Origin of the sequence: Paenibacillus gansuensis (genome assembly GCF_042684925.1) — a bacterium.
Taxonomy (GTDB): Bacteria; Bacillota; Bacilli; order Paenibacillales; family DY6; genus Paenibacillus_N; species Paenibacillus_N gansuensis.
In genome coordinates, this window is sequence record NZ_JBHUME010000005.1 from 576,716 (window position 1) to 634,386 (window position 57,671).

Annotated in this window: 53 protein-coding genes (1 of these 53 cut by a window edge); 51 read left to right on the forward strand and 2 right to left on the reverse strand. The window is 50.4% G+C overall.

The window, feature by feature from the left end; genetic code table 11:
- From ACFSUF_RS06770 to glnA, 12 genes are all read left to right on the forward strand, one after another.
- Positions 1-1,008, forward strand: partial view of a PBP1A family penicillin-binding protein gene (locus tag ACFSUF_RS06770; protein ID WP_377601386.1) — the final stretch only. The gene continues 1,635 nt to the left of window position 1, outside the view; the window shows 1,008 of its 2,643 coding nt (coding positions 1,636-2,643); its start codon lies beyond the left edge, outside the window; it ends in the stop codon at positions 1,006-1,008.
- 147 nt (positions 1,009-1,155) lie between these two features.
- A complete protein-coding gene (locus tag ACFSUF_RS06775; protein WP_377601388.1) occupies positions 1,156-1,791 on the forward strand; it encodes a peptidylprolyl isomerase in 636 nt (211 codons plus the stop codon).
- Between the two features lie 99 nt (positions 1,792-1,890).
- Positions 1,891-2,445, forward strand: a complete 555-nt coding sequence (locus tag ACFSUF_RS06780; protein WP_377601390.1) for a DUF402 domain-containing protein — start codon at positions 1,891-1,893, stop codon at positions 2,443-2,445.
- A gap of 5 nt (positions 2,446-2,450) precedes the next feature.
- A complete protein-coding gene (locus ACFSUF_RS06785; protein ID WP_377601392.1) occupies positions 2,451-3,143 on the forward strand; it encodes an alpha/beta hydrolase in 693 nt (230 codons plus the stop codon).
- Positions 3,136-3,753 carry a YdcF family protein gene (locus ACFSUF_RS06790; protein WP_377601394.1) on the forward strand — a complete coding sequence of 206 codons (618 nt, stop codon included), beginning with the start codon at positions 3,136-3,138 and terminating at the stop codon, positions 3,751-3,753. Before ACFSUF_RS06785 ends, ACFSUF_RS06790 begins: the two co-directional genes overlap by 8 nt.
- Before the next feature lie 184 nt (positions 3,754-3,937).
- Positions 3,938-4,798 carry a non-homologous end joining protein Ku gene (gene ku / locus ACFSUF_RS06795; RefSeq protein ID WP_377601395.1) on the forward strand — a complete coding sequence of 287 codons (861 nt, stop codon included), beginning with the start codon at positions 3,938-3,940 and terminating at the stop codon, positions 4,796-4,798.
- Between the two features lie 106 nt (positions 4,799-4,904).
- Positions 4,905-7,190, forward strand: a complete 2,286-nt coding sequence (locus tag ACFSUF_RS06800) for a PAS domain S-box protein (RefSeq protein WP_377601396.1) — start codon at positions 4,905-4,907, stop codon at positions 7,188-7,190.
- A 114-nt stretch (positions 7,191-7,304) separates the two neighbouring features.
- Complete coding sequence (spoVK, locus tag ACFSUF_RS06805; RefSeq protein WP_377601397.1) at positions 7,305-8,282, forward strand: stage V sporulation protein K; 978 nt, start codon at positions 7,305-7,307, stop codon at positions 8,280-8,282.
- Between the two features lie 86 nt (positions 8,283-8,368).
- Complete coding sequence (gene hflX, locus ACFSUF_RS06810; RefSeq protein ID WP_377601398.1) at positions 8,369-9,682, forward strand: GTPase HflX; 1,314 nt, start codon at positions 8,369-8,371, stop codon at positions 9,680-9,682.
- Between the two features lie 5 nt (positions 9,683-9,687).
- A complete protein-coding gene (locus tag ACFSUF_RS06815) occupies positions 9,688-10,938 on the forward strand; it encodes a methionine gamma-lyase family protein (RefSeq protein ID WP_377601399.1) in 1,251 nt (416 codons plus the stop codon).
- A 156-nt stretch (positions 10,939-11,094) separates the two neighbouring features.
- Positions 11,095-11,505 (forward strand): MerR family transcriptional regulator, encoded by a 411-nt coding sequence (locus ACFSUF_RS06820; RefSeq protein ID WP_377601400.1) that lies wholly within the window; start codon positions 11,095-11,097, stop codon positions 11,503-11,505.
- Between the two features lie 30 nt (positions 11,506-11,535).
- On the forward strand, positions 11,536-12,864 hold the full coding sequence (gene glnA, locus ACFSUF_RS06825; RefSeq protein ID WP_377601402.1) for a type I glutamate--ammonia ligase: 1,329 nt from the start codon (positions 11,536-11,538) through the stop codon (positions 12,862-12,864).
- 73 nt (positions 12,865-12,937) lie between these two features.
- On the opposite strand, the gene lexA is transcribed toward glnA, so the two are convergent.
- A complete protein-coding gene (gene lexA / locus ACFSUF_RS06830; protein WP_377601404.1) occupies positions 12,938-13,564 on the reverse strand; it encodes a transcriptional repressor LexA in 627 nt (208 codons plus the stop codon).
- A gap of 187 nt (positions 13,565-13,751) precedes the next feature.
- Here lexA and ACFSUF_RS06835 point away from each other — a divergent pair, with 187 nt between their 5' ends.
- From ACFSUF_RS06835 to ACFSUF_RS06850, 4 genes are all read left to right on the forward strand, one after another.
- On the forward strand, positions 13,752-14,159 hold the full coding sequence (locus tag ACFSUF_RS06835; protein ID WP_377601406.1) for a LysM peptidoglycan-binding domain-containing protein: 408 nt from the start codon (positions 13,752-13,754) through the stop codon (positions 14,157-14,159).
- A gap of 145 nt (positions 14,160-14,304) precedes the next feature.
- A complete protein-coding gene (locus ACFSUF_RS06840) occupies positions 14,305-14,493 on the forward strand; it encodes a DUF896 domain-containing protein (RefSeq protein WP_377601407.1) in 189 nt (62 codons plus the stop codon).
- A 19-nt stretch (positions 14,494-14,512) separates the two neighbouring features.
- A complete protein-coding gene (locus tag ACFSUF_RS06845) occupies positions 14,513-15,025 on the forward strand; it encodes a hypothetical protein (RefSeq protein ID WP_377601409.1) in 513 nt (170 codons plus the stop codon).
- Positions 15,026-15,045: 20 nt separating this feature from the next.
- Positions 15,046-15,840: an HAD family hydrolase gene (locus tag ACFSUF_RS06850; RefSeq protein WP_377601411.1), complete on the forward strand. Its 795-nt coding sequence runs from the start codon at positions 15,046-15,048 to the stop codon at positions 15,838-15,840.
- A 57-nt stretch (positions 15,841-15,897) separates the two neighbouring features.
- Here the strand turns inward: ACFSUF_RS06850 and ACFSUF_RS06855 are convergent, their stop codons facing one another.
- Positions 15,898-16,440, reverse strand: coding sequence for a 1,2-dihydroxy-3-keto-5-methylthiopentene dioxygenase (locus ACFSUF_RS06855; protein ID WP_377601412.1), 543 nt, complete (start codon positions 16,438-16,440; stop codon positions 15,898-15,900).
- Between the two features lie 173 nt (positions 16,441-16,613).
- Between ACFSUF_RS06855 and metH the strand changes: the two genes are divergently transcribed.
- From metH to ACFSUF_RS07030, 35 genes are all read left to right on the forward strand, one after another.
- Positions 16,614-20,051, forward strand: a complete 3,438-nt coding sequence (metH, locus tag ACFSUF_RS06860; RefSeq protein ID WP_377601413.1) for a methionine synthase — start codon at positions 16,614-16,616, stop codon at positions 20,049-20,051.
- A 92-nt stretch (positions 20,052-20,143) separates the two neighbouring features.
- Positions 20,144-21,082 (forward strand): ribonuclease Z, encoded by a 939-nt coding sequence (rnz, locus tag ACFSUF_RS06865; RefSeq protein WP_377601415.1) that lies wholly within the window; start codon positions 20,144-20,146, stop codon positions 21,080-21,082.
- A gap of 6 nt (positions 21,083-21,088) precedes the next feature.
- Positions 21,089-22,018 (forward strand): DNA-3-methyladenine glycosylase family protein, encoded by a 930-nt coding sequence (locus ACFSUF_RS06870; protein ID WP_377601417.1) that lies wholly within the window; start codon positions 21,089-21,091, stop codon positions 22,016-22,018.
- Positions 22,019-22,170: 152 nt separating this feature from the next.
- A complete protein-coding gene (locus tag ACFSUF_RS06875; RefSeq protein WP_377601418.1) occupies positions 22,171-22,380 on the forward strand; it encodes a hypothetical protein in 210 nt (69 codons plus the stop codon).
- 177 nt (positions 22,381-22,557) lie between these two features.
- A complete protein-coding gene (locus ACFSUF_RS06880; RefSeq protein ID WP_377601420.1) occupies positions 22,558-23,991 on the forward strand; it encodes a hypothetical protein in 1,434 nt (477 codons plus the stop codon).
- A 223-nt stretch (positions 23,992-24,214) separates the two neighbouring features.
- Entirely contained in the window at positions 24,215-26,503 is a 2,289-nt protein-coding gene (locus ACFSUF_RS06885; protein WP_377601422.1) for a DEAD/DEAH box helicase, read from the forward strand.
- On the forward strand, positions 26,500-27,843 hold the full coding sequence (locus tag ACFSUF_RS06890) for a ribonuclease H-like domain-containing protein (RefSeq protein WP_377601423.1): 1,344 nt from the start codon (positions 26,500-26,502) through the stop codon (positions 27,841-27,843). Before ACFSUF_RS06885 ends, ACFSUF_RS06890 begins: the two co-directional genes overlap by 4 nt.
- 76 nt (positions 27,844-27,919) lie before the next feature.
- Positions 27,920-29,014, forward strand: a complete 1,095-nt coding sequence (locus ACFSUF_RS06895; protein ID WP_377601425.1) for a Gfo/Idh/MocA family protein — start codon at positions 27,920-27,922, stop codon at positions 29,012-29,014.
- An 80-nt stretch (positions 29,015-29,094) separates the two neighbouring features.
- The gene (locus tag ACFSUF_RS06900) at positions 29,095-29,910 is read left to right on the forward strand and encodes a TIGR01457 family HAD-type hydrolase (RefSeq protein WP_377601771.1); all 816 of its coding nucleotides are present in this window, start codon (positions 29,095-29,097) and stop codon (positions 29,908-29,910) included.
- A 52-nt stretch (positions 29,911-29,962) separates the two neighbouring features.
- Positions 29,963-30,772 (forward strand): Fpg/Nei family DNA glycosylase, encoded by an 810-nt coding sequence (locus ACFSUF_RS06905; protein ID WP_377601427.1) that lies wholly within the window; start codon positions 29,963-29,965, stop codon positions 30,770-30,772.
- Between the two features lie 14 nt (positions 30,773-30,786).
- Positions 30,787-31,650 carry a deoxyribonuclease IV gene (locus ACFSUF_RS06910; RefSeq protein ID WP_377601429.1) on the forward strand — a complete coding sequence of 288 codons (864 nt, stop codon included), beginning with the start codon at positions 30,787-30,789 and terminating at the stop codon, positions 31,648-31,650.
- A 13-nt stretch (positions 31,651-31,663) separates the two neighbouring features.
- Positions 31,664-32,011 carry a cyclic-phosphate processing receiver domain-containing protein gene (locus ACFSUF_RS06915; RefSeq protein WP_377601431.1) on the forward strand — a complete coding sequence of 116 codons (348 nt, stop codon included), beginning with the start codon at positions 31,664-31,666 and terminating at the stop codon, positions 32,009-32,011.
- Complete coding sequence (locus ACFSUF_RS06920) at positions 32,008-32,322, forward strand: thioredoxin family protein (protein ID WP_377601433.1); 315 nt, start codon at positions 32,008-32,010, stop codon at positions 32,320-32,322. The genes ACFSUF_RS06915 and ACFSUF_RS06920 overlap by 4 nt, the downstream gene beginning before the upstream one ends.
- A gap of 15 nt (positions 32,323-32,337) precedes the next feature.
- The gene (locus tag ACFSUF_RS06925; protein WP_377601435.1) at positions 32,338-33,105 is read left to right on the forward strand and encodes an ABC transporter ATP-binding protein; all 768 of its coding nucleotides are present in this window, start codon (positions 32,338-32,340) and stop codon (positions 33,103-33,105) included.
- Between the two features lie 34 nt (positions 33,106-33,139).
- Positions 33,140-34,210 carry an SAM-dependent methyltransferase gene (locus ACFSUF_RS06930; RefSeq protein WP_377601437.1) on the forward strand — a complete coding sequence of 357 codons (1,071 nt, stop codon included), beginning with the start codon at positions 33,140-33,142 and terminating at the stop codon, positions 34,208-34,210.
- A gap of 174 nt (positions 34,211-34,384) precedes the next feature.
- A complete protein-coding gene (locus ACFSUF_RS06935) occupies positions 34,385-35,851 on the forward strand; it encodes a serine/threonine protein kinase (RefSeq protein ID WP_377601439.1) in 1,467 nt (488 codons plus the stop codon).
- 139 nt (positions 35,852-35,990) lie between these two features.
- Positions 35,991-36,119: a hypothetical protein gene (locus tag ACFSUF_RS06940; RefSeq protein ID WP_377601441.1), complete on the forward strand. Its 129-nt coding sequence runs from the start codon at positions 35,991-35,993 to the stop codon at positions 36,117-36,119.
- Positions 36,113-37,201 carry an AAA family ATPase gene (locus tag ACFSUF_RS06945; RefSeq protein WP_377601443.1) on the forward strand — a complete coding sequence of 363 codons (1,089 nt, stop codon included), beginning with the start codon at positions 36,113-36,115 and terminating at the stop codon, positions 37,199-37,201. The genes ACFSUF_RS06940 and ACFSUF_RS06945 overlap by 7 nt, the downstream gene beginning before the upstream one ends.
- Positions 37,198-38,445 (forward strand): CpaF family protein, encoded by a 1,248-nt coding sequence (locus ACFSUF_RS06950; protein ID WP_377601444.1) that lies wholly within the window; start codon positions 37,198-37,200, stop codon positions 38,443-38,445. Before ACFSUF_RS06945 ends, ACFSUF_RS06950 begins: the two co-directional genes overlap by 4 nt.
- Positions 38,442-39,338, forward strand: a complete 897-nt coding sequence (locus tag ACFSUF_RS06955) for a type II secretion system F family protein (protein WP_377601446.1) — start codon at positions 38,442-38,444, stop codon at positions 39,336-39,338. Before ACFSUF_RS06950 ends, ACFSUF_RS06955 begins: the two co-directional genes overlap by 4 nt.
- Complete coding sequence (locus ACFSUF_RS06960; RefSeq protein ID WP_377601447.1) at positions 39,335-40,183, forward strand: type II secretion system F family protein; 849 nt, start codon at positions 39,335-39,337, stop codon at positions 40,181-40,183. Before ACFSUF_RS06955 ends, ACFSUF_RS06960 begins: the two co-directional genes overlap by 4 nt.
- A 27-nt stretch (positions 40,184-40,210) precedes the next feature.
- Complete coding sequence (locus ACFSUF_RS06965) at positions 40,211-40,426, forward strand: Flp1 family type IVb pilin (RefSeq protein WP_377601449.1); 216 nt, start codon at positions 40,211-40,213, stop codon at positions 40,424-40,426.
- A gap of 2 nt (positions 40,427-40,428) precedes the next feature.
- Positions 40,429-41,439, forward strand: a complete 1,011-nt coding sequence (locus tag ACFSUF_RS06970; RefSeq protein ID WP_377601450.1) for a TadE/TadG family type IV pilus assembly protein — start codon at positions 40,429-40,431, stop codon at positions 41,437-41,439.
- 61 nt (positions 41,440-41,500) lie between these two features.
- Positions 41,501-43,537, forward strand: coding sequence for a hypothetical protein (locus ACFSUF_RS06975; RefSeq protein WP_377601452.1), 2,037 nt, complete (start codon positions 41,501-41,503; stop codon positions 43,535-43,537).
- Positions 43,507-44,184: a hypothetical protein gene (locus tag ACFSUF_RS06980; protein WP_377601454.1), complete on the forward strand. Its 678-nt coding sequence runs from the start codon at positions 43,507-43,509 to the stop codon at positions 44,182-44,184. The genes ACFSUF_RS06975 and ACFSUF_RS06980 overlap by 31 nt, the downstream gene beginning before the upstream one ends.
- A gap of 14 nt (positions 44,185-44,198) precedes the next feature.
- On the forward strand, positions 44,199-44,717 hold the full coding sequence (locus tag ACFSUF_RS06985; RefSeq protein WP_377601456.1) for an A24 family peptidase: 519 nt from the start codon (positions 44,199-44,201) through the stop codon (positions 44,715-44,717).
- A 13-nt stretch (positions 44,718-44,730) separates the two neighbouring features.
- Positions 44,731-46,077, forward strand: a complete 1,347-nt coding sequence (locus ACFSUF_RS06990) for a DUF6382 domain-containing protein (protein ID WP_377601458.1) — start codon at positions 44,731-44,733, stop codon at positions 46,075-46,077.
- Positions 46,078-46,186: 109 nt separating this feature from the next.
- Complete coding sequence (locus ACFSUF_RS06995; protein WP_377601460.1) at positions 46,187-49,306, forward strand: DEAD/DEAH box helicase; 3,120 nt, start codon at positions 46,187-46,189, stop codon at positions 49,304-49,306.
- Positions 49,303-50,049, forward strand: coding sequence for an SWIM zinc finger family protein (locus ACFSUF_RS07000; RefSeq protein ID WP_377601462.1), 747 nt, complete (start codon positions 49,303-49,305; stop codon positions 50,047-50,049). Before ACFSUF_RS06995 ends, ACFSUF_RS07000 begins: the two co-directional genes overlap by 4 nt.
- 2 nt (positions 50,050-50,051) lie before the next feature.
- Positions 50,052-51,962 carry a hypothetical protein gene (locus ACFSUF_RS07005; RefSeq protein WP_377601463.1) on the forward strand — a complete coding sequence of 637 codons (1,911 nt, stop codon included), beginning with the start codon at positions 50,052-50,054 and terminating at the stop codon, positions 51,960-51,962.
- A gap of 17 nt (positions 51,963-51,979) precedes the next feature.
- Positions 51,980-52,453 carry a hypothetical protein gene (locus ACFSUF_RS07010; RefSeq protein WP_377601465.1) on the forward strand — a complete coding sequence of 158 codons (474 nt, stop codon included), beginning with the start codon at positions 51,980-51,982 and terminating at the stop codon, positions 52,451-52,453.
- A gap of 35 nt (positions 52,454-52,488) precedes the next feature.
- Positions 52,489-54,087 carry an Hsp70 family protein gene (locus ACFSUF_RS07015; protein WP_377601467.1) on the forward strand — a complete coding sequence of 533 codons (1,599 nt, stop codon included), beginning with the start codon at positions 52,489-52,491 and terminating at the stop codon, positions 54,085-54,087.
- A 64-nt stretch (positions 54,088-54,151) separates the two neighbouring features.
- Positions 54,152-55,732 (forward strand): ABC-F family ATP-binding cassette domain-containing protein, encoded by a 1,581-nt coding sequence (locus tag ACFSUF_RS07020; protein ID WP_377601469.1) that lies wholly within the window; start codon positions 54,152-54,154, stop codon positions 55,730-55,732.
- 138 nt (positions 55,733-55,870) lie between these two features.
- Entirely contained in the window at positions 55,871-57,100 is a 1,230-nt protein-coding gene (chrA, locus tag ACFSUF_RS07025; protein WP_377601471.1) for a chromate efflux transporter, read from the forward strand.
- Between the two features lie 143 nt (positions 57,101-57,243).
- Complete coding sequence (locus tag ACFSUF_RS07030; RefSeq protein ID WP_377601473.1) at positions 57,244-57,657, forward strand: WGxxGxxG family protein; 414 nt, start codon at positions 57,244-57,246, stop codon at positions 57,655-57,657.
- Positions 57,658-57,671 lie beyond the last annotated feature (14 nt).

The window sequence follows — 57,671 nt, forward strand, 5'->3', positions numbered from 1 at the left end:
TCCATTACGCAGCTGCTTGAAAATGTCGTTCAAAACGGTTCCGGAAAAAAAGCCCGAATCGACCGCCCGGTTGCGGGTAAAACGGGCACAGCGGGCTATAAAGGAACATCCAGCGGCAACCAGGATATCTGGTTCGCCGGTTACACTAATGAATATACAGCAGCTGTCTATATGGGTTTTGATCGAACCAGCAAGAAAAATTATCTGCGTGTAAGCAGCAGCACGACTGCACGCATGTTCGGAAAAGTGATGGAAAAAGCTCTATCCGGGCGTCCGGTGAAAGATTTTGTAAGACCGGAAGGCGTGGTGGACTATACTCAGCCATCCAGTTCCGTGAAAGATCTTGCAGCAGCCTATACACCGGAAGATAACAGCGTAACATTGACATGGTCCCCTAAAGAAGGGAATAACGAATATCAGGTGTTCCGCAAGGAATCTGCAGAAGCGGAGTTCACTCAAATTGCTACCGTACAGGATGCGGGAATGGTGGACCGGTCCATAGCGCAAGGAGGAAGCTACGAGTACTTTGTCATTGTGTACAATCCTCAAAATAACACATCAAGCAAACAATCAAATCATGTAACTATTGTGGCTGCAGGTGTCGTGGAACAGCCCGTAGAACCCCCTGTGGTAGATCCGGGTGAAGGTCCTGACATTCCTATCGAAGGCGGAAACGGCGGGGCAGGCAACGGAAATGACAATACGGGCACCGGCAATAATGGAGGTGACGGGGGAACTGATGATGGAACGGTACCTCCCGATGGCGGCAACGGCCAGGTTCCGGATAACGGCACCGGAGGCAATTCCGGGAACGGTACCGGGTCACCGGATAACGGCACGGGCGGTACACCGGGGAATACAGGCGGGACGCCTGATCAGACTAACGTAGATCCGGGCACTCCCGTGAACGGAACGAAAACTCCAGGAGCTGACGGTAATGCCGGCGGAAACGGAAAAGGAAAAGGGAAGGACACTGCAGTGGTAGTCACTCCTCCTGTCACCAACTAAAAGTTTCATTGTACCCATAACACTAAAAAAGCGTACCCATGCAATCCGGGTACGCTTTTTCCTGCATTCATAAGGGAAAATTTTGTATACGGCAACCGGGTATGCTATAATCTTGTAAATTACCGACTTGTAACGGGAGTGTAACCTATGAACCAAATTATGAAATCAGCATCCGCCTTGCTTTTAGCAGCAGCGTTGATTACCGGATGCGGAGCTGACAAAACGGCCAAACCTGCTGACCCCGGTTCCAAACAATGGAATGAACCGCCTGCTATGGCCATTTCAACGGACAAGCAGTATAAAGCGGAATTCCATACCTCTAAAGGGATTTTCACGATTGAACTATTTGCCAAGGATGCGCCGGGCACGGTGAATAATTTTGTTTTTCTGGCCAAGCAGAAGTATTATGACGGCATTACTTTTCATCGAATCATTCAAACTTATATGATCCAGACAGGGGATCCCACCGGTACGGGAAGAGGCGGACCCGGTTATACCATTAAAGATGAACTGAACAACGGCCACACGTACGAACCTGGCATTGTTGCCATGGCGAAGACGGCGGCCCCGGATTCGGGCGGCAGCCAGTTTTTTATCTGCACAGGCGAACAAAGCCTTCAGTTGAATTCGATGCCGGACTATACGATTTTCGGTAAAGTCGTCAGCGGCATGGACATTGTCCAGGCTATTGCAGCCACCCCTGTTGAAATTGGCGAGGAGTCTACGCCTAGCAAGCCTACAGAAAAAGTGACGATTGATTCTATAACGATAACTGAACAATAAAATTTGAGTATAGGGTATGTTACAGCTAAGGCCTGCGCTTTCTGCCGGAAACTATCTATGCAGGATGCCGCGGGATTTTAAGCGGAAAGGAAATTTTTCATGAAGAGAAAATTTTCTGATCGAGCCAACTGGCGGAGAATTGTCAACAAAACCTATGCTTCTGTCCGATTGAACGAGGACCGCTTCAAAGGGTATGTGACCTTTTACCAAATCCATCAGCTACGGGAACCCCTTTGGAAAGAGTATATGCAGTCCCGGCTTTGTCTTGCAGATGAAGGGTTCGTATGGCTGCAGCACTTTCCGGAGAATGAGAAATATGTAGTGACCACCATGTTCAATGCACAGCTGCAGGTTGTGCAGTGGTACATCGATATTTGCAAAGAGCAGGGATTGACGGATCAAGGCGTTCCCTGGTTCGATGATTTGTTTCTAGACGTGATTATCCTGCCTGGCGGCGAAGTTCTGCTGGTAGATGAGGATGAGTTGGAAGAAGCATACGATCACGGGGAAATTACAAAACAGGACTTTGATACGGCTAAAGAAGAAGCGCAGCGGCTTTTGGAATCCATACACACCGGCAAATTTATCTATAAAGAGCTGGCTGTAGAACATTTGCAGCGCCTGTTCTCAGGCTCCATCCGCAGGAGGTCCTAACACCGATGGCTAAAGCTTGTTTACTCATTCATGGATTTACGGGCGGTCCTTTCGAGGTCCGCCCGCTTGCGCTTCATCTGGAGCAGCTGGGGTATGAATGCTATCTGACTCTGCTTCCCGGACATGGCGGAAGCGGTGAGGCGCTTCGCGGAGTTGCATGGCAGGAATGGCTTCGCCATGTGGAGAAGGAAGCGGATAAATTGACGAGCCTCCATGGTTCTTTTGATTTGGTAGGATTTTCGATGGGCGGTCTTCTTGCAGCTTATCTGGCCCGCAGATATCCCGTTCGGAGGCTCGTCCTACTCAGCGCGGCGGTCATTTATTTAAGCCCGGGGAGATTTATTCAATCGATAGCGGATCTCATACGATCAGGTCAAGCAAGGGAGCTGCGTCACGTGAAACGAACGCCATTAGAGGCGGTGTGGCAGTTCACTAGGTTAGTCAAAGAACTTAAACCGGAGCTCAGGCATATCCGCATACCGACTCTGGTGCTCCAGGGAGACCGGGATGAGATTGTTCACCCTGCAAGTGCTAGATACATCTCCTCGAAGCTTCGTGGATATTGTGAATCCTACCATTTTCCAAGGTCGAAACATTTGATTTGCCTGGACTCGGAAAAAGAGCAGGTATTCGAGCGTGTAGCGGATTTCCTAGAGAAGCCCTTGCCCGATACACAAGGGAGGAATCCGGATGAGTAGCAGGATCAACATAAGAAAGACTTTGCTTTACCTCCTCCTGATATGCCTTGGACTGGCTGTTTTATGGACCTGTTGGATTCAATGGCGGATCCATTCCGCCTCTAATCAGACACTGCCTGTTAAAGTGGACGTCGGAATCGTTTTGGGTGCTTCATTGTGGGGAGATGTACCGAGTCCGGCCCTTCGCGAGCGGCTGGATCACAGCATTGCTCTTTACCGCCAAGGGTTGTTTAACCGTATTATTGTGAGCGGGGGTCTCGATACCCCCGAATCGAAGTTTACCGAAGCCCAAGGGATGAAGGACTATCTGGTGAAACAAGGTATCCCAGCCAACGTGGTTGTAGAAGAGAATGAAGCAAGAAGCACTTATCAAAATTTATTATTCAGCAAGAAGTTGATGCAAGATCACGGCTGGCATAGTTCCATTATCATCACGCACGCTTACCATGGAGCGAGATCTGAGGATATCGCCCATTATTTGAACTATGAAAAAGCCTGGATTTCAACGACCGGATCTAAAGTTCTGTTTATGCCATGGCATAAAGGCAGAGAAACGCTTGCTCTCACGAAATGGATCGCACAGAAATGGTCACTGCTGCCGCTTGCCTGACAATAAGCCCCTATTTGTAAGAGGGGTTTTTTGTTCAACTCCCGGAATGAAACGAACCGTCCCTACTAAAGGCGATAGCTGCCGGTTCACCTTGACAAACACAGGGAGCCACAGGAAAACCGGTTAGCCCTGCCTCCTTTTCGTTTATATACAGATAGAATGTAGACAAAGGGAGGAGATTTGCATGCATACGGTCTGGAAAGGCGCTATTAATTTCGGTCTGGTCAATGTACCTGTCAAAATGTTTACCTCCACGCACAATAATGACGTTCCCATGAAACTTTTGCATAAAAAACTGTCCGTGCCGATTAACTATGTCCGCACCTGCCCAAAATGCGAGAAGGAAGTGGAATGGAAAGATATTGTGCGCGGTTATGAATATGAGCCTGGACATTATGTAACATTCGAGAAAGAAGAATTGGAGCATATCGCATCCGAAGACACGAAAGAGATTCGAATTGTAAGCTTCGTGAAGCTGGAGGAGATTGACCCGATTTATTTTCAAAAGACGTATTACTTGGCACCTGCCGAATCCGGTGCTCATGCGTACACGTTATTGGCGAAGGCCTTGGAAGAAACGAATAAAATCGGCATTGCGAATGTAACGATCCGTTCCAAAAGCAGTTTGGCTGCGATCCGGGTGATCGACGGTGCTTTGGCTATGGCCACAATGTTTTATGCGGAAGAAATCCGTCCCCTGAGCGAGGTTCCTAACTTACCCAAGAAGACAGATGCGGATGAAAGGGAGCTGGACATGGCCAAAATGCTCATTGAACAGCTCACCGGCAAATTCCGTCCCGAACAGTACGAAGATGAATATAAAGAGCGGCTGATGGATGCGATCGAGGACAAAATCGAAGGAAGGGAAGTCAAGCAGGCGCCGGAAGAAAAACAAAGAAATGTGATTGATCTGATGGATGCCCTGAAAGCAAGCCTCGCCCAGGTTAAGCCTGAGGCAGAGAAGCCGGCCCAATCTGCAGGCCCAAAACCGAAATCCGGCCGGTCCCATACATCGAAGAAGCGCTCTAAACAGACGGGTGCCTGATCGAAAGTCCAGGCAGCCCGAGAAGAGCATAGGATTTTGCCGGGGCTTGTACTATACTTGTAAGGATGGAAAGCAGGCAGTCAGACATTTCCCGGGAGGTTACTATGTGAGCTACAAGTCAACCGAATTTGTGAAATTTTTTGACGAAATGTACAACTATGCTCCGATCGGGATTGCACTTCTGGATTTAGACGGAAAACTGATGCATGGCAATCCGGCTTTATTTAAGATGCTTGGTTACAGCAAGGAGGAGCTGTTCGGGCTTGATTTTATAAGTGTTACCTCCCCGGATGACAGGGAAGAACGCTTACGCTCGGTCAGCCTGCTTGGGGAAGGGCAAATGTCAGCATATGCAACTGAACAAAGATATGTAACGAAGGACCGCCGTATCGTTTGGGCTTCACTTCATGATTATGTTGCCAGAGACGAACAAGGCAAGCCCTTATATTATATTTCGCATCTCGTTGATATCACGGACCGAAAGCGGAATGAGCGGGAACAGGGCCAAATTCAGCTGCTGCATAAGCTGATTACCGATCATGTGCAGGATGTTGTTTCCTATTTGACTCCTGACGGGGTATGCAGATATGTTTCGCCATCCGTGAAATCGATGCTCGGTTATGAACCCGAAGAGTTTATTGGCAAAAATAATAAAGATCTCCAACATCCTGAGGACTTACGGCAGCTTCAAGGGCGGAATAACGAAGATGCGGATGTCGTTACGTTCCGCCTGAAGCACAAAGACGGCCATTATATCTGGGTCGAGGTAAACTATACGGTCGTGCGCAACGGGTTGGGGGAAATGGAATATATTATTGGCGTAACTCGGAACGTGGACCAGGCAGTAAGGCAGCATCAGCTGTTGAAGCAGGCACAGCAGGTCGCATCTTTAGGCAGCTGGAAGTGGGATATCGTCAATGATAAGGTGGAGTGGTCCGACCAGATGTACCGGCTGCTGGAGGTCGACCCCGCGTCCTTCGAAGGGAGTTTCATCCCGACCTTTCAGCTCTATTATGAGGAGGATCATGGCCTTCTCCAGGAAGCTGTGGAACGTGCCCTATCCGGTCACGAACTGCAGGTTCAAGTCCGCAGGAAAAGAGAAGACGGTTCTTTCAAGTATTTACATATTCTCGGCACATTGGAAAGGGATGCTCACGGGGTTCCGCTGCAGTTATTCGGTACCCTTCAAGATGTTACGGAACGAAACAAATTAATAGTAGCCAAAGAAGCCGCAGAGTCCGCTGCTAAAGCCCGAAATGAATTTCTGACGATGATCAGTCATGAAGTTCGCACGCCGCTTAACGGGATTCTCGGACATGCCGATCTTCTGTCAGAAACTCCTTTGACCCAATCTCAACGCGATTCCGTACTTACGATCCGCCAGAGCGGTAATGTCCTTTTGTCTATGATGAACGGGATTTTGGACTTTTCTGCAATGGATTCTGGCGTTTTCCCGCTGGCCAAAGAACCGTATTCACTGGAAGACGCGGTCCGTGCTTCCATAGAGCTGTTCCGAAAAGAAGCGGATGGGAAAATGATTGAGTTAAGCTGGTCCTATGACAGCCGGCTGCCCCGGGTTGTTTTGGGTGATGAAACCAGAATCCGTCAAATCTTTATTAACCTTCTCGGCAATGCCTTGAAATTTACGGAAAAGGGCAATGTGACGATAGCGGTTTCACGTAACGATTCTCCTGAAGTTCCGGAAGGTCTGCTCGTTACCATTGAAGATACCGGAATCGGCATAGAACCTGACCATTTAGATGGAATCTTCAAGCCGTTCACTCAACTTGATGCATCTATGAGCCGTAAATACGGCGGAACCGGACTGGGCTTGGCCATTACCGCGCGTTTGGTGGAACTGATGGGTGGAACCGTCAGAGTCAGCTCCATAAAAGGAAGCGGCACTACGTTTCGTGTCAAACTACCCTTGATGTTACCTGATGAGCCTGCCGCTCCAAAGGTTGATCATATATGGAGCCTGCCCGGGCAGGAAGGTGTCGTAAAGGGGTTGCGGATTTTGATCGCCGAAGATCATGAAATGAACCGGAAAGTGCTATATATGATGCTCAAAAAATACGGTCATCACATCGACATGGCGGAGAACGGACAAGAGGCAGTGGATGCGGTAACGAGTAAGGTATACGATCTTGTGCTCATGGATATCCAAATGCCGATTATGGACGGGATCGAAGCGGCAAGGCATATTCGGGAACGCATACCGCATGGCCGGGTTCCTGTAATGATCGCTGTTACGGCCAATGCTCTGCTTGGCGACAAGGAAAAATACCTGGAATGCGGAATGGACGATTACATCAGCAAACCGTTGAAACTTGAATGGCTTGATCAGGTGATCCAGCGCCATTTTTCAGGATCGTCCGGCAGGTTTTTTTGACTATAGCTGTTTTGTCTATTAGCCAAGCCTGCACAAAACTGCTAATATGAGCCCCAGAGGATGAATACATATGGTATGAAACGCACACCGATGAAAAAGAGGTGACATACACATATGAACGGGCGAGTCATCAGCACCGATACGAAACCGTCCTCCAGGCCTTCGCGCCAAATTAACGTAGTGCTGCGCACTCCGGATTCTGCCGGTTCAGGAGCTGCAGCGCTGCCGGCGGAATCCGACAGCCTGACCCAGCCGAAGGCGGCTCCTTATGATACTCAGTTTACGCCCATTCAAAAGCAGCTGGATCAGATGGTGGGGATGGAGAACGTAAAGGATCTGGTATATGAGATTTATGCGCTTCTTCAGGTGTCCCACATGCGCGTGGAAGCAGGACTTCAGAGCGGATCGCAAGTATATCATATGATCTTCCGGGGCAATCCAGGGACCGGAAAAACAACGGTTGCACGCATGGTCGCCAAGCTGTTTCAAAATATGGGCGTTCTGACCAAAGGGCATTTAATTGAGGTCGAACGGGCTGATCTGGTAGGCGAATATATAGGTCATACCGCGCAGCGGACGAGAGATCTGGTCAAAAGGGCTCTGGGCGGCATTCTGTTTATCGATGAGGCTTACAGTCTGGCCCGGGGCGGGGAAAAGGACTTTGGCAAAGAAGCAATTGACACGCTGGTAAAAGCGATGGAGGACCATAAAAACCAGTTCATCCTTATTCTGGCTGGTTATTCGGAAGAGATGAATCAGTTCCTTCAGCTGAACCCGGGCCTCCCTTCCCGGTTTCCTATACAGATTGACTTTCCGGATTACTCTGTTGACCAGCTGCTTCAAATTTGTGAGCTTATGCTTAAAGAGAGGGATTATCAAATCGCGCCGCCGGCAGTGTTTAAGCTTCGTCAGCATTTGATGCAGGAGAAGCAGTCCTATCTGCACTCCTTCAGCAATGCACGTTATGTGCGTAATGTGATTGAGAAAGCGATCCGTTATCAGGCTGTACGCTTGTTGGGGACGGGTATGCCGCCGACCAAGCATGAATTAATGCAATTGAAGCCGGAAGATTTGCGTTTTGACAAATTATAGTCTGATTTGGGAAATACTGAAAATCGAATAGAAGCGGGTACGCGGCTACATTTGCGCCAGCAGATGCATCTAAGGAGGAATATAGATTGAAACAACAAACTTACACCACGAATGCGAAGGAACAGGACCGGGCGGTCCTTGTCAGTTTATATACGAATGAGCACAAAAAAGAGGAAGTGAACATGGAGTATTCCCTGGCTGAATTGGTGGGCCTTGCCGAGACGGCCGGCGCGGAAGTGCTGGATACGATAACACAAAACAAAGAATCCAAAGATCCTAAGTGGTTTATCGGCAAAGGAAAAGTGGAGGAACTGAAGATCAGGATCGATGAATTGGGGGGGAACACGGCGATCTTCGATCAGGAGCTGTCGGGTGCCCAAGTAAGGAATCTCGAAGCCGCTTTGGATGTCAAGATTATTGACAGAACACAGCTTATTTTAGATATTTTTGCCCAGCGTGCGAAGACCAGAGAAGGGATTATCCAGGTAGAGCTTGCCCAGCTAAGCTATTTATTGCCCCGGCTGTCGGGACAAGGCAAAAACTTGTCCCGGCTTGGTGCCGGTATAGGAACCCGCGGACCCGGCGAAACGAAGCTGGAAACGGACCGCCGGCACATCCGGGAGCGGATCAGCGACCTTAAAGCCCAGTTAGAGGAAGTGGTGCGGCATCGTACGCTTCATCGGGAACGTCGTAAAAAATCTGGTATTTTTCAAGTAGCTCTGGTCGGTTATACGAACGCGGGTAAATCTACTTTGTTAAAGCAGCTTACCCAGGCGGATGTCTTGGTAGAAGACCAGCTGTTTGCAACACTGGATCCGACTAGCCGGACGCTTGTGCTTCCTGCCGGAAAGGAAATTGTCATAACCGATACGGTAGGATTTATCCAAAACCTCCCTCATGATCTGGTTGCTGCGTTTAGGGCCACGCTGGAGGAGGCTAATGAGGCCGATTTGATCTTGCATGTTGTTGACAGTTCCAGCGATAATAGAACCGATCAAATGAGAGTCGTCCAAAAAGTTCTCGGCGATCTAGGCGCGGCAGGCAAAGAACAGCTAACTTTGTTTAACAAAATTGATTTGTGTACGCCTGAAGAACGTGAAATGCTTACATCCGAAGGCGATTATCTGAAGATCAGCGCCTATACGCCTGAAGACTTGGATAAGCTCAAAGATGCGATCCAGGAGAAAATGACAGGCGATACCCGAACGTTCCGGATTCCGGCTGACCGCGGCGATTTGGCGGCGCATGTTTACCGGATCGGCGAGGTGCTGGAGCAGACGTTTGACGAGGAGGATATGCTGTTTGAAGTTCGTGTCAATAAAATAGATTACGAGAAATCCGGGTATATTCTTGAGCCTTTTTTGGAAACTAACACTTTTGCAAACACAGCGGGGGAATAAAGCAAATGAGTTTTTCGCAGGAACTGCACGATAAGATAAGTCAGACGGAAGAGCGGATCGGCTTCCGGCTTACGGAAGTCGACCGTATTGTAGATGAGAATCAATGGAAGGTCATTCAAGCTTTTCAGAAGCATAAAGTCAGCGACTATCATTTTGCCGGATCAACCGGATATGGATACAATGACCGCGGACGGGAAGTGCTGGATCTCGTATACGCTGAAGTGTTCGGTGCGGAAGCGGGGCTGGTCCGTCCTCATTTTGTTTCGGGAACACACACGATCAGTACGGCATTGTTCGGTGTGCTTCGTCCGGGGGACGAGCTGCTTTATATCACGGGAAAGCCTTATGATACGCTGCATAAAGTAATCGGCAAACCTGGAGACGGCAAAGGATCGCTTCAGGATTTCGGCATAAAGTACAAAGAAGTGCCTTTGCTGGAAGAAGGCGGTATTGATTGGGCGTCTGTGGAGAAAGCGATTACTGTACAGACCAAAGTTATTGGAATCCAGCGCTCGCGCGGCTATGACTGGCGGGCGTCTTTCACCGTAGCTGAAATCCGGGAAATGGCGGATAAGGTGAAGATGTTAAAGAATGACCTGATTGTTTTTGTAGATAACTGTTATGGTGAGTTTACAGAAACATGGGAACCTACGGAAGCTGGCGTGGATTTGATGGCGGGTTCCCTGATTAAAAACCCCGGGGGCGGAATCGCTCCTTCCGGGGGCTATATTGTCGGGAAGCAAAAATACGTTGAGCAGGCATCCTACCGCCTTACTGCTCCAGGAATCGGCGGTGAAGTTGGTGCCATGCTGGGAACTACCAGGGCGATCTATCAAGGTTTATTCCTGGCCCCGTTATTAGTCGGACAAGCTGTGAAGGGGAGTATCCTTGCAGCTGCCGTATTTGAGGAATTGGGCTTTGAAACGAAACCCGGGTGGACCGAACCAAGAACGGATCTCATCCAAGCGATCCGTTTCTCATCTGATGAACACTTGATTGCCTTTGTGCAAGGGATTCAAATGTCTTCGGCTGTAGATTCCCATGTCGTGCCAGAACCTTGGGATATGCCGGGTTATGAGCATCCGGTTATTATGGCTGCAGGCACATTCATACAAGGCGGAAGCCTGGAGTTATCGGCCGATGCGCCGATCAGGGAACCCTTCATTGCCTATATGCAGGGCGGGCTTACCTACTCCCATGTTAAGCTGGGGATTTTGACTGCGCTCAGAAATATGAAGGACAGAGGGTTGCTGTAAGGTTTTCTACATGGTTTATGGACGTTTAAGGATTGCTGATGAAGCATGTTAAGGCAATGTATAGGTATTATTACATTAAACCTTACACGACTTGACACCTTCTTGTGATGGCGGTTACAATGGAAGTATCTTATTCCATTGGAAGGTTGATGATTTATGACTGACGATATTCGTAGGAATATGGCCTTGTTCCCAATCGGGATCGTCATGAAGCTCACGGATTTGACCGCAAGGCAGATCCGCTACTACGAGCAGCATGAACTGATTGTGCCAGCACGTACTGCCGGGAATCAGCGTCTTTTCTCGTTCAATGACGTGGAACGGCTCTTGGAGATTAAAGCCCTGATTGAGAAGGGCGTCAACATCGCTGGCATTAAACAGGTAATGCTGCCGGTTTCCAGGGAATCGGAAGATGCTACAGTGTTGAACGAACAGACCGAAGTGAAGCGTAAAGAGCTTTCAGAATCGCAGCTTCACCGTATGTTGAAACAAGACTTGCTGCAAGGCAACCGAAGAGGCAAAGTTTCTCTCATCCAAGGCGAACTATCCAGATTTTTTCAGCGTTAATCCATACTATTGTAGAGGAGAGATTTTCGAATGGGTTTCACTAAAGAGGATATTCTTCGCATTGCTAAGGAACAGAACGTGCGTTTCATCCGTCTCCAATTTACGGACTTGCTGGGTACGATCAAGAACGTAGAGATTCCTGTAAGCCAACTGGAGAAAGCGCTTGATAATAAGATGATGTTTGACGGTTCTTCTATTGAAGGTTATGTGCGTATCGAGGAATCGGATATGTATCTTTACCCTGATCTGGATACATGGGTAATTTTCCCATGGGTAACCCAGAATCGTGTAGCCCGTCTGATTTGTGATATTTATATGCCTGACGGCACACCTTTTGCCGGGGATCCGCGCGGTATTTTGAAGCGCTCCTTGAAAGAAGCTGAAGAAATGGGATATACCGCTATGAACGTAGGTCCTGAACCGGAGTTCTTCCTGTTCAAGACGGACGAGAAGGGGAATCCGACGATGGAATTGAACGACCAAGGCGGTTATTTTGACTTAGCCCCTACGGATCTTGGCGAGAACTGCCGCCGTGAGATCGTTCTTGTTCTTGAGGAGATGGGCTTCGAGATCGAAGCATCCCATCATGAAGTAGCTCCCGGACAACATGAAATCGACTTTAAATATGCGGATGCGATACGCGCAGCCGACCAGATCCAAACTTTTAAACTGGTTGTAAAGACGATTGCCAGACAGCATGGGCTTCACGCCACCTTTATGCCGAAGCCGTTATTCGGTATGAACGGTTCCGGAATGCACTGTCACCAGTCCCTATTCCGCGGCAAGGAGAACGCTTTCTATGACGAGAGCGATAAACTTGGCCTAAGCGTGGAAGCACGCCAGTATATGGCTGGGGTATTGAAGCATGCACGTGCTTTTGCAGCGATCACCAACCCGACTGTTAACTCTTACAAGCGTCTCGTGCCAGGTTACGAGGCACCATGTTACGTAGCTTGGTCTGCGTCCAACCGCAGCCCGATGATCCGGATTCCGGCATCCCGGGGCTTAAGCACGAGGATTGAAGTCCGCAATCCTGACCCTACTGCCAATCCTTACCTTGCTCTTGCCGTAATGTTGAAATCAGGCCTGGACGGCATCAAAAATAAGCTTGCTCTGCCTGCCCCTACGGACCGTAACATTTATGTTATGACGGAAGAAGAGCGTATTGAAGACGGTATTCCGACACTGCCTTATTCCCTTAAGGAAGCTTTGGGCGAGCTGCTTCGGGACGATGTCATTTGCGATGCGCTTGGGGAACATGCTCTAGCACACTTTTATGAACTGAAAGAAATCGAATGGGATATGTACCGTACGCAAATCCACCAGTGGGAACGCGATCAATATATTACATTGTTCTAATTCATACAGTAATGAAAGAAGCTCCCGGATCATTGGATCCGGGAGCTTCTTAAATTTTCAATTAAAAGTAACTTTAGTGGATATCTCTGAATAGGCCAATGACTCTGCCAAGGATCGTGACGTGATTGAGAAGGATAGGGGATAAGGCCGAATTCTCAGGCTGTAAGCGAATATGATCCCGTTCCTTATAAAAGCGTTTCACAGTAGCCTCGTCATCTTCGGTCATCGCTACGACGATGTCTCCGTTGTTCGCAGTCTGCTGCTGGCGTACGATGACATAGTCTCCGTCGTGAATGCCTGCTTCAATCATACTGTCTCCGATGACATTCAGCATAAATACGGTCTGATCGCCTACGAAATGGCTTGGCAGCGGAAAATAGTCTTCAATATTCTCTGTGGCCGTAATAGGAACTCCGGCGGTTACCTTACCTACCAAAGGAACTCTGGCCACGGAAAGAGGGAACACGTTCGAAGATTCGTCGCCGGTGCCGCCGAGGATTTCAATGGCTCTCGGTTTCGTCGGGTCGCGGCGGATCATGCCTTTCTTCTCGAGCCTGTCCAGATGGCCATGGACCGTAGAACTCGAAGCCAGTCCAACCGCTTCGCCGATCTCTCTAACGGAAGGAGGGTATCCCTTGTCCCTCACTTCATTCTTTATGAAATCTAAGATCGCCATCTGGCGATTCGAAATCTTCGACACATCGATCACTCCAATTCGGAAATTCGGTTAGGGAAATTATAGCACAGAACCGGAGTTCGTACAAACATAAGTTCGAGTTTCCTGAAATAATATGGGAACAAATGTTTTCTTTAGGCCTTGACTCAAACATGTGTTCGTGTTATCTTGAATATAACAAGTGCGAACAAATGTTTGGAGGAGATCCATTATGCAAGCCTACTATACATACACAAACACAACTTCTGCCTCATCCGCGAACGCCCGCAAGTCGTTATCAACCCACGGTATCCGTCCCAAGGAAGCTGCATTCCGTATTAACGGGAAGAGATTTATGGTGTTTCTGTTACTGTTCGTATTCTGTTCGTCTTTCGGCATAATTCTTCAGGCGAACGGAGAACGTGAAGATATCAGCCCGCAGCAAGTTTCCGTCGTGAATCCGGCTCCGGCAATCATTTATGTCGATACAGGCGAGTCTTTATGGTCCATTGCACAAGATCACGCTTCCGATGGGCAGAGTGTGCGTTCGTATATTGCTTCGATCAAGAAGCTGAATGGGCTGCACAGCAGTCTGCTGCAGGAAGGCCAGGCATTGAAGCTGCCGGCAGCTTCAAAATAAAAATACATGTCATGTACTCCGGTATGCCTTTCTACGGCTGCCGGTTTTTTCTATTTCCGAAAATTCCGGTAACAATGAAGGCTGCTTCTTGACTTTACATATGCTCCATGTCAAAGTAAATATGATATGGACAGGAGGATATGACATGGATGAAATTGTATTGAGAATTAATGAACTTTCCCGAAAACAAAAAAGCGTGGGGCTTACACCTGAAGAGGCTGCAGAGCAGAAAGAGCTTCGCGCTAAATATATTAATGCTTTCAAGCAGTCGCTGCGAAACCAGCTGGATAATATTACGCTGGTAGACGGTGACGACGAGCAAATTAAACACTAAGTGATGGGTGGGTTCAGGCATGTCCCGTAAGTGGGAACGTATGGTTCAGAAGAACACGAAAGTAACGAACAAAGTAAGAGCGAAACAGGGAAAGCTATCGATTTCGAATTCACCTGGATCCGCGTCTGAAGTAAAGAGACACACCGGCCGCAGTTTTCTTCTTCCGATCGGGTGTGCGGTTATCGCGATATTTTTTGCGATCGCATTTGCAGTCCAGCAAGGGGCGATGTACTGGTTCACAGTAATCAGTTACCTGCTTCTGGCAGTCGTTTTCTATTTCCGCAAACCGTATCTTGCCATCGGCAAAGACTATATCTCGACGCGCAAGTTCGGCGGGGACCGGAAAATGTATGCAGCTGGTTTGGAGAAAATCGTGGCACAGCCGGGCTATGTTGTTGTTCATCTGAAACATAGTAAGAGCAACTGGGTGTTTTCCAGAGTGTTTAACCGTTATGATACGGACAAGATGGCGGCGGACTTGCAGACATTTGCGAAACAGCATGCCGTTCCTTTTGAAGAGAAGGCTAACTAATCGGGGAGAGATGAGAAAGCATGGCGATTAAAGCAGTTCTGTTTGATCTGGATGATACATTGCTTTGGGACGACCGCAGTGTGAAGGAAGCCTTCGAGACGGTATGTAAAGAGGCGGAACGCAAGTTTGGCGTTCATGCCGGGGCATTGGAGGAAGCGGTCCGCAAGGAAGCGAGGGAACTTTACGAATCCTACGAGACATTTCCATTCACCAAAATGATCGGAATTAATCCGTTTGAAGCGCTGTGGGGTAATTTTGCGGAAGGGGAACAAGAAGAGTTCCGAAAGCTGAATGTACTTGCTCCAACGTACCGCAGAGAAGCATGGATCCGCGGTTTGAAGCAGCTTGGTGTGGAAGATGCAGAGTCAGGCTCCGAATTAGCCGAGCTGTTCCATCAGACCCGCCGAAAGCTTCCGTATGTATACGAAGAAACTTACCGCGTGTTGGATAACCTGAAAAGAAAGTACAAGCTGCTCCTGCTTACTAACGGTTCGCCGGATCTCCAGAAGGAGAAGCTGGCTATGGTACCGCTGATGGCGCCGTATTTTGATCATATCATGATCTCCGGGGAATTTGGTGAGGGCAAGCCTGCAGAGTCCATTTTCCGGCATGCGGTCAAATTGCTCGGCATCGAACCGGATGAGGGGCTTATGGTAGGGGACAAGCTCACTACGGATATTCTAGGCTCCAACCGGATCGGGATGAAGAATGCTTGGATTAACCGTCATGGAATGAAGCGTACAGATGATATCGTTCCTGCATACGAAATATCTCATCTGGAAGAACTGTATGCAATTATCGACTCTCTTTCTTAAATCAAAGAACCCCTGGGCCGTCAGCCCAAGGGTTCTTTTTCTGATTCAAGATACAAATTACGCCTTCGTAAATTCAGGATCCGCAAAGGAATGCGCAATCCAGCCTTCCGTCTCGATAAACAGGCGTACCGCAACGATCTGGCGGTTCTCCATTAGCGTAAAGAAGTGTGGTTTATGCTCCGGTACGGAAATCACATCACCTGCAGTGAGCTCAACATCAAAGTACCCGACTTCAGGAGTTCCTTTAATGATGAAAATGCCCTTGCCGGCAACGATAGCGCGGACTTCATCCTCAGTATGCGTGTGAACGTCTTCGAATTTCTTAAGCAGTTCGTCCAAATTCGGGGTCGCATCGGACAGTGCAACAATGTCCCAAGTCTTATAACCGCGTCGTTCGGCCAAATCTGTAATTTCAGGTTGGTAGACCGAAAGGATCTCTTGTTTCTCTTCATCGGAAAGAACAAATTTCTCTTGAAGCGAAGCAGGCATCTTGCCAGCGTTCCAATGTTCATATAACACTTCCTGGGACTCCAGGAAGGAACGGACGTTCTCTTCTCCGGTGATGCGCTCATTTGTATTGCGAATGCGAATTTCTGCCATGTGATCTTCCTCCTAATTCCTAGCACTATAGTATGATTTACGAAGATTATAATACAGTTTTCTCATATTGTCGATGTGCAAGCCTAAATCGAGGTTCCAGTTTATTCTTTTCTAATGGTCTCCAATCTGATAGACTATACTTTAACGATTTTTCGGTAGAGGAGAGAACGGCCATGCAGAAACCAGCCCTGAAGGAACAGTTACAGAGAAAAATTATGATCCTCGACGGTGCGATGGGCACTATGATTCAGCAAGCGGATTTAAATGCGGACGACTTCGGCGGTGAAGACCTGGAGGGCTGTAATGAAATGCTGGTGCTGACGAGGCCCGATGTCATTTCCTCCATTCATGAGGCTTATCTTGAAGCCGGTGCGGATATCCTTGAAACGAATACGTTCGGATCCACAAGTGTTGTCCTTGCAGAATATGAGCTTCAGGACCGCGCAGTCGAGCTCAACCTGGAGGCCGCTCGTCTGGCTGTGGACGCGGCAAGGAAATTCTCCACCCCGGAATGGCCCCGATACGTGGCGGGTGCTATGGGACCAACGACAAAGACGCTATCTGTTACCGGGGGCGTGACGTTCGACGAACTCGTAGAAAGCTATTATGAGCAGGCGAAGGCACTTATTGAAGGCGGTGTAGATGCGCTGCTGCTCGAGACTTCCCAGGATACGCTGAACGTGAAAGCAGGAACAATCGGGATCCGTAAAGCTTTTGAAGCTACCGGGATCGAGCTGCCGCTGATGATATCAGGTACGATCGAACCGATGGGCACAACGCTTGCAGGCCAGAATATCGAATCATTCTATATTTCGCTGGAGCATTTGAAGCCGGTATCGGTTGGCTTGAACTGTGCGACAGGCCCTGAATTTATGCGGGATCATATCCGGACCTTGTCAGACATTGCGTCGAGTGCGGTAAGCTGTTATCCGAATGCCGGGCTTCCTGACGAGAACGGGCAGTACCATGAGTCCCCGGAATCACTTGCCAAAAAAATGGCGGGTTTTGCGGAACAGGGCTGGTTGAATATTGCAGGCGGATGCTGCGGTACTACGCCGGATCATATCCGGGCTATGGCTGTGACGTTGAGCCGGTTTGAGCCTAGGTCCCAAAGCGGGGCTCATCCTCCTGCTGTATCCGGAATCGAGACGGTGTACATTGAATCGGAAAACCGTCCATATATGGTGGGAGAGCGAACGAACGTCCTGGGATCCCGGAAGTTTAAGCGTTTGATTGCCGAAGGTAAGTACGAGGAGGCGTCCGAGATCGCAAGAGCGCAAGTAAAGAGCGGCGCTCATGTCATCGACGTTTGCCTTCAGGATCCGGACCGCGACGAAGCGGCCGATATGCAGAATTTTCTTGAACTTGTCGTGAAAAAGGTGAAAGTTCCCCTTGTCATTGATACAACCGATTCGAATGTAATGGAGCTGGCATTGAAGTATTCCCAAGGGAAGGCGATTATTAACTCCATTAATCTTGAGGACGGCGAGGAGAAATTTGAACATGTGGTCCCGTTGATTCACCGATACGGGGCGGCTGCCGTTGTCGGTACGATTGACGAACGGGGGCAGGCAATTACCCGCGAAGACAAGCTGGAAGTAGCCAAGCGCTCGCATGATCTGCTAGTCCATAAATACGGTATGAATCCGTCCGATCTTATTTTTGACGCGCTGGTGTTTCCTGTAGGAACAGGAGATGAGCAGTACATCGGATCCGCTAAGGAAACGATTGAAGGGATCCGCTTAATCAAGGAAGCTTTACCTGAATGCCAAACCATACTCGGCGTAAGCAATGTATCCTTCGGACTTCCGGAGGCCGGGCGCGAGGTGTTAAATTCCGTCTTTTTGTATCACTGCACCAAAGCCGGCTTGGATTACGCGATCGTAAATACGGAAAAGCTGGAAAGGTATGCGTCTATTCCCGAAGAAGAACGTATTCTTGCCGAGAAGCTGATTTTCGAAACGAACGATGATACGCTTGCCGCGTTTGTTGCAGCGTTCCGGAACAAGAAAGTCGAGAAGAAGGAGAAAATCTCGAATTTGTCCTTGGAGGAACGGCTGGCTTCGTACGTTGTTGAAGGAACAAAAGAAGGTCTGGTTCCGGATCTGGACGAAGCGTTAAAGAAATATACCGCCCTTGATGTGATCAACGGTCCGCTGATGAAAGGCATGAGTGAGGTCGGGCGTTTATTCAATAACAATGAGTTGATCGTTGCCGAAGTGCTGCAAAGCGCGGAAGTGATGAAAGCCTCGGTATCTCATCTGGAACAGTTTATGGAAAAGAACGAGACTTCCGTGAAAGGCAAAATTCTTCTCGCTACGGTGAAAGGCGACGTCCATGACATTGGAAAGAACCTGGTCGAAATTATTTTGTCGAACAATGGTTACCAGATCGTGAATTTGGGTATTAAAGTACCGCCGGAACAGTTGATTGAAGCTTACCGCAGAGAAAAACCGGATGCGATCGGTTTATCAGGGCTGTTGGTGAAGTCGGCGCAGCAGATGGTCATAACCGCCCAGGACTTGAAGACGGCAGGTATTGATGTCCCGATTCTCGTAGGCGGAGCTGCGTTAACAAGGAAATTTACGAAAACAAGAATCTCGCCGGAATACGAGGGTTTAGTGCTTTATGCAAAAGATGCAATGGACGGACTGGACATTGCAAATAAGTTGAGCGACCCGGAACAGCGGGCTGTCTTGGTGGCGGAACTGAGAGAGAGCAAAGAGTCCGATGTGATGGAATCGGGCAAGAAAGAACTGCCCCAGCTCACGAGAGCGGTGCGCTCGAATATCGACCCGGATGCGCCGGTCTTTACACCGCCTGATTTGCAGCGCCATGTACTCAGGGATTACCCGATCAGCCACATTATTCCCTACGTGAATATGCAGATGCTGCTGGGTCATCATTTAGGACTGAAAGGCTCGGTGGAGCAGCTTCTGGCCGAGAAGGATCCGAAAGCGATGCAGTTGAAGGATGTCGTGGACGGACTGCTGCACGAAGCGATTGAACGCGGCATTATCAAGACGCAAGGCATGTACCGGTTCTTCCCGGCCCAATCATCCGGAAACGATGTAATTATTTATGATCCGGAGGACCACAGCAAGGTGCTGAAGACGTTCACGTTCCCACGGCAGCAGGTAGAGCCTTATCTGTGCTTGGCGGATTTCTTGAAATCCGTTGACAGCGGTGTAATGGACTATGTCGGTTTCCTTGTTGTAACAGCAGGGGCTGGCGTACGCGACTTAGCTGAAGAGATGAAACAGCAGGGAGACTACTTGCGCATGCATGCTCTGCAAGCGGTAGCTCTGGAGCTGGCGGAAGGGTTTGCGGAGCGGATCCACCAGATTATGCGGGATGTGTCCGGTTATCCGGATCCCGTCGAGATGACGATGAAACAGCGTCTCGGAGCCCGTTATCAGGGGATCCGGGTATCATTTGGTTACCCGGCCTGCCCGAACCTGGAAGATCAACAGCCGCTGTTCGAACTGATGCATCCGGAGGATATCGGTGTCGAGCTCACGGACGGGTTCATGATGGAGCCCGAATCTTCGGTGTCCGCTATGGTATTCGCACATCCGCAAGCACAGTATTTTAATGTGGACAAAGCCTAACTAATTAATTAGTTAATGGCATAAAGTAATAGAAGGAGCAAGCCTTCATCCCGGGGATGAAGGCTTTGTTCGCAGACATGGAGGTATGCGATATGGAGTTGTTGTTTCTCGGAACAGGGGCCGGCATGCCGACCAAAGAGCGGAATGTGACTTCCATAGCTCTAACAATGTATGAGGAACGCGGATCATTCTGGATGTTCGACTGCGGGGAAGGGACGCAGCATCAAGTGCTGAAATCTCCGCTAAGGCTCAGCAAGCTGGAGAAGCTCTTTGTTACTCATTTGCACGGCGACCATATTTTCGGGCTGCCGGGTCTTCTGTCCAGCAGATCGAATCAGGGGGGAACCGCTTCCCTGACGTTGTACGGACCTCCCGGCATAAAAGAATATATAAGGACTTCCATGCAATTAAGCCAATCAAGAATGAACTATGAACTGAATATTATTGAAATACAGGAAGGTATCGTGTTTGAGGACGAACAAGTCTCAGTGAGCGCACGGATGCTGGATCACAGAATCGACAGCTACGGGTACCGGATAGAAGAAAAACCGAAACTTGGGACGCTGCTCACCGAGAAGCTGAACGGTTTAGGTATCAGGCCAGGTCCCCTGTTCGGGATGCTGAAGCGGGGGATGGATGTGACGCTGGAGGACGGTACGAGAATTATTGCGGCTGATGTGGTTGGACCGCCTGTGCCCGGCAGAACGATCGTTATTTTGGGGGATACCCGGCCGAGCGAAGGTTCCGCGGCCTTAGCCAAACGTGCGGATGTTCTGGTACATGAAGCCACATTTGCACAGGAGCTCTCTGATCTTGCCAAGGAATACTATCACTCCACGACAAAAGAAGCGGCGCAAACGGCCGTTGAAGCGGAAGTGAAGGCATTGATCCTGACACATATTAGCGGGCGGTACGCTCAAGATGGGGCCCAGCTCCTTGAAGAGGAAGCCCGTTCTTTATTTCCGAACGCTTATGTCGCCCATGATTTCTGGTCGTACGAAATTCCGGTAAAAAGCAGAGAGGAGATTTGACGCACGATGCAGCAATTTACGATACGCCCTAAAGCTCCCTTTGATTTTGAACGGATGACGAGAAGGCTCCAGGGCGTTTCTCATGAGATGTTCCGATATGAAGCTGATGCTCTTGTAAGGACTCTGCGTGTCGGCGGAAAAGTGTACCTCATTGCTATCCGGTCAACCGGCAGCGTAGAAGAGCCTGAAGTCCAGGTAACAGTCCGAAATGAGGCAAGCCGGGAAGAAGCCGGACTGATCGAAAGCAGGGTTCGTGACATCCTTACAGCTGATGTTGACCTTCAGGCTTTTTATAACCATGTTTCCCAAGATCCGGTGCTGCTCAAGCTGACAAAAGCGCATTATGGGCTCAGGTTCATATTAGAAGCGGATTTGTTTGAATGTATGGTCAAAACGGTCATCGGTCAACAGGTCAATCTGACCTTTGCCTCTACGTTGAACAGGAGGTTGATTGAAGCAGCCTCTAAACCGCTGGAGCATGAAGGGGAGTTGTATCCCGTATTCCCATCCGCAGAGCAGGTGGCTGCATTAAGTTATGAACAGCTGAGGGAAAACCAGTTCAGCCAGCGTAAAGCGGAATACGTGATTGATTTTGCGCGTGCCGTAGCAAGCGGGAGTTTGGATTTGGAAGAGCTTCGCAGCCTGGAAAGCGATCAGATTATGGAACGGTTCATCAAGCTGCGGGGGATCGGGCGGTGGACGGTCGAGTGCTTCCTCTTGTTCGGCTTGGGCCGCCCCAATCTTCTCCCAGCGGCCGATATCGGACTTCGGAATGCGGTACGTAAAGGTTATGGGCTGGAAGAACAGCCGGGAGAAGGATACGTTAGGGAACTCGGACGAGCGTGGGCACCTTGGGAGAGCTACGTTACCTTTTATCTATGGGAAAGCCTGAATCAAAAGGAACCGTTGCCGTCGCCGTTAACAAATCCTTTATAACTGAAAATTATGCTAGATACATCTCCATGAGTTTGGCTGGATAAAACGCAGCTGGGACGCCTTATGTATCAACGAAAGCTGAGTGGTGACTATATTTTTCTAATTAATGGATATGATATAGTGGTAAGCTACTGCATCTAAGGAGGATCCCAATGCTATTATCCGATAATGACCGTTCCGTCATGGAACAAGCGTTGACTGAAGCCATCAACCACAGCGGTTCTTATCAGTCCAAAATCCATTACCGCCAGCTGCTGACCAAACTGCAGAATGTGCCTCACCGCAATGCGGCTGAATCGGCCGAAACCCCTTATCAGGACGGGTTCAGATACGATTACGATGACAGCGCCGGACTGATTTGAGCGAAAACTTTTCCCGGGAAAGCGCAAGATACGACACGAATGGAGCCGAATCCGTCAGGAAGTCGGCTTTTTTACTTGCTTTCGACACAAACCAGGCAGGAAGTCCTGCTCCGCAGGGAGTTATTTTCAGGGGAATCAAGGGTAATGATAGAGGACGTTACGAAAAGGAGCCCTGCTATGCAGATCGATCTTACCGAAAAACAATTGCATACTTCTCTAGGACAGTTCATTTTCCCGTTCTCCATCATCCGAGGTTCACGTAAAGCGCTGGTCAGCCGCTTGCATGAGGACGGTTTCCAGCCGTTTTATTTAAACGATATTAAGCTGGAAGATGCGTTTTACGGAGAAGGCTATAAAGTGTCGCATGAGCGGATGGAAAGGTACTATCTCCCGTTTACAAGCTCGATCCTGTTTCCCCATCAGCCCGATCCCGAGTCGTTTATGCGCTATTCCATCCGGACCGAGCTGGATTGTACGCTGCAAACCGCATTTCACAATATTCCGTTTCGGATCCATTCTTTAGATGCCTTCATCTGTCCGTTTGACATCGGATTTATTACTGTACGTACTGAAATGACAGGGGAAGAGCTGGACTTTACGACAGCGTTGGAGTTCGCGAACAGGTTCCGCGTGCTGCAGGATAAAACTTCACAGGATATCAAAACTGCCATTTTGCATGAGGGGAACGCATATCAAGAGGTGGAAGAGTTTATTTTTCATCGGCTAGCAGCGGGCATTCTTCCTTTTTTGGATAAAGACGGAATGGAGGGGGCTTATTTTGAAACGCTTCCCTATTTCATGGATGAACGGATGTTTGTATCCTGCTTTTTCGGGTTCAGCGAAAGCACGGGTTTCAGCCAGTCGGACTTATACCGGGCATCCCGGTTGAATGGAGTGGGGGATGACGGAAAACCGTTTATCAGTGCCAGCAATCCCCGGTACATTGACGAATATGTTCGAAAGCACGGTTACGACAGATGGGATCCGGACACGTATTATATGATGAATGAACATACCTTTTCCTGTTTGACCAATCAGACCGGGGAGGAAGCGCGCTTTCTGGCAAACCAGATGTACGGGGAGTATTATTACAGCCTGTTGTTGAATATGTTCCATAAAATTGTGCTGCTCAAACTTTCGAATCGCTATTCCCAAGTACGGATGGCTAAAGATCAGCATGCGATTGAGGAATTGATCCGTAATATTACGAAATTTTCTTCCAAGTATTTCTTTCTGGAGCTAGTGTCGCAGTCGCAGGGCCGGGAAATCTTCATCAAAATGCGCTCTCTGTTCGCCAATCAGGAATTGTACGAGGATGTCAAAGAAACGTTGACCGATCTATTCAAATATCAGGAAACTTTTGCTTCCCGCAACAGGAATTACCTGCTGACCATATTGACAGTGTATACTGTAATTTCCGGTATTTACGGCATGAATCAAGTCATCGAGGACTTAAAAGCTCCTGTTCAGTGGAATAAAATGGCGGAGTACTCTGTATTTGAATATATAGCCTTGTTCCTTGCTTTTTCGGGGATCGTAGTCGGTTTCGTACTGGGTATTACAGTATTGGTCGGGTGGGTCAGGGAGCAAGTCCGAAATCGAAAAGAATAAGCCGTGGCTAGACCGTTTTCCTTCCGGAAAGCGGTTTTTTTAAATATCAAAAAGTATAAGTTTAATCTTCTACATAGTTCTGGTATTTCTCCAGAACGAAACGATCATTTTGCCTAAAGGACGACGTAAGCCGTTTCACCTTGTTGAATCAAATAAGTTTATTGTCACCCGAACACGCATTCTGTACAATAAGGAAGAGGACGGAGAAGCAGGAGGTTCCGAAATGAATCGATTAACAGGCAAAGTCGCTTCGATGGAAGAATGGATCGAAGTGATCCGGCAGACGCCGGACATTATGAATCAAGTAACGCATTGGCACACGATTCCTCCCCGGGACGCCAGCTATGCGCCTTTTCCGGGGGATCTTCACCCTGATTTGGCGGCGGCCCTGACGGAAAGAGGCATCGGTCAATTATATACGCATCAAGCCGCATCCTACAGAGAAGTCAGGGATGGCAGGCATGTGGTGACGGTCACACCGACCGCATCGGGCAAGACGCTTTGCTATAACCTTCCTGTAGTGCAGAAGATTATGGAGGATGAGAGTGCCAGGGCCTTGTATCTGTTTCCGACAAAGGCGCTGTCCCAGGATCAGGTAGCGGAGCTGCAGGAACTGGCCGACACGATGGAAGCGGATATCAAGACACATACATATGACGGGGATACTCCTCCTACGGTACGCCAGGCAATCCGCAATGCGGGCCATATCGTAGTGACGAATCCGGATATGCTGCATTCCGCCATACTCCCGCACCACACGAAGTGGGTGAAATTATTTGAGAACATTAAATATATCGTCATCGATGAGGTCCACTCCTACCGCGGGGTTTTTGGAAGCCACGTGGCCAATGTGATCCGACGGCTGAAACGAATCTGTAAATTCTACGGCTCGTCGCCGCGGTTTATTTGCGCTTCGGCGACGATTGAGAACCCTCAGGAGCATGCCGAGCGGCTGATCGGGGAGAAGGTGTCGCTCGTAAATACAAACGGCGCCCCGGCCGGAGAGAAGCATTTTGTGTTCTACAATCCGCCGGTAGTAAACCAGCAGCTGGGTATACGAAGGAGCAGCGTACTGGAGACGCGCAAATTGGCCGGGTCCCTGCTCAAACAGGGCATTCAGACGATTGTGTTTGCGCGAAGCCGGGTGCGGGTGGAGATCTTGTTGACCTATTTGCAGGATCTGGTGCAGCATGAACTGGGCTCCAAATCCATCCGGGGCTACCGGGGGGGCTATTTGCCGAAGCTGCGCCGCGAAATTGAGAAGGGGCTGCGAAGCGGGGAAATCCGCGGGGTCGTTTCTACGAACGCGCTGGAGCTCGGCATTGATATCGGCCAGCTGCAGGCTTGCGTGCTGAACGGATATCCAGGCACGATTGCGAGCACTTGGCAGCAGTCGGGGCGTGCAGGACGCCGTCAGGGAAGCTCGATCACTTTCATGGTGGCCAGCTCTAACCCGCTGGATCAGTATATTATCCAGAATCCGGACTATTTCTTCGAAAAGCCTCCGGAGCGGGCGCTGATTCATCCGGACAACCTTATCATCCTGATCGATCATGTGAAATGCGCAGCTTATGAGCTGCCGTTCGAGACGGGAGAGAAGTTCGGGGATGAGTCTTTAAGCGACATCCTTGAATTCATGGTCGAAGAAAAAATACTTCACTACGTTAACAATCGGTGGTATTGGATGGAGCAATCGTTTCCGGCTCATGATATTTCCCTTCGTTCCGCAGCACAGGAGAATTTTATTATTGTCGATATAACGGCTCCAGGCCACCGGGTTATTGGGGAAACGGACCGTTTCAGCGCCCCGACGCTGATACATGAAGAAGCGATTTATATTCATGAGGGAGTCCAGTACCAGGTGGAGAAGCTGGACTACGAAGAAAAGAAAGCCTATGTCCGGGAAGTCAATGTAGATTACTTCACAGATGCCAGCATGGCCGTGCAGCTGAAAGTGCTGCATGTGGACCGGGAGAAGAATGACGGCGTACTTCTGCGCCAGTACGGCGAGGTGACCGTGAATGCAAAGCCTACGATATTTAAGAAGATTAAGCTGCGCACTCACGAAAATATCGGTTCCGGCCCGATACATCTTCCGGAAGAGGAGCTGCACACCAGTTCATACTGGTTCTCTTTCAATGAGGAAGTAGCCGTTAGGAAGACGACTAACGAGATGCAGTTCGCTTTGCTTGGCATTGCCAACGTATTGATTCACATTGCTCCTCTGTATTTGATGTGCGATCCGATGGATATCCGCGTTGTGCCGCAGGTGAAGGCGATTCATACGAAGTTGCCTACGGTTTACTTCTATGACCGTTATCCGGGAGGAATCGGCCTTAGCGAACGGCTTTACGAGGTGCATGACCAGCTACTGGAGCAGGCCCAAACCCTAATCCGGAACTGCGGATGCATGAGCGGATGTCCGGCCTGCGTAGGGCCCATCGAGGAAGTCGGTTTGCTGGGGAAGCAGCAGGCGCTTGAACTCCTGGCAGAGGCGAGGGCGGGCCAATGAGCGGACTCAAGGATAGGCTGAGCCGGCTGAAAGGCAGTATGACCGGCGTTAAAGCCGGGGACGCTGCAATTGTAGTAGAGGATTCCGCCACGGACGAAACTGCTCAGGCAATAGAAGATCCAAATGCTGACGTTTCTGCTCACGGTCACCAGTGGATGGGTGCGGAAGGGCGGATGGAGGCCAATGAATACGGGCCTTTTTTGATCCGAGAGGTCAAGTATCCGTTGGGTCACCAGCATGGACATTACACGTTGGATAAACTGATTCGCCGTGCTTCCGAATTAACCTTGACGGATAGCCTGGAACCTCTCCGGCATGATCGGATGCTGTTTTTCGACACGGAGACGACGGGCTTAGGCATCGGTGCCGGTAACGTCCCGTTTATGATCGGAATCGGCTTTTACACGGAGGAACACTTTATCGTGGAACAGCTGTTCATCCGCAATCCCGCGGAGGAAACGGCAATGCTTGTGTATCTTCAGGAGAAGCTCGGCAGGTATACTCATCTCGTATCGTACAATGGCCGCACGTTCGACTGGCCGATCGTAATGAACAGATATGTAATGAACAGGCTCCGGTTTCAGACGAACCATGTCCGCCACCTGGATCTTCTTTACCCGTCCCGCAGTTTATGGAGAGATACGCTGGAATCATGCCGGCTTGGTGTAGTCGAGGAAGAACGGCTGGGCATTGAACGCGGACATGATGTGCCGGGATCGATGGCCCCAGCCCTCTATTTCCAGTATTTAGCGACCGGCGATTCGTCGGTTTTAGAAGGGGTCTTCCGGCATAACGAGCGGGATATCGTGACGCTGGCCTGCCTGTCGGCCCATTTCGGGAGGCTGCTCAGCGGGGATGTTCCATGGGAGCAATTGCAGCCCGAAGAGCTTTACAGGATCGGGCTCTGGTTCGGGAAGGCGGAGAAGCAGGAGTTGTCGGCTGAGGCGTTCCGCCGGCTCACTGCGCTGCCGGACAAGCAAGCAGCCTCTTATTATATTCCTTTAGCTGAAATACACAAGAAACAAGGGAATTACGACGCAGCCGTTGAGCTATGGCTCAAATACATTGGTTCCAGCGGGAAGAGTTCTTTTCATAGTCTGGAACCCTACGTAGAATTATCCATGTATTACGAACACCGCTGCAAAGATTATATGCTTGCTTTGTATTATGCGGAGGAAGCCGCAGATATCGCTTCCCGCAGGCAGAGCCTGTCCCGCAGAGATAAGAAACAACGAGATCAAGTGCAGGCGCTTGAGAAAAGAGCGGAACGTATCCGCCTCAAACAGGCGCGAGCGGCAGGAAAGATGCAAATAGAACCGGACGTATGGCAATTGCCGTAATATTTGCACTTGCCGGCCAGTCGGTGTACATTCTTAATAATGTGTTTGGAATCTGGTAAGCGGAAGGAAGTTGATTATGAAAGCTGTTCATTTTGCATTCGTAGGCCTAGGAGCCATTGCCAAAACTCATATTGTAGCATTGAAAGCGATGCCGGTGATTATGGATTTGCCGTATGTTCCTGTTTTGGATACGCTGGTTACCCGTAATCCGGAGGCAAAACGTGCTCAAGCCGAAGCCATGGGCTTTAAGAGGGTGACGGCCTCGCTTGAAGAAACGCTGCAGGACGGAGCCATCGACGTTGTCGATATTTGCACACCCAATGCCATGCATTACGACGACGTGCTTACAGCGGCCCGGGCGGGGAAGGCCGTCTATTGCGAAAAGCCGGTTACCGAAAGTTATTCCCGTTCCAAACAGCTTGCGGAGGCAGCGGGTCCGGCTTTGTTCAATCAGGTGGCGCTGGTATACAGATTCCATCCCGGCGTGATGAGAATCCGCGAGGCGCTTTCCCAGGGCGTGATAGGAGAAGTACTGCAGTGCCAGGCTTCCTACCGCAGATCGGGGTATCTGAATGCCGAACGGCCGGTCAGCTGGCGGCTGCGTTCGGATGTTTCCGGCGGCGGAGGGGCGATCACGGATTTAGGGGTGCATGTGTTGGATGTTCTTCGCCATTTATTGGGGGAGATTGAGGACGTGCAGGGCCGCGTACATACGTATGTGAAGCGCAGGCCGACAGATCATACGCAGACGCAATGGGTAGATATGCAGGTAGACGATCATGCGGTCATGGACGTAAAGATGGCTTCCGGCGTTACCGGTACTGCAGAGGTATCCAGAATCGCATGGGGATCCGAAGCGTTCCAAATTAACTTGTTCGGCACAAAAGGAAGCATCACTATCGACCTGGAGAAAGAGTATGTGCCCAACATCAAGCTGCTGGACGGTTCATCTCCGGCCACTCCCAAGACGGCATCCCTGTCGCTCGTTCCGGATGACAAGACGACGTTAGGCATGGCACAAGACTGCCATCTCGGCGGATTGAACCATTTTCTTCAGCGGTTGACGGCAGACGGAAACGAACGGTTCCCCGGCCTTGCCCCGAAGATCGAGGATTGCCTGGTTGCCGAATATTGGGTGGATCAGGTTTTGCGAGCGAACGGCAAGGCATAGTTTGAACGCTGACGCTGTTTTAAGAGCAAGAGCAATGATTGTATAGTTTAATGCTCGTACAGAGAGGATCAATTCAGCACATGGCTACAGATAACATGGGTTTGCTTATAGATTTGGACGGTACCGTTTACCATGGCAACCGGATGATTCCGTTCGCGGATCAATGGATCGCTAGTCTCAAAGAGGATGGCATTCCATTTCTCTTCGTTACTAACAACTCCTCGCGGACTCCGGAGGCTGTTGCGGCGCATCTTCGCAGCATGGGGATCGATGCCGCTTCGGACGATGTGTACACGGCAGCCCAGGCAGCCGCACAGTACATTACCGAGCAGAAGCTCGGCAGACGGGTGTTCTGCATAGGTGAGTCAGGCCTGCAGCAGGCGCTGCAAGAAGCCGGGCTCAGCCTGGCGGAGCCCGGCAGCGAAGAGCCGGTCGATGCCGTCGTGCAGGGCATCGACCGCGACTTCACCTACGCGAAATTATCGCAGGCGGTGAAGTCGATTCTGGACGGCGCCCGTTCCGTCCAGACAAACCCGGACTTGCTGCTGCCGTCCGATACGGGGCTGATCCCCGGGGCCGGGACGATCGGCGCAGCCATCCAGGCCGGCAGCCGCACGGCGCCCATCGTGATCGGCAAGCCATCGCCGATCATCATGGGCTACGCGCTGCAGCGGCTCGGCTGCGCCCGTGAACAGGCTGTCGTCATCGGCGACAACCTGTTCACGGACATCGGCGCCGGGATCGCTGCCGGCTGCCGCACCGTTCTTGTCCTGACGGGAGTCACCACGCAGGACAACATGGAAGAGCAGATCCGCCTGGCCGGCCACCGGCCGGATGCGGTTTGCCGCGATCTGCAGGAGCTGCAGGGGTATATTCGCTCGCAAATTCGGCTATAAGTGAGATTAAGCGATACTGATTTCACTTTGCACCGAATCGGAGGAATGGGCCATGCCGGAACTGCCGGAGATGGAAACATATAAACAGCTGCTCACCGAGAAGACAGCAGGCAAGAAGATCGGCGCCGTTACCGTAGAGCGGGAAAAGTCGGTTAACATGCCTGCTTCTTTATTTTCTTCGGAGCTGGAAGGGCGAACCGTTACATCGTACGGCCGCAGGGGGAAACATTTATTGTTTTTCCTTGATGACGGTAGACTTCTTGCGCTTCATCTCATGCTGGGAGGCTGGATGTTTTACGGTATTCCGGAGGAGAAGCCTGACCGCAGCACGCAGGTAGTTCTTCAATTTGGAGACGAGCGTTTATTTTTCTTCGGTTTACGGCTGGGTTATCTTCACCTGCTCACGGCGGAGGAAGCCTATGAACGATTTTCGCAGCTGGGACCGGAACCGTTAGACGAAATTATGACGGAGCAGGCATTCCACGATCTGATCTCATCCAAAAGCGGAGCCCTGAAACCCAAACTCGTAGATCAGTCAGTATTGGCCGGCATCGGCAACTGCTATTCGGACGAAATCTGCTACCATGCAGGAATCAGGCCGGACCGTTCCATTCAGGGCATGCCGGACGCGGCTTTTTCGCTGCTGTACCGGTCCATGCATGAAGTGTTCGAGGAAGCAATCCGTTATGGAGGATATATGGAGAATCCTTTATATACAGGCGATAAGCTGACCGGAGGTTTCAACGACCGCTGCCGCGTTTACGATAGGGAAGGACAGCCCTGCTTGCGGTGCGGCCATCCGATCGTGAAAAGGATGTTCAATTCCCGCAAATTATTCTATTGCGCAAACTGCCAACGATAAGGAGGTTGTTTACGATGGATAAACCGCTGTATGCAGGAGCTCATATCAGTATCAGGCAGGGGTATGCGGGAGCAGCCCGGACAGCCGCGCGCATCGGAGCTGGCGCGTTTCAGTATTTCCCCAAGAATCCCCGGAGCCTTACGGTGAAAGCCTTCAACCGCGAGGATGCTGCGGCGTGCGCTGCCTTTTGCCGTGAACATGATATTCTCTCGATTGCCCATACCCCTTACCCTACGAACACGACGGCGGAGAAACCGGAGCAGGTGAGGTTGAATGTCCATTCGATTCTCAATGACTTGGAAATTGCCGAAGCCTGCGGATCGGTAGGCATTATTGTGCATTTTGGCACTTATAAAGGGAAAGACCCGTTACAAGGGTACCGAAATATTATACAATTGTTAAATGAGGTTTTGGATGGCTGGGAAGGCCGGACATTACTGCTACTGGAAAATCAGGCAGGCGAAGGCAATCTGATGGGTACGACGATGGAAGAGATGATGCAGATCCGAAGTCTGGTGAACCATCCGGAGAAGATCGGGTTTTGCCTTGACACCTGCCATGCATTTGCAAGCGGATTATGGAAAGAAGATCAATTTGAAGAAATGAAAGCCAAAGGGGAGCAGCTCGGCTATTGGAACCATGTAAAGGCCGTTCATCTGAACGATTCGATGTACCCGGCTCTTTCGTACCGGGACCGTCATGAGAATATCGGCAAAGGTTATATCGGTGAAGAGAGGATGAAGCTGCTTCTTCAGTCTGATATCGTAAAGGATATTCCTGTCGTGTTGGAAACCGAGGCCGCAGGCGGTTCTCATCAAAGTGAAATAGAGCTGGTTTACCGACTTTCCGGACTCGGCGCCAGAAGCCCGAAACCCTAAGGGGGAGTTTGCCGTGATTCACCTGTATATGGACGATTACCGCAGGAAGCCGGAAGGCTTCGTGCTGGCGAGAACGATCGATGAGTGTATGGACCTGCTGGAGCAGGAGAAAGTGGACATTTTGTCCTTGGACTACGATTTGGGCTGGGGAGAACCGAATGGTTTGGAGACCGTCCGGCGGCTGCTAATGGGGAACCGCTTTCCGCGCAAAATCTATCTTCACAGTTCCAGCATAGCTGGCAGAAAAGTGATGTACGAGGCGCTATACGGTGCCTTGCCTGAAAGCGTCGAACTCTATATGCACCCTGTACCGGATGCGCTAATGGATGAGATTGCCTCGAAGGGGGCTCAAGGGAAGTGAAGGAACTGACGGAGAAAGAAGCGGCTGAACGCCGTTTCGGGGGAAACTTCGCTTTGTTCCTGTACACACCGTTGTGTGGAACCTGCAAAGTCGCGGCCAGAATGCTGGAGATTATTGAGGCGATGCATCCGGAAGCACCCTTCTATCAGACCAATGTGAATTTTGCCCCTGATCTGGTCCAGCGTTTTCAGATTACAAGCATCCCTTGTATTCTTATATTTATTGATGGAAGACCTGTTGAAACTTTATATGCCATGAAATCGGTGGACGAGTTATATACCAAGTTGAAGCCAGTCATAGAACGTTCATAGGAGAGGGAGTTCCTGATGATTGAGTTAAACCGTTTGTTTTTACGCAGAGATACGACGCAGATATTGGACGATGTCAGCCTGACAATCAACAAGGGCGAACACTGGGTGATCCTTGGCAAAAATGGCTCAGGCAAAACCTCAATCCTTGAAATGGTAAACGGCTATCTGTTTCCTTCTTCGGGGACGGTCAGCGTGCTCGGGAATATGTACGGTCAAGTAGATGTGCGTGAGATGCGCAAAAAAATCGGATACATCAGCCAATCCCTTATGGACAAAATGGCGCTGCGCGACCCAGTATGGGAAGTAGTGGCCACAGGTGAATACGGATACCTCCGCTTCTACGAGGAAATTCCGGAGTGGCTGCAGAATAAAGCGCATCGTATGCTCGAGTTCGTAAAGCTGGAACATAGGGCCGGCCACGTTCTTGGAACGCTCTCACAAGGGGAACGCAAAAAAGCGATGCTTGCCAGGGCATTAATGTCCGATCCGGAGATCCTGATTATGGACGAGCCGTGTTCCGGCCTGGATCTGTATGAAAGGGAGCATCTGCTTGCTGCGATTAACGACCTTCACCAAAAGAATGCTGCAGTTGTCTATGTCACCCACCATATCGAGGAGATTATGCCGGTATTCACCCATGTGGCGCTTCTTGAGCAGGGACGGCTGGTTGCTGCGGGGCCTAAGCATGAGGTGTTGACGGTGGAAAATTTACATAAAGCTTATCAAATCCCGGTTTCCCTGGAATGGTCATCGGACAGGCCTTGGATCCGGGTTCTGTCATAGATCAGGTTTTGACGACAAAAATGAGGTGTAACGGTTGACTGAACAAGAAGCAGTAAAACAGTGCCGGCTGATCGGCACAAGCAATACAGGATTTGCCCAGCAGGCACAAGAAGAAATCAGACGGTTATTCGGGAGCGCCGTATTCACGTATATCGTTCCTTCAGAGGTGTTTCTTGCCGAACTACCTGTGGACAGGGAAGAAGCGCTTCGCTTGTTACAGGCAAATGAGCCTATGTTCCTGAGGCATATACAGCCTGTCTTGGAGGAAATCCGGTGGACGGAGAACCCGGAGAGCGTTACGGTTGAGCAAGCTGAGGAAATATACGCAAAGCTCAGTGAGTGGCTGATTCGTGAGAAAGCGGCCTTAGCAGGCAAAAAGATCGCTGTCCAGATCCGCCGATCTTCCCTGGCGCCTCAAGCGATAGGGAAACAGGCCATCAAGGAGGTGGCTGATGCAGTATTGGCCGAACAGCTTGGGTCCGAACTGGTTGTCCGGGGATCGGAACAAATCGTCTCCGTGTATATCGGAAAAGACCGGATTTATGCAGGCTATTCCAAGCCTGAGGAGAATTTGTCAGACTGGTCGGGCGGTGCGGTCCGTTTCCAAAAGGAAGAGGGACAAATTTCAAGAGCCAAATTCAAGCTTCTGGAAGCGGAGCAGCAGTTCGGCTTTTCCTTTAACCAGTTCCATCAAGCGCTGGACATCGGCGCAGCACCTGGCGGCTGGACTTCTCTGCTTCTGGAACGCGGTTTAAAAGTTACCGCAGTGGACCCTGCGGCCTTGGCGCCGCAATTAATGAAACACCCTAAACTTACCTACTTGAAGAAAAACGCCGGGGATGTCAAATTCGAACCGGGTTCATTCGATCTTCTTGTCTGCGATATGAGCTGGAGCCCCCGCATGATGGCCAAGCTGGTGGACGATTTGCTCTACGCGGTTCGGCCCGGCGGAAACCTGATTATTACTGTAAAGCTGCTTCATAAGAAAGCGTTCCAGACGGTGCGGGAAGTACTGGAGGTTTGGGAAGGATCACTTCAGCTGCTTCAGGCGAAACAGCTGTTCCATAACCGCGAAGAACTGACTTTATATTTACTAAGAGTTTAAAAAAACAACTGGAATGTTTTGTACAGGTTCCAGTATAATGACTGTAAGGAAAGCATCCTGAAAAGCGTATTCCGCCTATGAAGCGGATTACGGGCTTTGAAGGGGTGCTTTCATTTGTGTAAAGAACCCCTTGCGCAGTCTGAGCAGGGGGTTCTTTGGTTAAGGAGGAATAGAATGCCAACACAATGCAGTATACAGCCGCTGCCGCCGGGTACGGTCGTCATGGAACGATATCAGATTGAGAAGCATGTAGGTTCCGGGGGCATGAGTCATGTTTATAAAGCCCGCGATCTGCATCTCGGAGAGCGGGTCGTAGCCGTGAAGCAAGGGTTCGGGCTGCAGAGCAGAGAAGGCAGCTCGCAGGAAGAGGCCGACATCCTCATCCGGCTCCGTCACCCCGCCTTGCCGACGATATTGGATTACAGGCCGCAGGATGAATTCGGGATGAGTTACCTGGTTATGACGTATATCGAAGGGGAGACTGTACAATCGTGGTTTGACAGGAATGGACGGAGCTGTCCCGCTTCCCAAGCCTTGGAGTTTGCCGTCCAATTATGCGAAGTGCTTCAGTATTTGCACGAGCGCAACGAAGTAAAGCTGATCTATAGGGACTTGAAACCATCCAATGTCATGATGGATGCCGGGGGAAATCTGTATCTGATCGATTTCGGGATCAGCAGGCATTACAAGGAGCACCAAACTCGAGATACGGTAGCGATCGGTACGGTTGGTTTTGCTGCGCCGGAGCAGTATGGTACGGACCAAACCGATCATCGTTCCGATTTGTATGCGCTGGGAGCTTTTCTTTATTACCTTCTCAGCGGCGGGAAATTGCCGCCCATGCTGGACGAATGTGGGCCCGGGCATCTTCCGGGTATTGATGGTCTATTTTATCAAGTAATCTACAAATTGTTGAAGAGAAATCCTAACGAAAGGTATCAAAGCGCCGGAGAACTAAAGCATCAGCTTTCCGGCCTAGATTCAAGACGATCTCCATATTCCAATCGGGAACCACGATCACCTTCCCTATTTCTTCGACAACGTTTGATCGCATTCATAGGCTTGCATTCCGGGGCGGGGACTTCGTTTCTCGTCAAGGGACTGGAACATATACTGAAGGGCTTGGGCGTACCTGTAAAGACTGTAATCATCCAAGACAGGGCGAATATCAGTGCATTGCCCGGTTTAAAGGAGCCCGTGCTGCTGGCGGATCTTCCTTCCGGTTACTTTGGCCATCCTGTTGCGGCGGAAGCGGATGCAGTTGTTATCATTTCATCCTCCCTTCCTGAAGCCATGTCGGAACAATCGGCTGTCGACTACGCCCGGATCTCGCAACAATGGGCGGAGCAGGGAAAACAGGTGATCTGGCTTGCGAACCGCGATCTCCCGTTTCACGGCAGAAAACGATGGATACAAGCAATGCCGACAGCCCCGCTTTGTTTTGTTCCGGACTTCCCCTACGCCTGGATTGCGGAAAGTTACTGGACCGGCCTTACTTGGTTGGAACGTTCCGAGGCAAGGGAAACATTTGAAAAAGCGCTTTTTCCTCTGATAGAAAGCCTCCTTCCTGAAATAAAAACTAACCAGCCGCGCAAATTGCTGCATCCGATCTTAAAAAGAATCGGACTAGCATCAAATTAATGCTTGCACAATTACATAATTTTGTATATTATACAAATAAATATATTTGCACTTGCGGAAGCACCGCAGTTTGGCTCTCTTGAGCTTAAGCTGCGTGTGCTTTTTTTGCATTTAGGAGGTGAAACGTATTTTCAGTTGGATGACGGAGTTATCTGAGCAAAGCGCCAAACGGCTGGCTGCCGTTATGCTGGTCCTGGCCGCCATGTTTCTGCTGGCCGGACTTTCTCAGCTGCTGATGAAACTGAAGGAAGGAGCAGAAGTGTGGTAACGATCGTATGGGTGGACCCCGACCAGGAATATTTGCAGCTGGTCTCCAGATTCCTGCGCGTCTCGGGAAGGTTGTCGGAAATGAATGTGATCTATATCTCAAACCAGGAGGAGTGGGAGCGGTTCGCTGCCTCAGCGCAGCATTGCGATATTTTACTAATTCATGAGAATTGGCTGGAGAAGGGGCGTACGTATGCATCCCGATGTACCATAGCTGTGACGGAGAAGAACTCAAACGGGGAGACAGCTGAAAGAAGTGTCGCGAAATATCAATCCATGGATGCACTGCTTTCGGTGGTGTACAGCCTGTATGCGGATGCTGCGGGAGTACAATGGAATCGAACTGGAAACAGGGCTGCAAAGGTTATTTCCGTATTTTCCAGCTGCGGAGGCAGCGGAAAAACGACAGTAGCCGTGAATTTGGCCAAGCTTCTTTCGTCCGGCGGGAGCAGCGTGCTTTACCTTAACTTGGAATCCGTTACATCGTCAGATATATGGCTGGAGCCAGAAGGAGGAGAGAATTTCTCTACCATCATCTATTATTTGCAGCATGAACCCGAACAGCTTCCTGCAAAGCTGAGGGCCAGCATCCGGAAAGATCCGTATACAGGAGTTTACTGTATCAATCCTCATCATTCGGTAAGGGAGATGCAGCAGCTTTCCGGCGGACAAATGAAACAATTCATCGACCGGATCCTTGAGCTGGAGGAATACGATTATATTGTTATTGATCTGGAATCTGTATATCACGAGAGGGTTCTTGCTTCGATGCAGGCTAGCCAATGGACCATTTGGCTCTTGCTGGATGATCTACAATCCATAAGCAGAACGGCGCGATGGCTTGATGAACTTGCGTTTCGCCAACCTCAGGAGCATGCCTTCATCCGTCCGTCCCTCCGGTTTTTTACAAACAAATATACGGGCAGTATGCATCCTTCCGATCATTCTCTACAGATCAGCGGTGTGCTTCCCTATATTCCGCAGTGGAAAAATGTCCGAAGCAAGGAACAACTGCTTATGAACCGGATGTTTGACGATAATTTGATGCAGATAATCCATCTGCTGGGCGGAGCTGCGGGATGAATACAGAATTCCATAACAGAATGGTAGATGTAATCCGTGATTTGCTCGAGGACGCAGGATCACTGTCGGACGCAGACGTGCTAAAGCGGGTAGAAGAAGCTGTGCTGGGTCAGAAGGAATCCAATTACATGACTTCGTCGGAGAAGAAGGCCGCCGTGGACAGGCTGTTCCACACATTTCGCGGGCTCGATCTGCTGCAGCCGCTCCTGGAGGATGACAGTATCTCTGAAATTATGATTAACGGGTACAAGGATATTTTTATCGAGAGGGAAGGCCGAATGGAGAGGTACCCGCTGTCGTTCGAGAATCAGGAGAAGCTGGAGGATATCATTCAGATTATGGTTGCGAAAGTAAACCGGATCGTAAACGAAAGCTCTCCGGTTGTAGACGCGAGACTGGCCGATGGTTCGCGCGTGCATGTCGTATTGCCGCCCCTAGCTTTGAACGGCCCTACTGTGACTATCCGAAAATTTCCCGACCAGCCTTTGACCTTGGAGCAGCTTGTCACCACAGGTTCACTGACGGAGGAAGCTCGGCAGCTGCTTGTCAAATTGGTAAAGGCTAAATACAACATTTTCATCGGAGGGGGCACAGGTTCCGGTAAAACCACTTTTCTAAACGCTTTATCAGGTTATATTCCGGTCGATGAGAGAGTGATCACGATTGAAGATTCCGCTGAATTACAGCTTCATGGTATTGCAAACCTGGTATCTTTGGAAACGAGGAACAGCAATACGGAAGGGAAAGGAAAAGTGACCATCAGCGACCTGATCCGTGCGTCTTTGCGGATGCGGCCCAACCGGATCATTGTCGGGGAAGTCAGAGGGTCTGAAGCGCTTGATATGCTGCAGGCGATGAATACAGGCCATGACGGCAGCTTATCTACAGGTCATGCGAATTCTGTAACCGATATGATAAGCAGGTTGGAGACGATGGTGCTAAGCGCGGCTCCGCTGCCTATACCGGTAATCCGAAGCCAGATTTGTTCCGCAGTCGACATTATGGTGCACCTTTCCCGTCTGCGGGACAGGTCCCGGCGCGTCACCGAGATTTCCGAGGTGGCGGGGATGAATAACGGGGAAGTGATGTTGAACCCGTTGTACCGTTTTGAGGAAAACCTCGATGAACAGGGCGGCCGTATGGACAATACACTCCAAGTTAACGGCCGTCTTGTATCCTCAGGAAATCGGCTCCTCCGCACTCAGAAATGGCTAAATGCGGGGTTGAAGGAGGATGCGATGTGATCTGGATATGGGCCGCGGCGTTTGTGATTGCCGCAGGGTCTTGGGTTTTGTTTTTATGGAGAGACGGGAATTTAGGGTTCCCTGTATTACCTCGCTTCAATTCGGGATCAAGCTCCAGTAAAGATAGTACCGGGTCGGCAACGATGGAACACAAACCCGATTATCATGTTTATAAGCTGTCAACGAAGGAGAAGTGGACTGTTATTACGGCAGCAGCCGCAATGTTGTTTGTAATAGGGTTTATTTTTTACAAAAGCGTACTAATTTCTTTGTTCTTTACAAGCATTGCCTTAATGGCACCGCGGTACTGGAGCGCAAGGAAGGCAGAGATCAGAAAAAAGCGTCTGCAGTTAAGCTTCAGACAGATGCTTTACTCACTTTCTACCTCGCTTTCCGCAGGAAGATCTGTAGAAAATGCATTCAGAGAAGCATCCACCGATCTGAAATTTGTTTATCCTGATGAAGACACAGACATTCTATTTGAACTGGATGCCATTAACAGGAAAGTGGAGAACGGGCTTCCTCTGGAAAAGGCGCTGGCGGAGTTCAGCTCCAGAGCAGGCGTCGCGGATATTACCGTTTTTTATGAAGTGTTCAGCATTTGTAAACGGACAGGCGGAGATCTTGTGGAAGTGGTCCGCAAAACAGCCAATCAAATCGGGGAGAAATTGGAGACGGAACAGGAGATTGCCGTCATGATCGCCCAAAAAAAGTTCGAGTCGAGAATCATGTCTATCCTGCCTTTTGTCATTATCGGGTTTTTGAGCTTCGGTTCCGCTGACTATATGAAGCCGTTATACACGTTGCAAGGACATCTGATCATGACGGTTGCTCTGCTGCTCATCGCTGCCGCCGCTTCTCTTTCCGTCAAGATCATGGACATTAACGTATGAAAGCGGCATTCGTTCTATGGCTGTTGGTTCAATCGGTATTGATGATTGGGATTCTGGTTTCTCAAGGGAAGTTGGAGGACGGACGGTCAGGTTGGAAAGAGAGGTTGTGTCAGGCAGGCGTATGTATAATCAATTGGCTGGACCTTATGAGGAAGTTCCCTTCTCATACAGCATCCGTCCTGCAGTTATTGAAACAGCTGTCGTCAGGAAAAGCAGGATTGGAAGAAGTCAGGTTGTACTACGGCGTCATCTGCATTTCTATGGTTGGGAGCCATTTGTTATTTACCTTCCTATGTTGCGTGACGGAAGATGCTTTGGCTCTTTATGCCGCAGGTATAGTGCTTACAATTATGCTGCCTGCCGTGCGCATGAAACAACTGAAAAGCCGGGTGGACCGAAGAAAGACGGAGGTCGCAGCTGATATGCCGGAGCTGTTGGATAAGCTCGCACTGCTCATTAATGCCGGCGAAACTATTCAGGCTGCATGGAAGCGCTGCTCTCAGGAAGGTTCGATGAGCCGTCCGTTGTATATTGAACTTCGTAAATCCGCAGCGGAACTTGAGAGGCAGGTGTCATTCAGCAGAGTCATGGAAGGCTTCCACAAACGGTGCGGTGTCCAAGATACTTCGGTGTTTACGAACACGGTGCTGATGAACTACAGGAAGGGAGGGAATGATCTCGTGCTGTCGCTTCGTGAGCTGTCCAGGCAGCTTTGGGAGAAAAAAAGATCGGCGGCTAAGACGGCAGGGGAAGAAGCATCAGCCAAAATGGTCATGCCTCTGATGATTGTATTTGTAGTCATTTTACTGGTCGTGGCTGCCCCAGGCGTTATGATGATGAATTGAAGTTATGATTACTAAGGAGTGTGTCCGATGAATTGGAAAGAGTCATGGAAAATGTTTTGGAAAGAGGAAGAGGGATTAGGAACACTGGAAATGATTATGATTGTTGCGGTCATCCTCATATTGGCAGTGGCATTCCGGAAATGGATTATAGGCTGGTTTGAAAAATTATTGGGACAAGCAAATAACGAACTGAAGAGCAATACGGATACGGTGGACGCCACTCTTTTGAACCAAAGCAATTAATTATGAAGCTGCTTCGTTCCGCACAAGGGAGTTTTACTGTTGAAGCTTCACTTGTCTTCCCCGTTATTCTGCTGCTCACGGTCATTCTTATTTTCCTCAGTCTTCTCGTATATCAGAAAAGCGCAGTAACCCTACTTGCTGACCGTATGGCTCAGCGGAGCGCATCGCAATGGGATAACAGCAACCGGCTGTATCATTCCGGTGAATTTCTGCCAGGGCGTTACGACGGATTATACTGGCGCAATGTTCAGGACGATGAAGACGGACAGTTCCAATTTTTGATTCCTGGTTCGTCCAGGGAGATCCAGTTGGATACAAAAGAGGGTGTTCAAGCTGATACGCTGCCTCAGAAGAAACTTGGCAAGAGTGCCGCGAATCTTCCTGCCGGAGTCCATGGCAGGTTCAGCTATCATAACGGGCTTTTTAGCAGATCCGTATCGGTACATCTCTATAGCAAAATGGCGAATCCCGGTATTCTGGAGCCTTGGTTCGGGCAAGGAGCATTCTCCGGTGAAGCGAAAGCTTATATAACGGAACCGGTGGAATTTATCCGCAGCGTGGACCTGGTAAGGACTTATATGCCTTATATCCAGCACTATGTAAAGAGGTCTAAGCTGCAGCAGATTATGAACAGGTTCGCAAGCAAACCTTCCGCCGGACCGCAGGAGGCGGCAATGGCTTTTCGAACGCATGCCGATGCCAAGCAATTTCTTCAGAACACGGTCGGCGGGAAGGGAACCTCTTTTTCTACAGTACATACAGGCGAATGGCGAATGATCGATGCTTTGGATACAGATCAAGTAGCTCATCAGGCATATATCGGTTACCAGGGAGGAAGCAAAGCGCTGAAGGATCAGCTTGAGAAAGATGCGGAGCTGCTGGCTGACGGAAAAGTGAAAGGAGTGGTGTGGCATTTCTTTAAGAAAGACGGTATTGCGAAAGCCGGACTTTCTCCCTCTTTGCAGAAGCTTTTGGAATCACGCGGCATTATCGTTGTGCTGCATACGAACTAAGGCGGGAAATGAGCGGGGAAGCGTATCTGTATATCTCATTATCGTGACCGGGGCGATTTTTTTGCTTACAACCGTATTTATCGATTATGTCCGGATTTTAGTGGCAGGGAGGCAGGCCGAGCATGCCCTCAAAGCTTCAGTGCAGTCTGTGCTGGCTGCCTATGACCCTTCTTTGCAAAGCTATGGGCTTTACGGCGTCTCTTTATCTGAGGAGGAGATGACGACTTTAGCCCGGGAGGTGAGTACCAGAAATCTGCCGAGCTCAGACAAAGCTTCTTTTTCCTTTACGGATACGAAGGCAAATGAGCAAGGGATTCGTGTCCACGGTGTACATAGTTTAGCGAACGCTCAAGTGATGGAACAGGAAATACTGGAGGAAATGAAGTACAAAGCCCCGGTTGAGTTCACTCTGCGGCTGATAGAAATGTTTTCAAATATCCGCACGGAGACGCTTCAAACCAACACATTTGCCTCTAACGCAGATGAACTCGACAAGCTGATTCGGCTGCGGGACGATCACTTGAAACAAGCATATCACCGTTGGAGCGAATGGGAGCAGGCCAATGTAATAGCGGGGAACGACCGGCAAGTGTTGTTCCATCAGCTGTCGCAGACGGAAAACGAGATTGGACAAGCTTCATCAGCAGGGCCGCTTGTCGGGAGCAAGCGGAATCAAGAGGAGGAAGAGGCAAGAAAACAACGTCTTGCTCAGCTGAGAAGTTCGATAGATTCTATTTGGAGCCGGCTTCAGGTGACATCAGACCGGCAGATCGAAGCAGACAGTTCCTTTTTCAAAGAGATTACCCGGCAGTTGGAATTAGCGCAACAGGCAGACAGCAAAGTTCTCCAGTTTCTGGAACGGTTGAAGACCCAACAGCAGGCTCAATCCACAAGCGGCCAAGCGGCCGGAAGTACTTCCCCTCTAGATGCGGTATTCCAGCAGAAATGGACTTTGGAAGAGGCTTATTATGCGTCATTTAAAGGCCAAGCCGGTTCCGTATCTTCTGTAAATGCCGGTTATCATGAGCAAATCCGCCAAAGGGCATCTTCGGGTTCGGATCATAGCGCTCACATGCTTACGATAAGTGAATTGTTTGCAAACAGGCACCGGCTAGAACAGCCGCGAATTGCTTCCGCGGAGGAGGACCGGCTGAAGCGGGAGGAAGCCAAACGCCAGACCCAACAGGAAATGGATCTGGCTAAGCAGCAAATGATGGCAACAGGCTGCGACTTGTCCGATATAGAACTTTACGGAAAGCTGGAAGGACCAGAGGGTGCGGCGGCTTCTTTTCGAAAAGGGCTCGCAGCGGGAATCGCTGAAACCGGTGCAACAGGCAGCAGTATCGAATCTGCAGCCGGAAATCCGCTGGATGTTCCTCCGGAAACGTCCGGCAAAGCCTCGGTAAGTTCCTTGGCTTCATTGTTCAGCGAAATCGAAAAAATACGCAACGATATTTATGTGAACGAGTATGTCCTCTCGAATATGAATTACCGTACGATTGAATTTGATTCAAAAAAACTGCCTAAGCCCGAGGCTCTTTCACGGCCTGCCGAACATCCTCTCCGGAAGCAGGAAGCGGAATATATTCTGTACGGTTCTCCTTCCTGCCACTTAAATCTTACGCTGGCCTATGCTGAAATGTATACAACCCGCCTTGCAATAAGGACAATCGAAGCTTTGCTTACCCCGAAAAGCGCAGCTGCGGCTGTGACTCCGTGGGTCATGTTTCTAACCGCTGTTGCAGAGGGGGCATCCAAGGCGAGGGTTGATATGAGCAGGCTGACTGCCGGAGAGCAGGTGGAGCTTATGGCGCGATGGCCTAATGTTACATTGAATTACAAGGACTATATTCGATTATTTTATTTTTTACATCCTAATTATGCAGGACGGTTGTCCAGAATTCAGGCATTGCTGCAAGTGAATACGGGTACGGTTTTACATAACACAGCTTACTACGTTAGAGGCGAGCTGCCGGTATCCGTCAAACTGTGGTTTGTGCCAGGCTTGATCAAATTACTGGAATGGGGGAATGCGCTGGATGGAACCGTTCGGGGAAGCAGGTACGAATGGGTGGCAAGGACAGCACATTCGTATTAACAGGGGGAATTTGTATTCTAAGAAGCACCAAGGGAAGCATCGCCTTGGAAGCAGCGGTGTCGCTGCCATTCTTCTTGGCATTCGTCATTGCCTTGAATGTCATGATTCAGATGTCTATTATGCAGTTGGCGCTGCATACGGCAGTGACCGAGACGACCAAGCAGATCGCATCTCATGCGTATCCAGTTGAACTGATGTACCTGCAGGCAGAAGCTTCTCCGCTGGGCCAGACGCTGCAAACCGCTGCGGGACATGTAAAGACAGCGAGGGAAGCCGTCGCTCATGCTGAGGAACTGTTTGGAGACTTTACCTATCTGATACCGGATGAAATGCTGGACTTTGCAGTTTGGCTGAAGAATTACCGGCAAACAGCGGAACAAACCGCAGGCGAGAAAGCCAAACTAATGCTGGCCAAGGCATTCCAGCCGATGTTTATTCAGTTAACTAAGAAGATCCTGCCTGCAACGATGAAGCTGGATGCCACCAAACTCTCCCTGAAGGAAGTGATACTGCCGGTCCCCGGCAGCCGGGAACACGCTTTTGTGGGGATCACTGCGGAATATACTTATACACTGCCTGTCCCGTTTATTCATAAAACTGTTACATTAAGGGAGCAGTCATACGAACGTGCTTGGGTTGGCAATTAGGAAGGGATGCGCAAATGGAGCAAGAAGTGTTTTGGATGTTATCGGTTTGTATTGCGATTGCTTGTTATACTGATTGGCGTAACAGCATCATTCCCAACAGATTAACTTTCGCTGGAGCTGTTCTGGGATTTTCTTACCACGGCATAACCGGCGGATTGGGTGGGCTTGTATTTGCATCAGCCGGCTTCGCAGCCGGCTTCCTGCTCCTTTTGGCTTTATACGCTGTCAGGGGGATTGGAGCGGGGGATGTGAAAATGTTCGGAGCAATAGGAGCGATTACGGGCGTTAGTTTTGTTCTGCAGTGCCTGATGTATTCCATTTTTTTCGGTGCGTTGATCGGGGCCGGTATTTTGCTGTCACGGCAGCAGTTCATCAGGCGTGCAGGACAGTTGGCATTCGGTTTGTTCACGTTTTTATGGTTTAGGGATATGGGCATATGGAAGGCAGGGAAGCAGGAATACCTCCGGTTTCCGTTTATGTATGCCGTGCTGCCCGGCTGTATCATCGCCGTTTGGCTGATGCCGGCAGGATAAAGGAGGCAAAGGAATGCCAAGGTTACCCGAGGGTTGGACCCTGGAGCTTAAGCAGCAGCCTGATAGCCGTCTGGTGCTTTCCGGGGCAAGGGAAAGCCGGGAGGAACTAGACCGGATTTCTTTAAAAATGATATGTACCGGAACCATATCCGGGATGGCCGCAGCGGCACAGGAGCAGTGGGATACCCGGTATGAGCTGAGCTATGGTGTGCATGGTTTTAGGGCGTTATCTAGTGTACTTTCCAACTGGAAAGGGAGTTATAGAGAGAGATTATCGCTGCTTCATAAAATCATAAGTGTTTTGGATGACTGTAAGCTGTATCTCTTGGCTGAAGAGCAATGTCTTCTCGATCCGGATCATGTGTTCATTGACGATCGTATCCGGAATGTGAAATTGATCTATTTGCCTTTTCCTTCTCTTCCCGGTAAACCCGGAATGCAGCAGGAGCTGACTTTGCTAAGTGTCTGTTTAAGCCCTGCCGACTCTGAAGGATTGCTTCGTTGGGGAAAGCTCATGGATGTGCTGAGGCAGCCATCCTTCCATCTGGCATCGGTAAGGCAGGAGCTTGTAAAATTGCTTGGGGAGCCGGCAACGGAGTCTCCAGCGTTAGAAAGGGAACATGTACGTGATGTCCTTGCCGCCTCGGTTCCCGATCCTATTGGAATTACTTATGTTCCGGTTCATCCAGTGGAGAAGGACGAGCAGAGTGTGATGAAAACGGGGAAGATTCGGTATTTTGGGGCGGCAACAATTGCAGCTGCTCTTTGCTGGGTGGTCATTGAGTCTTTAGTAAGCGAGGCGGCAGCTAACATCGCGACAGGCATGTTTCTTCTATTGAATTCCTTTGTGTTGCTGCGTATGTTGAGGAGAAAGAAGTTAGCTGTGCCTGCAACGAACGCTGCGATGTTGTTACAGACGGCGGAAGGGGAAGTACAGGATCCGAAGGATTATTATTCCAAGCTTCATCTGCAGACAACTCTGCTTGAGCCGCCGGAACATACGGTACTGCTGGAAGGATTACATCCGGGACAGGCAGGTAACCTGGGATTCCCTAAAGCGGTTCTTCAAACTTGGAAAGGGGATTCGCTTGTAAGTGTGGCTTTGTCCAAAAGCCCTTTTATTATAGGCAGGGATTCCGAGCTGGCGGATCATGTAGAAGAGGCCCCAGGCACATCGAGAGCCCATTTGGAGATTACTTATGATCGTACTGGATTTACGGCTAAGGATATGGGAAGCAAAAACGGAAGCATGATCAATGATGTCAGAATGGCTCCTAATCAAAGTTATTCGATTCAACACGGGGATATGATCCGATTGGCGGCAGTCTCGTATTCGTTTGAAGTGAAAGATGACCTTTAATATACAGGGTCATCTTTTTTCGTTGGCATGCTAGTTGTTTCCGATGGCTTCATTTGATAAGCTGAAGTAATAACCTAAATTTGTAAAGCCGTTGAAAGGGGATTTTTCGATGACCGTTCTGGATGGCGGATGGTTGCTCCCATCCGTACCGGATGCTGTACCCTGCTTTCAACTCCACATAAAAGATGTGCCGGATGATTCAGACGAGATCTTACAAACAGTTCAAACACAGCTGGAGGCGCCATGGAAATGGCCGGAACGTGACGAATCAATGAAAGTTACGTTCGTACCGTCGACGGCGGATGTTGAGGTGTTCTTACGGTTTCTGCTCGATCTCCCTTTGATTGCTGAAACACAAGCGGAGATAGAGGTATCTGAGAACCTGCTGTTCTGGAGCAGATGTGCTGACTGGGTTTCCCGGCTGCTTGCTTCCGGTGAGTTTTTACCCGGGATGCGGAAGGGGACGTCCCCAGGCGGCTACGAAAGCGTTTGGATCGTTCCGTTCGACTCTCCTAAGGTTGAACATGAACTTGCCTTACTTTACGAGTCGATGCCTGGTGCAGCTTCCGGGGGTGTGAAGGAAGAGAATGCCGAGGATTACGCGGGTGGTGTAAGCGGCGAAACACAGGCAGGAAACAGGATTGCGGATGAAATGGCGGCTCGGGTTCGCAGTTTCGGTTCGGTTTGCGTCGATCTGCTAATCCGGGCGCAAGCCGATCCCGACACGGCCCGAGGGCTGTTGAGGGCGATGAATCCGCGGTTCGCGGTGCCTTTGACGCCCGCGGAGCATTGGCTCCACTCGCTGCTGACGGATCCGAAACCGCAGGAGAAGGATGCGCTCGAGTGGATCGCGGGCGAGGTTATGGAGTGGACGCAGGCGGCTGTATTGGAACAAGAGCCGCATGCCTACACGGCCTGTTACCGCCTGGAGGAGCCTGCGGCGACAGGCGGGGAGGCTGACGGCCCGGCAGAGACGGGGCAGTGGAGGCTGTCCTTCCACCTGAGGGTGAAGGACGACCCCCGGCTGCTTGTGCCGGCCGCAGCGGTTTGGCGCGAGACGGCGGATACGCTCGTCTGGCGAGGGTTCCGCTTCAAGCAGCCGCAGGAACGGTTGCTTGAAGCGCTGGGCGCGGCTGCGCGGGTGTTCCCGCCGCTTAGCCGCTGCTTCGCCGAGCATGCGCCGACCGCGTGCATGCTCACCCTGGAGGAAGCGTACCGCTTCCTCCAGGAGGCCGCGCCGCAGCTCCAGCGGCTCGGCCAGGCCGTGCTTGTGCCGGCCTGGTGGCGCAGGCGCCCGCGCGTCGGCTTGCAGCTGCGCCTCGCCCCCGGCGAAGCCCACGCCCGCCCAACGGGCGACGGCTCCGCCGCAGACCGTGCCGCCGCCCGCAGCGCGGCGCCGGGCCTGCTCGGCTTCGCCTCGCTCGTGGACTACCGCTATGAACTCGCGGTAGGCGACACCCCGCTAAGCCTCGAACAACTGACGCGGCTGGCGGAAAGCCAACTGCCGCTGGCCCGCATCGGGGACAGCTGGGTGCCGTTCCGGCCCGAACTGGCGCGGCAGTTTCTGGACCGCTACGTCGACGGCGGCCGGGATACCGGCCGTATGCGCCTCTCCGAGGCAGTCCAGCTCGCGCTGGACGACGATCTCGAACACGACGATCGTCGTAAGGACCCGCTTGGCGTCCGCAGCGTCGCGGCCGAAGGCGAGGTCGGCCGGCTGCTCGACCGCCTTCGCGGGAAAGAACCGCTGCCGGTCCGCAATCAGCCGAACGGCCTTCGCGGTATGTTAAGGCCGTACCAGCTGCAAGGATTCCGCTGGTTATCGGCTATGCGCTCCTACGGCATGGGGGCTTGTTTAGCCGACGATATGGGTTTGGGGAAGACGATCCAATGGATCGCTCATCTGTTGGGCCTGGCGGAGAACGACGAGTTGACCGGCCCTTGCCTGCTGATCTGCCCAACCTCCGTCATGGACAATTGGCGGCGGGAACTGGAGAGGTTTGCTCCCGGTCTGGGCATATGGATTCACTACGGTCCGGGCAGGCTGGACGGGGATGCTTTGCGTCAGCAGGTCCACACGACACCGGTTGTGCTGACCTCCTATGCCACTGCGCTCAGGGACGAAAAGGCACTTTCTGGTATCACTTGGGATACCGTTACATTAGATGAAGCGCAAAACATTAAAAACACTGCTTCCAAACAAACACAGGCAGTGAGAAGGCTGCAGGCGTCGCACAGAATCGCTTTAACGGGCACGCCGGTGGAGAACCGGCTTAGCGAACTGTGGTCGATTATGGATTTCCTAAACCCGGGCTATCTCGGGTCTCAGGAAGACTTCAGGATCAAATTTGCCGTGCCGATCGAACGCGATCAGGAGGCAGAAATATCCGGGGCTCTGCAGCGGATCATTCAGCCGTTTATTCTTCGCCGTGTGAAATCCGATGAGAGCATTATTCAGGATTTACCGGAAAAAATGGAAAGAAAAGAATACTGCCCTCTCACCCGGGAACAAGCCGATCTCTATGAAGCGGCCGTTCAAAAGGTGCTGCGCCAAGCTTCGGAATCGGAGGGGATGGAGCGAAAAGGCGCTATTCTGGCGGCACTGACCCATCTAAAGCAAATTTGCAATCATCCGGCCCACTATTTACGGCAGGGAGAACCGCTGCCATCCCGCTCCGGAAAATCCATCCGGCTGCTGGAAATGCTCGAAGAGGTCGGGGAAGCCGGGGAAAGGGCGCTGATCTTCAGCCAGTATGCACAGATGGCAAAGCTTCTCCATGTTATGTTGGAAGAACAGTTCGGGACGGAAGTTCTGTTAATGACCGGTGACACGCCCAAGAAGCAGCGGGATGAGATGATCCGCAGATTTCAGGAGGATCCAGACGCACCGCGCCTGTTCGTGCTGTCTCTCAAGACAGGGGGATTCGGCATCAATCTTACACGGGCCAATCATGTTTTTCATTACGACCGCTGGTGGAATCCCGCTGTGGAAAATCAGGCGACCGACCGCGCCTACCGGATCGGCCAGCAGAGAAACGTGCAGGTTCACAAGCTCATCTCCTCCGGCACGATGGAAGAAAAAATCGATCAACTCATGGAAAGCAAGCAATCTTTGGCCGATCATGTGGTCGGCAAGGGAGAACAGTGGATTACAGAGATGACAACGGAGCAGCTAAGCGATATGTTTGCACTGCGAAAGGAAATGCTGGTAGAGGAGGATGACCGGTGACCGGTAATGCGCTCGATCTTAGCCTGAAGCAGTGGATCGTACACCTGATTGACGATGAAACGGTTTGGCAGGCAGGCCATAGCATAGCAGAATCCGAGCAGGTCTCCGACTTTCGGATCACGCCCGGCCTGTTGTCAGCCAAAGTGCGCGGCGGTAAGCCAAGACCTTTTCAAGTACAGATTAGGGGATTCGAATGGACGTTAACAGAGAAAAACGCAGTCACGGAGCTGATCTGGAACGATACGGAATTGCAGCTGGCATTGCTGGAGCACCGCTTGCCGCAGAATTCGGAGAACATATTTAAGGCCGGAGGCGTATCTTTACTGCCGTCATCCGGTAACATGGACTTCTCCTGCAGCTGCTCTCACCGAAGTATTCCTTGCGAACATGCGGCCGCAGCGCTGTCGGCATGGAGCCGGCGGGTTACGGAAGACGGATGGATGCTGCTTTCGCTGCGCGGTGTGGATCGCACGGACTTATGGCGTCAGCTCAGGGAAAGGCGCAGACTGACAATGGTATCCGCCGCACTGGATTCCATTGAACCGTCAAACCATGATGCAGTTGATAACCAGGAAGAGGAAGGCGCCCCTCGTGATACCACTACTTTGCTTTCATATGCGCAGAGCCGTCCTTCCTTCTGGAACAAAGATACAGGAATTCGCGAGTTACTGACACCGTTCTACCGTCACATTTCCAATAAAGCGGAACAATGGCAGTCTGCAAACCGGAAGGAGAAGAGCTGAGGATGCAAGCATATTTCACAGCAGAATGGGTCCGGAACTTCGCCCATACGTTTCGGAACAGTTCCTATCAGGATAAACGTAACGCCATGTTCCAGGAGAAAAACCCTTACTACTTGTTGGAATGGCTGGTCTATCCGGTTGACGAAGCATGGAGGAAAGAGCTAGATTATCCCCGTTCACCCGGCATGTTCCGAAACAGCTATCTATCTTTCGGCGAAGTGTTTGCGGATGAACTGCTTTTTGATCTGCTGCTGGACGGTCCGGTATCGGAGCCTGAGCGCACAGACTTGATGCAGTCGGCACTTTACGACCTGCAGACGGCTTATCGCGCTAATCGTCAGCATGTATTTCCAGTGGAACACTTGATCTCTACGGTTAGCAAAGGGGTAAAGGAATTCGACCGTTTTCAAAATCAGCTTAGCGCTGAGGAGTCCGGTCTAGCCGAAGAGTACCGGAACGTGCTTCGGGAACTGGATGAAGACCCGGAACTGTCAGAAGAGGAATTGCTTTACCGGAGGCAATCGGCGGGGGAACAATACCGCAAGAAGTTGGCAGAAGCCCCTCGAAAGCTGCTGCAGCGAAAGTTTGCACAAGAACCTATGGCGGCTTATCTTTATTACAAAGGATGGGAGCAGCCCGAAGCCAAGATCGAAGCGCTGCTGAAAACATTAGCTTCACAGCAGCCTCCCATTCATTACGTTGAAACGGATAAACAGCCTGCCGAATTTGCAGCTGACTGCCTCGTGATGGAAGAGAAGCATTCAGACCGTTTTTTGCATTGGCTGGAAGCTTCGTTCTCGCGCTCGGAACTGACCAGAGGATGGCTCGATACGGAATCGAGGAGACAATGGTGGTCGGCAGTGCTTACGGAATTGTGGGATCTTGAAGAAGAAGTAAATGACAGGCGGCAGCACAACAATGTAAAAAAAGCTGTGTTCGCAAGTGTATTTCATATTACAGGCTTTGAAGAAACGATGATGGCCGGAGCAGATAACCGCATTCCATTGTATTTCCATCACATTGTGGAGGAAGCCCTTCCTTCGGCATCCCGGCGGGAGTGGCTGAGAAACCGGATCATTTTAAGAAACTGGCCCCGGTTTACTGAACGGTTTGCTGCAGAAAGCTATCACTATCCTTCTTTATCGTGGGTGCTCTGCCTGGATCCCCAAAGTTTGGAACAGAGGCTGCTGCGGACCGGAACGGCTGGCGATCAGAGCATGCTGAGCGATCGGCTGTCACCTGCTTTCGTGATTGAAAGATGCTGCTTCATATTTAATGATGCCGTCAAGAAGGGGCTAGACGAAGAACTTACCGTTCCGCTGTATCAGTATTTGGCTGTACACAACAGAGATTTGTTATTTCCTTTTTTGTACAGCATGAAAGAAGCGGAAGCCGTGAGGCCATTGATGCGCCTTGACGAAAGGCTGGTTAATGAATTGTTCTCGGGAGAATTTGTCCGGGCGCGTTCCGTGCGCAGGCATTTTGCGGAACTTCTTCTTCTTTCTCTACAGAACCTAGAAACGGCGGATCCTGTGCACTTTTGGCTGGGACAAAGGCTTAAGGAGGAGAAAGAAGCAGTCGTGCTGCCCTTCCTTGAGAAAACTTCCCGAGGTACATGGCCGGGACATACAGCAAACCTGCTTGCCGAGATTTTGCACATCCGGTGGCTTGGTGCTCCGGGACAAGTGCAGGATCCGGATGCCTGGGTAAGAGAACAGCTGAAGGAACAAAGCGAAAGTATTATGTTTGAAGCCGCGCCTCAAGGCGATGCTGCTTCGTATACGTGGCGTATAGTGAGGCCGGGCGCGGCCAGCCTGGAGGACGGCGCCGTACTGGCGAGAGCCGTTGTCCGGGCGGAGCTTACCGATCAACAGGCGATTACCGGCCTGCTCGACGATTTGCTTAATTTATAGAAAGCAGGAGGCAGCGAATGAAGCTCGGCTTAAAGGGAAGGCTGGTTACAGCTTGGGACAGATTCTGGCGCAGGGAGGAACGGAAAGCGGGATTTACCCGGCCGCAGGTGGAAGCGCTGGTAGATCTGCACGCTGCTCTGCTGATCAGGCTGGACGAGGTGCAGAAGGATTTTCCTGATATTGCTATGCCGGCTGCCCGGCTGCTTTCTCAAGGCACCGATTGGGAGTGGTTCCCCTATACGGTAAGCAACCTGCCTGGAGATATCCAGGCGTCTATTCAAACCGATCTTGCCCGGTACCCCGAAAACTACGTGGTCATCTCGGACAGTACGGAGGGTACACGGGAAGAAGTGCGCATCTACACGCTTTTATCACCGGGACTGCGAAATAAGCGGAGCAAAGCAGCCGAAGTAAAAGCAAAAATTTCGATCCATCCCGGGCGAAACCCGGAGCAAGTCAACCGGTTCCTGGATGATCTGACAGATATATAACGTAGTGATTCAACTTAAGACGGGAGGCAACCGGAGTGCCCAAATATTATGCAGGCATAGACTTAGGCACGACTAATTCTTCCATTGCCCTGCTGGACCCTTATACGGGCGAAGTGGACATGAAGAAAGTGGATATCGGCGAAACACCGTATATCGTGCGTTCTATTTTATCAAAAGATGAAGAAGGACAATGGATCCTGGGCAATCAGGCCGCAGCTGTAGACCGGTTAAGAAGCCGGACTGTTTTCTCGGTCAAGACCGAGCTGCGCCGGGATATGAATTTCTCTCTCTCTCTCGATGAAGAAACTTACACTCTAGTTGATCTTTATGCTGTTTTTATTAAAGAACTGCTGAAAAAAGCAGGCATCGACCATCCTCGCAAGGTAGAACGTCTTACACTCAGCATTCCGGTGAATTTTGACGAAAACCGTAAAAGCGTGATGGAAAAGGCCGCAGAGAAACTCGGTATTCCCCGTGAGCAGGTATGGTTTCTGGACGAACCGGTTTCCGTACTTTGGGACTGCAGGAACATTCCCGGGCAGTATGTTCTGGTGTTCGATTTCGGCGGCGGGACGTTGGATTTAGCGATCATGGATAAATACGAGACCGAGGAAGCTAAAGAAGGCGCAGTTCAGGTGCTCAGGGAACTTACCGGCGAAGGAGATAACCGGTACCATGGCAAAGTGGTCGCCAAAGTAGGCCTGGATATCGGCGGCGACGATCTGGATGACGTCATCATTAAATATTTTGTGGAACAGGGGAAAGAACAGGGCAATCCGGTCTGCCAGTCGCTTAGTCTGGAAGTATTTGATGATCCCGAACGGCTGCACAAGCTAAAGAGCCACCCGAAGTTCACATTCTACTACCAGCTGAAAGCGGCGGCCGAGAAAGTGAAGAAAGCCTTATCCGTAGAGGAAGTATTTGCACTTACGATTCCGCCTCTTGTTCCGGGAGTGGACGAAGGCATAAAAGGAATTACGTACACGCTGGAACAATTTTTGACCGGTACGGAGAAGGTGCGAAACGCCATGCTTCAAGGCTTGAAGCAGTTGAACGATGCTTTTGCTGCGGAAACGGGCTTGCAGCGCCATTCCATCGATGCCGTGTTGTTGTCCGGCGGATCCTCCCTGATTTCCTTCGTTCCCGATTTATTGGAGGAGTTATATCCAAACGCGCGGATTGTGTGGGATGAAGAGCATTTGCAGACACGGATCGCAAGAGGAAACGCCAGATACACGAAAAGCGAAGGGGAAATTCTCGTCGGCGATGCGGTGAATGCTTCCTTCGGCATTTATAATCACGCAGGAAAAGAAACCATTGTGATGATAGAAGCTTCCGAACAGTATCCGGTCCGCAAGGTAAAGCGTGTGGCCACAACGAAAACGAATCAGACGAAAATCGAAATTGTCCCGATGGTGCGTAAAGGGGCAGATTTTGAACCGCTCCGCCGCAACGGCAGTCCGGTATTCTGGAGAATGAACATCCAGCCTCACCAGCAGACGATGGATTTAAGCCGCATTACGGTAACGTATGCCATCGACAAATCCCAGCGGCTCAGAATCACGGCGTATGACAATCTTTTCAAGTCGGAGATCGGTGTGGAAGAAATATCATTAGCCGACACAAGCGGCTAGAATTATGATAGAATGTTCTATTGTGAATGTATATTTTTAACGGGATAGGAGCAGGACATAACCAATGAGCCTTTTAACGGTAGAAGAGCTTTCCCATACGTTCGGGGATCGCGTGTTATTCAAGAATGTATCGTTTCGTCTGCTTGCGGGCGAACATGTAGGTCTGGTAGGAGCTAACGGGGTGGGGAAATCCACCCTGATGAATATATTAACGGGCAAGCAGCTGAAAGACAGCGGTAAGGTGGAATGGACGCCGAGGGTAGAATACGGTTATCTGGACCAGCATACGAAACTGGAGCCGGGCAAAACGATCCGGGATGCTCTGAAGGATGCGTACCTTCCTTTGCTGGAGCAGGAGCGGGAACTGATGGCGATTACGGAGAAAATGGCTGATGCCACGCCGGAAGAGCTGGAAGTGCTGCTGGAGCAGATGGGTGAAATTCAAGAGCGTTTGGACGCCAGCGGTTTCTATACCTTGGATGTGAAAGTCGAAGAAATGGCGAACGGATTGGGCTTGAACGCCATTGGCTTAGAACGTGACGTTGCCGCTTTAAGCGGAGGGCAGCGTACCAAAGTTCTGCTTGCCAAACTGCTTCTGCAAAAGCCTCAGGTGCTGCTGCTCGATGAGCCTACGAACTATCTGGATGTGGAACATATCCAATGGCTCACCAATTATTTGAAAGAGTATCCGTTTGCTTTCGTTCTCATTTCCCATGATACGGAGTTTATGAACGGAGTCGTAGACGTAGTTTACCACTTGGAGTTCGCTAAATTGACCCGCTATACCGGGAACTACGAGAAATTCCTGAAGATGGCGGATATTAACAAAAACCAGCATATCGATGCCTATGAAAAGCAGCAGGAATTTATCAAGAAGCAGGAAGATTTCATCCAGCGCAATAAAGCGCGCTACTCCACTTCAGGCCGGGCTAAGAGCCGGGAAAAGCAGCTGGACCGCATCGAACGGATCGATCGTCCGGAAGAAGCGGCGAAACCGACCTTCGTATTCAAAGAAGCGCGTGCCAGCGGCCGCTGGGTGTTCGAGTGCGAGGATATGGAAATTGGGTATAATTCAGCTTTGCTTCCTAAGATGACGCTGCAAGTAGAGCGTGGAGACAAAATTGCGATTGTCGGTTGCAACGGGGTAGGTAAATCTACGCTGCTCAAAACAATTTTAGGCAAAATACCGGCATTCAGCGGTAAAACATATCGAGGAGACTACCTGTTTCCTGCCTATTTCGAGCAGGAAGTCAAAGCCGGAAACATCACGCCGATTGACGACGTATGGAATGAGTTTTCTTTCATGAACCAGCACGAGGTGCGTGCCGCTTTAGCCCGCTGCGGCTTGAAGAATGAGCACATTACCCGTCCGCTCAACATGTTGAGCGGGGGCGAGCAGGCAAAAGTCCGCCTATGCAAGCTGTTGATGCGCGAAAGCAACTATATTGCTTTTGACGAACCTACGAACCATTTGGACGTTATGGCGAAAGAGGAGCTGAAACGCGCCCTGAAAGAATACAAAGGCACGGTTCTTCTTGTATCTCACGAACCCGACTTCTATGAAGACTGGGTAACTAAGACTTGGAATGTTGAGGATTGGTCAGAAAGCAAGAAAAGCGGAACAGGCATAAAATTGAAACTGTAATCATTTATTTGAGTCAGCCCCGTTACGGATACAGTATCGGGGTTTTCTTGTTGATTTTATGTAAATGGATATCAACTTCTGAAATGAATGTGATAAAATGAGGCGGCAAGCTTATTGAACGTAACAGGAGCTAATTAGATGAAGCAGAACACTACAATTACAGTTCCTAAATCCGAATTATTTACCGTTTTCCTCACAGCGCTGAAACTCGGCTGCACATCGTTCGGCGGGCCGGCTGCCCATATAGGATATTTCCGTAAAGAATATGTGGAGCGTAAACGCTGGCTGTCGGAAAATGAATATGCCGAAATCGTGGCCCTTTGCCAGTTTCTGCCGGGTCCTGCTTCTTCCCAGGTCGGTATGGCTATTGGTATGAAGAAAGCCGGTTTGCCGGGCAGTGCTGCGGCATGGTTAGGCTTTACACTTCCTTCGGCCGTGCTTTTAATTTTGTTTGCTTTAGTTGTAGGAGCCTATGATGTGAGCGGTTCCGGTTGGCTTCACGGTTTGAAAATCGTTGCTGTCGTGATTGTGGCCCAAGCGGTTTGGGGAATGGGGAAAACCCTCGCTGCTGGAGCCGTAAAGGGAACCATTGCGATTGCCTCGGCTGCTGCCCTGCTATGTTTTCCTTTTTCCTATGTGCAGCTGATTGTATTGGCGGCAGCAGGTAGCGCGGGATGGATATGTCTTAGAAAAGAACAGATGATCCCGGCCGCACCACAAGCAGTCATCAAGCTGAACGAACCTGCGCAGCTTACACACGTAAAATCATCAATAAGTTTAGTTCTTTTTCTTCTGTTCTTTATAGGGTTGCCCTTGACCGCAACGATTTATCCTTCCGTCTGGCTGGAATTGGCTTCCGTCTTTTACAGGACGGGATCCCTTGTCTTTGGAGGCGGCCATGTCGTATTGCCACTCCTGCAGCAGGAGGTTGTGCCGCGAGGCTGGCTCACAGAGGCTCAGTTCGTTACCGGGTATGGTGCTGCACAAGCGGTGCCGGGACCGCTCTTTACTTTCGCTGCTTACACAGGCAGTGCCATGGCAACAGGAATGGAAGCGGTTCTGATGGGCGTGGTTTCTCTGCTTTTCGTATTTCTTCCTTCCTTTCTCTTGGTAACGGCTGCGATTCCCTACTGGGCACAGCTCTGCAGAAATGCTAATTTTCAATCCGTTGTCAGAGGGATAAACGCAGGGGTAGTAGGTATATTGCTGGCAGCCTTATACAATCCGGTCTGGATTACTGCGATAACTTCGGCATCCGATCTGGCATTGGCTCTTGTCTTGTTTGCCGGAATGACCTTCGGGAAATTACCGCCGTGGGGGGCGGTTCTGGCCGGTGCAGCCGGTGGTGTTTTACTGCATACTATATAGTTTTGACCTCTAGAGCACCTCTTACAGGTGCTCTTTTTGTGTTGGATAAAAATGAAAAATGCCCCGCGGATAAAGAATCGTGCTTGGGTGAGAATATAAGACGTAACCAATTATCCTACATTCAGAAGGGAGCCTTATTTCTCATGAAAAAACACGTATTAGCAACAGCGGCTCTAGGCTTGACGCTGCTTACAGCTGCACCGGCTATGGCTGCCGGAGGCGGTATGGGAACAACGGGAACTAACGGTACGATGACCGGAACTGGTAACTACGGTACTACAGGTACTGGCGGCGGTTACGGTACAATGGGAACAGGTACAGGCGGAACAGGCGGTTACGGTACAATGGGAACAGGTACAGGCGGAACAGGCGGTTCCGGAACAGGCACATACCGTACTAACAACTACAACACGTACGGAAACAACGGTTCCGGAACATACCGCGGCAACGCAGCTAACGACAACGATACAGACTGGGGCTGGTTGGGTCTGTTGGGCTTGCTTGGACTAGCAGGTCTTAGAAACAAAAACAACAACCCGAACAAAGACAGAATGTAATTTGAAAGTTAGCA

Coding starts and splice junctions, on each gene's coding strand:
- ACFSUF_RS06775 (WP_377601388.1), top strand. CDS start 1,156: ATGAACCAAATTATGAAATCAGCATCCGCCTTGCTTTTAGCAGCAGCG.
- ACFSUF_RS06780 (WP_377601390.1), top strand. CDS start 1,891: ATGAAGAGAAAATTTTCTGATCGAGCCAACTGGCGGAGAATTGTCAAC.
- ACFSUF_RS06785 (WP_377601392.1), top strand. CDS start 2,451: ATGGCTAAAGCTTGTTTACTCATTCATGGATTTACGGGCGGTCCTTTC.
- ACFSUF_RS06790 (WP_377601394.1), top strand. CDS start 3,136: ATGAGTAGCAGGATCAACATAAGAAAGACTTTGCTTTACCTCCTCCTG.
- ku (WP_377601395.1), top strand. CDS start 3,938: ATGCATACGGTCTGGAAAGGCGCTATTAATTTCGGTCTGGTCAATGTA.
- spoVK (WP_377601397.1), top strand. CDS start 7,305: ATGAACGGGCGAGTCATCAGCACCGATACGAAACCGTCCTCCAGGCCT.
- ACFSUF_RS06815 (WP_377601399.1), top strand. CDS start 9,688: ATGAGTTTTTCGCAGGAACTGCACGATAAGATAAGTCAGACGGAAGAG.
- ACFSUF_RS06820 (WP_377601400.1), top strand. CDS start 11,095: ATGACTGACGATATTCGTAGGAATATGGCCTTGTTCCCAATCGGGATC.
- glnA (WP_377601402.1), top strand. CDS start 11,536: ATGGGTTTCACTAAAGAGGATATTCTTCGCATTGCTAAGGAACAGAAC.
- ACFSUF_RS06835 (WP_377601406.1), top strand. CDS start 13,752: ATGCAAGCCTACTATACATACACAAACACAACTTCTGCCTCATCCGCG.
- ACFSUF_RS06840 (WP_377601407.1), top strand. CDS start 14,305: ATGGATGAAATTGTATTGAGAATTAATGAACTTTCCCGAAAACAAAAA.
- ACFSUF_RS06845 (WP_377601409.1), top strand. CDS start 14,513: ATGTCCCGTAAGTGGGAACGTATGGTTCAGAAGAACACGAAAGTAACG.
- ACFSUF_RS06850 (WP_377601411.1), top strand. CDS start 15,046: ATGGCGATTAAAGCAGTTCTGTTTGATCTGGATGATACATTGCTTTGG.
- ACFSUF_RS06855 (WP_377601412.1), bottom strand. CDS start 16,440: ATGGCAGAAATTCGCATTCGCAATACAAATGAGCGCATCACCGGAGAA.
- metH (WP_377601413.1), top strand. CDS start 16,614: ATGCAGAAACCAGCCCTGAAGGAACAGTTACAGAGAAAAATTATGATC.
- rnz (WP_377601415.1), top strand. CDS start 20,144: ATGGAGTTGTTGTTTCTCGGAACAGGGGCCGGCATGCCGACCAAAGAG.
- ACFSUF_RS06870 (WP_377601417.1), top strand. CDS start 21,089: ATGCAGCAATTTACGATACGCCCTAAAGCTCCCTTTGATTTTGAACGG.
- ACFSUF_RS06875 (WP_377601418.1), top strand. CDS start 22,171: ATGCTATTATCCGATAATGACCGTTCCGTCATGGAACAAGCGTTGACT.
- ACFSUF_RS06880 (WP_377601420.1), top strand. CDS start 22,558: ATGCAGATCGATCTTACCGAAAAACAATTGCATACTTCTCTAGGACAG.
- ACFSUF_RS06885 (WP_377601422.1), top strand. CDS start 24,215: ATGAATCGATTAACAGGCAAAGTCGCTTCGATGGAAGAATGGATCGAA.
- ACFSUF_RS06890 (WP_377601423.1), top strand. CDS start 26,500: ATGAGCGGACTCAAGGATAGGCTGAGCCGGCTGAAAGGCAGTATGACC.
- ACFSUF_RS06895 (WP_377601425.1), top strand. CDS start 27,920: ATGAAAGCTGTTCATTTTGCATTCGTAGGCCTAGGAGCCATTGCCAAA.
- ACFSUF_RS06900 (WP_377601771.1), top strand. CDS start 29,095: ATGGCTACAGATAACATGGGTTTGCTTATAGATTTGGACGGTACCGTT.
- ACFSUF_RS06905 (WP_377601427.1), top strand. CDS start 29,963: ATGCCGGAACTGCCGGAGATGGAAACATATAAACAGCTGCTCACCGAG.
- ACFSUF_RS06910 (WP_377601429.1), top strand. CDS start 30,787: ATGGATAAACCGCTGTATGCAGGAGCTCATATCAGTATCAGGCAGGGG.
- ACFSUF_RS06925 (WP_377601435.1), top strand. CDS start 32,338: ATGATTGAGTTAAACCGTTTGTTTTTACGCAGAGATACGACGCAGATA.
- ACFSUF_RS06935 (WP_377601439.1), top strand. CDS start 34,385: ATGCCAACACAATGCAGTATACAGCCGCTGCCGCCGGGTACGGTCGTC.
- ACFSUF_RS06940 (WP_377601441.1), top strand. CDS start 35,991: ATGACGGAGTTATCTGAGCAAAGCGCCAAACGGCTGGCTGCCGTTATG.
- ACFSUF_RS06950 (WP_377601444.1), top strand. CDS start 37,198: ATGAATACAGAATTCCATAACAGAATGGTAGATGTAATCCGTGATTTG.
- ACFSUF_RS06960 (WP_377601447.1), top strand. CDS start 39,335: ATGAAAGCGGCATTCGTTCTATGGCTGTTGGTTCAATCGGTATTGATG.
- ACFSUF_RS06965 (WP_377601449.1), top strand. CDS start 40,211: ATGAATTGGAAAGAGTCATGGAAAATGTTTTGGAAAGAGGAAGAGGGA.
- ACFSUF_RS06970 (WP_377601450.1), top strand. CDS start 40,429: ATGAAGCTGCTTCGTTCCGCACAAGGGAGTTTTACTGTTGAAGCTTCA.
- ACFSUF_RS06980 (WP_377601454.1), top strand. CDS start 43,507: ATGGGTGGCAAGGACAGCACATTCGTATTAACAGGGGGAATTTGTATT.
- ACFSUF_RS06985 (WP_377601456.1), top strand. CDS start 44,199: ATGGAGCAAGAAGTGTTTTGGATGTTATCGGTTTGTATTGCGATTGCT.
- ACFSUF_RS06990 (WP_377601458.1), top strand. CDS start 44,731: ATGCCAAGGTTACCCGAGGGTTGGACCCTGGAGCTTAAGCAGCAGCCT.
- ACFSUF_RS06995 (WP_377601460.1), top strand. CDS start 46,187: ATGACCGTTCTGGATGGCGGATGGTTGCTCCCATCCGTACCGGATGCT.
- ACFSUF_RS07005 (WP_377601463.1), top strand. CDS start 50,052: ATGCAAGCATATTTCACAGCAGAATGGGTCCGGAACTTCGCCCATACG.
- ACFSUF_RS07010 (WP_377601465.1), top strand. CDS start 51,980: ATGAAGCTCGGCTTAAAGGGAAGGCTGGTTACAGCTTGGGACAGATTC.
- ACFSUF_RS07020 (WP_377601469.1), top strand. CDS start 54,152: ATGAGCCTTTTAACGGTAGAAGAGCTTTCCCATACGTTCGGGGATCGC.
- chrA (WP_377601471.1), top strand. CDS start 55,871: ATGAAGCAGAACACTACAATTACAGTTCCTAAATCCGAATTATTTACC.
- ACFSUF_RS07030 (WP_377601473.1), top strand. CDS start 57,244: ATGAAAAAACACGTATTAGCAACAGCGGCTCTAGGCTTGACGCTGCTT.